Genomic DNA, 57,671 nt, shown 5'->3' on the forward strand with positions numbered 1-57,671 from the left:
GGAGCAGGCGCGGCCCGGAGCCGGCACGACGCTCGACGTCGTCGCCGAAACGAATGCGATGAGCGTGCAGAAAAGTCTCGTCGCGCGCGGGCATGGCTTCACGGTGTTGCCGAGCATCGCGGTGATCGACGACATCGCGCGCAACGAACTGCGCGCGGCGCCGCTGTCCGACCCGGGGCTTCAGCGCACGATCGTGCTGGCGCTGCCGAATACGCGCCGGATCGCGGCGGCCGGGCGGGCGGTCACCGCGCTGCTCGTCGACGAGATGCGCGCCGCGGTCGTGCGCGGCGACTGGCCGTCCGCGCACTGGCTCGCGGACTGAGCGCATGAGCGTTCGGCATCACGACTGCCGCGTCACGACGGCGCGGCTTCGTTCGCGCGCAGCGTGATGCCGGTCCACGTGCCGTTCGCGGCCAGCTCGCCGATCAGCTCGACGATCGTCTGCCGCACGGCGAGCGTCGCGGAATTGACGGGTGACGTATTCGACCAGCACAGGCTGGCGGGCCGGCGAATCTCGGGATCGACGATCCGGCGCGTTTTCGGCCGGTTCGACGGCTCGCGCAGCGCCAGCGAGGACGCAGGCAGGATCGTGCAGGCATGGCCCGACTGCGCGAGCGAGATCAGCGTCGGCAGCGAATCGACATCCGCGACGATGTTCAGCGGCACCTCCTCGCGCGCAAACGTGCGCTCGAGCAGCAGGCGCAACCCGTTCTGCACGCCCGGCGCGACGAGCGGCACGCCGGCGAGCGACGCGAGGCCGCAGGTCCGGCCGCGCGACGACACCGCGCCGCCCGGCTCGCCGAGCAGATGCAGCACTTCGTCGAACAGCGGCATCGCGGTCACGCCCGTCGTGTTCGATTCGCGGAACAGGATCGCGAGGTCGAGCCGCCCGTTCGCCAGCAGTTCGCTGATGAAGCCGCTCATGCTTTCGATGTACTGCAGGCGGATGCCCGGATAGCGCGCGCGCACGCGTTCGAACAGCGGCACTGCAAGGATCGACGTCATCGTCGTCGGAAAGCCCACCGCGACCGTGCCCGACTCGCTGCCCGCGCCTTCGCGCACTTCCTGGCGCAGTTGCTCCATCTGACGGAGCACGAGCCGCGCATGCCGGTAGAGCGCCTGCCCGGCGGCCGTCGGCTTCACGCCCTGCGGGCTGCGCAGCAGCAGCGTGACGCCGATGTCGTCTTCGAGCTTCGCGATCTGCTGGCTCAGCGACGGCTGCGCGACGAACAGTTTTTCGGCCGCTTTCCCGAGGCTCCCGTATTCAACGATGCTGACGAAATAACGGAGCTGACGGATGTCCATGGCGGGCAGGTCGACGTGAAAGTCATAGGATACCCCTATGACCGGCACATTCAAACGGTATTTCCGCTGCGTCCGCGCTTCACCTAAAGTCACTTCAATCGAAATCGAATCAGCCGGCCCGACCGGCGATGGAGGTGACAATGAATGCAACCGGGTCGCATGCCAGCGACGATGCCAAACAGGTCCAGACCGACCTGATCGGTGCCGAACGTGCGGTGGCGTTCGCCGCCGCGCTCGATCATCCGATCGTTCCCGCCATCGGCGACGCGCTGCTGCCCGCGTGGCACTGGCTGTATTTCTGGTCAATTGCGCAGCAGTCCGAACTTGGCCCGGACGGCCATCCTCGCAAGGGCGGCTTCCTGCCCGATCTCGGGTTGCCGCGGCGCATGTGGGCTGGCGGACGGCTCACGTTCGAGCGCCCGCTGATCATCGGCGAGCACGCGACACGCACGTCGAGCGTGCTGTCGATCGAACGCAAGGAAGGACGCAGCGGCACGCTCGGCTTCGTCACCGTCGAGCACGTGATCGAATCCGCCGGTGAAGTCGCGATCCGCGAGGAACACGACATCGTCTATCGCGGCGCGCCCGCGCCCGGCGCCGTCGAGCCCGCGCCGCAGGCCGCGCCCGGCGACGCGCAATGGCAACGCGACATCGCGCCGGACGAAGTGCTGCTGTTCCGCTATTCCGCGCTGACCTTCAACGGCCATCGCATCCACTACGACCGCACCTATGTGCGCGACGTCGAAGGCTATCCGGACCTCGTCGTGCACGGCCCGCTGATCTCGACGCTGCTGCTCGACCTCGTGACGCGCTCGCTGCCGGGCGCGACGGTCGCCGAATACGCGTATCGCGCCGTGCGGCCGACCTTCCTCGGCAGCGCGTTCAGCGTGTGCGGCCGCGTCGCCGACGACGGCAAGACCATCGATCTCTGGGCGAAGGACCACGACGGCTGGCTGACCATGACTGCTCGCGCCACCCTCGCCTGACCCATTCCGACGATTTCCCCGACACGACAGATGAACCCTACCGACGCGTACCAAGACATTCGAGAAGCCGTTCGCGACCTGTGCGGCCAGTTTTCCGCGGAATATTTCCGCAAGATCGACGAGGAGCGCGGCTATCCCGAAGCGTTCGTCGATGCGCTGACCCAGGCCGGCTGGCTCGCCGCGCTGATTCCGCAGGAATACGGCGGCTCGGGCCTCGGCCTCACCGAAGCGTCGGTGATCATGGAGGAAATCAACCGCGCGGGCGGCAACTCCGGCGCGTGTCACGGCCAGATGTACAACATGGGCACGCTGCTGCGCCACGGTTCGGCCGAACAGAAGCAGCGCTATCTGCCGAAGATCGCGAGCGGCGAACTGCGCCTGCAGTCGATGGGCGTGACCGAACCGACCACCGGCACCGATACGACGAAGATCAAGACTACCGCCGTCCGCAAGGGCGACCGCTACGTGATCAACGGTCAGAAGGTGTGGATCTCGCGCGTGCAGCACTCCGACCTGATGATCCTGCTCGCGCGCACGACGCCGCTGTCGGACGTGAAGAAGAAGTCCGAAGGGATGTCGATCTTCATCGTCGATCTGCATCACGCGATCGGCAACGGGATGACGGTTCGCCCGATCCCGAACATGGTCAACCACGAGACCAACGAGCTGTTCTTCGACAACCTCGAAATCCCCGCGGAAAACCTGATCGGCGAAGAGGGCCAGGGCTTCAAGTACATCCTCGACGGGCTGAACGCCGAGCGCACGCTGATCGCCGCCGAATGCATCGGCGACGGCTACTGGTTCGTCGACAAGGTGTCGCAGTACGTGAAGGATCGCGTCGTGTTCGGCCGCCCGATCGGCCAGAACCAGGGCGTGCAGTTTCCGATCGCGCGCTCGTTCATCAACGTCGAGGCCGCGAGCCTGATGCGCTTCGAGGCCGCGCGCCGGTTCGACGCGCACGAGCCGTGCGGCGCGCAGGCAAACATGGCGAAACTGCTCGCCGCCGATGCATCGTGGGAAGCCGCGAATGCGTGCCTGCAGTTCCATGGCGGCTTCGGTTTCGCGTGCGAATACGACGTCGAGCGCAAGTTCCGCGAAACGCGCCTGTATCAGGTCGCGCCGATCTCGACGAACCTGATCCTGTCGTATGTCGCCGAGCACATCCTCGGCCTGCCGCGTTCGTTCTGACGGGAGTGACGAGCATGCGCCCACTGGAAGGAATCAAGGTCGTCACGTTCGAGCATGCGATCGCCGCGCCGTTCTGCACGCGTCAGCTCGCGGATCTCGGCGCGCGCGTGATCAAGGTCGAGCGGCCGGGTGTCGGCGATTTCGCGCGCGGCTACGACGAACGCGTGTCGGGGCTCGCGTCGCACTTCGTGTGGACCAACCGCTCGAAGGAAAGCATCACGCTCGACGTCAAGCAGGCCGCCGCGCTCGAGGTCGTGCACCGGCTGCTCGCCGATGCCGACGTGTTCGTGCAGAACCTCGTGCCCGGCGCGACGCAGCGCCTCGGCCTCGACTACGGCACGCTGCGCGAGCGCTACCCGCGGCTGATCGTCTGCGACATCTCCGGCTACGGTCTCGCCGGGCCGTTTCGCGACAAGAAGGCGTACGACCTGCTGATCCAGAGTGAATCCGGATTCCTCAGCATTACCGGTTCGGAGGGACAACCGGCCAAGGCCGGCTGCTCGATCGCCGATATCGCGGCCGGCATGTACGGGTACACCAACATCCTCGCCGCGCTGATCGAGCGCGGACGCACCGGGCGCGGGCGGCACATCGACGTGTCGATGCTCGAAAGCATGGTCGAATGGATGAGCTATCCGCTTTATTACGCGATCGACGGCCAGACGCCGCCGCGGCAGGCCGGCGCATCGCACGCGACGATCTTTCCGTATGGCCCCTTCAAGGCCGGCGACGGCAACACCGTGATGCTCGGGCTGCAGAACGAGCGCGAATGGAAAAGCTTCTGCGAGACCGTGATCCGCATGCCCGAGCTGGCGGCGGACGAGCGCTTCGGTTCGAACAGCCGCCGTGTCGCGAATCGCGACGCGCTCGTGTCCCTCATCTTGCGCGCGTTCTCGACGCTGACCGCTGCCGACGTGATCGACCGGCTCGAGCAGGCCGGCATCGCGAATGCGCGGATGAACGACATGCATGGCGTCTGGACGCATGAACAGCTCGCCGCGCGGCATCGCTGGACGCAGGTCGACACGCCTGCCGGCGAGATCCCTGCCCTGCTGCCGCCGGGTATCGCGCCGGGTGACGAGCCGCGCATGGATCCGGTACCGGCACTCGGCCAGCACACCGATGCCCTGCTGCGCGAGCTCGGCTACGCCGACGAACAGATTCGAACCTTGCACGCATCCGGCGCCGTCTGACCGGGCCCTTCCGCGCTGAACTCGGCGCACTCATCATCCAACTATCGAAGCGGCTCCGCGTCCGGTCAACGGACGCGAGGGCGCCACACAACTGGAGACATCATGGCGAACACCGTCAATGCCGCCGGCCGGCTCGACCGGCTGCCGATTTCAAGGTTTCACTGGAAGATACTCGGACTGATCGCCGGTGGCGCGTTCCTCGATGCGTTCGACATCTATCTCGCGAACGGCTCGGTCGCGGCAATGGTCAAGGACGGATTCACCGATCTGCGACATGGCGCGATGTTCGTGTCGTCGACGTTCGTCGGGATGATGATCGGGGCGTTCGTCGCCGGTCATGTCGGCGATCGGCTCGGGCGGCGGTATTCGTATCAGCTGAATCTCGCGGTGTTCGGGCTTGCGTCGATCGCTGCGTGCTTCGCGCCCGATATCGAGTGGCTGATCGTGCTGCGGTTCGTCATGGGCGTCGGCCTGGGCGCGGAGCTCGTGGTCGCGGCCGGGACGCTGGCCGAGTTCGTGCCGCCCGAAACGCGCGGCAAGTGGGTGTCGTTGCTGGCGATCATCACCAATAGCGGACTCTTTGCTGCGCTGGCTGCCGGATACTGGATCATTCCTTACCTCGGCTGGCGCTACATGTTTGCGCTGGCGGGTGTCGGGGCGCTGGTGGTCTGGTTCATGCGCAAGCGGATGCCGGAGTCGCCGCGCTGGCTCGAATCGGTCGGGCGGCTCGACGAGGCCGAAGCGACGCTCGCCGCGATCGAGCGGGAGGTCGGCAAGCAGCTCGGCACGCTGCCGCCGGTGCGGCGCATCGTCGATCTGCATGTCGGGAAAGTGCCGCTCGGGGTGCTGTTTTCGAAAGGGATGCGGGCGCGGACGGCGGTTGCCGCGTTGACCGCGATCGGCGTCAACGTGGGGCTCTACGGCTTTATCGCCTGGTTGCCGACGTTTTTCGTCACGCAGGGGCTGTCGGTCGTCAAGTCGCTCGGGTTCGTGTTCCTGATGTCGATCGGATCGCCGGTCGGCGGGTTGATCGGGTATCTGATCGCGGATCGGGTCGGGCGTGCGAGGGGGATCGTCATTTCATCGATTCTCAGTATCGCGCTCGGGTGGCTGTATGTGTCGTTGCGGGATACGACCGCGATCATTCTGGTCGGGTTCTGCCTCGTCAGTGCGATCTATACGATCACGACGCTCGGGTTGTTCGGCTATATTCCGGAGCTGTTTCCGACCGAGGTGCGGTTGCGTGGCACCGGTGTGGCGGGGATGGCCGGGAGAATGTCGTCGATCGGAACGCCTGCGCTGGCCTTGGCGCTTTATCAAGCATTCGGAGTGTCCGGCGTGATCGCGATGGTCAGTGCAACACTCGGCGTGCTGTGTGTCGCGATCGGGCTGCTGCGGGTTGAAACGGGACGGCAGGCGCTGGAGGAAGTTGCGCCGGGGACGAGCGACGCGGATGGTGCGGTGGTCAGCCCGGGGGTTACGCAAACCTGATCGACGCCGACGCATCGACATACCGGCCGCGACGAACCCTCCATGTTCGATATTCGCGGCCGGAGAACGTGCGGCGGGCGTTGGTGACGTTGCACCGGTTCCGAGTGTCAGTCGCCCGTGAATCGACGCGGCTGATAAGTTCTGCCATTCCACGTAAAGCGAGCCGACTCGCCTGAAGCAGCCTTGCCCCTGGGCCGCACTATGAGGTCATAGTGACCGTTCGTCTGGTGCGGACTGAACGACACCGCGTAGTGAACCTCCGTCGTGTTGTCCGCATCGCACGCCTCCTGCTGCGCATCGCTCGGGTCCTTGCCCTTCCCCGCCGTCTTCTCGGCGCAATCCCTGGCCCCGTCCTTGTCATAGGTCGACCAGTCGGTCAGCGCGGTAAAGACAGGCGTCACGCGAGCATCCGCATAGCGATACAGGCTCAGTATCTCGGTCGTGTCGCTATGCGAGGTCGACGTGTAGTTATTGTCGAAGCGCACGCCGAACGCGGTTTCCTGATCGCTGATCCGGTAACGAACAAGATCCATTGTCAGCGAGGCATTCCATAGCATCGGCGACGTATCGACGCGCTCGCTTCGGTCGCTGGCGAGCAGGTGAAAACCGTGTTCGTCGCGGGTCAGGATGCCGGTCCATAACGCCGCTTCGACGTCTTCATTCGCGCGTTGCACCAATGCGGCCGCAACCCATAACGGGCCCGCACTCGACGGCCCGTGCGTCCATTGCGCCAGCGCGGAACCCTTGATGCCGTCAGCGGGAGCCGGGGTTTTGCCCATCAGGGCAAGGAGTGCGGCTTGCTGGTCTTTGTCGCTCGTATCGCCCGCGGCAAACGCGTGATTTGCAACGAGCGCCAGGGCGAGCGCCAGCGCCGTTTGTACGCACCAGCGGCGTTTCCCGCTTTTGCTGTCGCGGAGGTGTCGTCGCGCCGACGATGGGCCTGCTTCGCGCTTTTCGTGCCTGTTGATCGCCATAACCCGTGTGTTTCCGTTAAACGCATCTTTCACCCGGCTGCGAACAGCTTGGCCGGCTCACACGCTACTAACCTCTGTTCGAGAACAAATCGGCCACGACGGATCGCAACCACCGATTGCCTGCTTCGTGATGGTACTTCGCGTGCCAATGCTGCCGCACCGCGAATCGATCGACCGGGAACGGGCAGGAATGAACCGCGATGTCGTTGACCTTCGCCAGTGTCTCCCCGATGTTTCGCGGCAACGTGGCGATAAGATCGGTCGACTTGATGATCGACCCGAGCCCGAGCATGCCCGGAAGCTCGAGGACGACATTGCGCTCGATGCTTTCGCGCAACAACGCCTGCTCCAGCAATTGTGCGCCCGTGCCGGCGGCAATGATCACGTGCCCCTCGCTGCAGTACTGCTTCATGCTCAGTCTCGTGCGCACGCGCGGGTGGTCCGGATTCGCGAGACACACCCAATCCTGCATATAGAGCTGTTGCTGATACATCCCGCTACCGAGCCACGGTACATGCCCGATCGCCAGATCGGCCTCGCCGGATTCGAGCGCGCGCTCCGTATTTCCGTCGATTCTCGCGGCCTCCAGCCGAATGCCCGGTGCATGCGCACGCACGTGGGCCAGCATGCTCGGCAGCAGCGTGATGTGACTCGCATCGGTCATGCAAATGCGAAAGCGGCGCTTCGCCGTGGTCGGATCGAACGAAATCTCCCATGCCGAAAACCGGCGAAGCGACTCCAGGATCTCCCTGCACGGTCCGATCAGCGCGTCCGCCTGAGGCGTCGGCGTCATCCCGGCCGGCGTGCGGACGAACAGCGGATCCTGCAGATGTTCGCGCAACCGCCCCAGCCAGATGCTGATCGTGGGCTGGCTCTGCCCGAGCTGCTCGGCGGCGCGCGTGACGCTGCGCACGTCATACAGCAGATCGAAGAGCTGCAGCAGCTTCAGATCGGGTAACTCGGACGTGTTCATGGCGGTATTGTCGAACGCAATGCCCTCATTGTATTCATTGCATTGCCTGCAGGGGAGCATTCTCGTATCTTCATTTTGGGCTCGACGGCCCGCCGTCGCGTGAAAACGGCCACGTTCGGGTCGCCAGAGATGCAGCCGACGATGCTGCTCCGGTCAATTCAAAATCAGGAGACGTTCATGGACAAAGGGATGCCGCGGCAAGGCGGCGGAATTGACGGGCTCATGGATGAAAGAGCCCGCAAACAGGCACGGAAAGCGAGGGCAAGCGGCTGGATCGGTTCCGCGCTCGAATACTACGACTTCTTCATCTACGCACAAGCCGCTGCGCTGGTCTTTCCGCAGATCTTTTTCCCCAAAGGCGATCCGAAGATCGCCATCGTGGCCTCGCTGGCGACGTACGGCGTGGGTTATGTGGCGCGCCCCATCGGCGCGTTCGTTCTCGGGCACTGGGGCGACACGCACGGCCGCAAGACCGTACTCCTGATCTGCATGTTCCTGATGGGCTTCTCCACGATGGCCGTCGGCGTGCTGCCCACGTATCAATCGGTCGGCATGCTCGCGCCCGCGCTGCTCGTCATCCTGCGACTGGTTCAGGGTTTTGCCGTCGCGGGCGAAATCTCGGGCGCCAGCTCGATGATCATGGAACAGGCGCCGTTCGGCCGGCGCGGCTACTTCGCGAGTTTCACGTTGCAAGGCGTGCAAGCCGGTCAGATTCTGGCTGCCGCCGTCTTCCTGCCGCTTGCGTACTACATGCCGGAAGACGCATTCGCTGCATGGGGCTGGCGCATTCCGTTCCTGTTGAGCGCGGTCGTCCTGATCGCGGGATTCATCATTCGCCGCGAAGTCGACGAAACCGCCGCGTTCGCCAGGGAAGACGCGAGCGGTCAGGTCGCACGCGCGCCCATCCTCGAAGCGTTCAGGTACAGCTGGCCCGACATGCTGCGCGTCCTGTTCATGGCGTTCATGAACGTGATCCCGGTCGTCACAACCATCTTCGGCGCCGCGTATGCAGTGCAGCCGTCGTACGGCATCAACTTCCACGCGAGCGTGTATTTGTGGATTCCGGTGGTCGGCAATATCGTGGCGGTGCTTGTCATTCCGTATGTCGGCAATCTCTCGGACCGCATCGGGCGGCGGCCGCTGATGATCGTCGGCGCGCTCTCGTCCGGCCTCCTTTCATATGCGTATCTGTATGCGATCAGCGTGCACAACCTGCCCGTCGCCTTCGTGATGTCGATACTGATGTGGGGCGTGGTGTACCAGGGCTATAACGCGGTCTTCCCCGGCTACTATCCGGAACTGTTCCCGACGCGCTTTCGCGTCTCCGCGATGGCGATCGCTCAGAACATCGGCACGACCATCACCGCGCTGCTTCCCGCGCTCTTCGCGGCTGTCGCGCCCCCGGGATCGCACAATGTGCCGCTGATGATCGGCTCGATCACGCTGGCCGCCACGATTGTCTCGGCGCTGGCCGCCTGGAGCGCGCGGGAGACTTATCGCGTGCGTCTCAACGACCTCGGCAAGCAGGATGCCGTGCCGATCCCGAAAGAGCAGTACGACCGGCTCCGCGAAGAAGCACTGAGCGAAACGAGACTCGCGAAAGCGTCCATGCAAACGCATTGATTTCCATGAACGGGCACATCCACCGATGTGCCCGTCCGGTCTATCCTGCAATGGCAACACCTGGAGGCATGCATGATCTCGGGCAACACTGCCATCATCGCGCACATCGGTTTTCCGACACATTCGTTCAAGTCGCCGATGATCTATAACCCTTACTTCGATCGTGCCGGGATCGATGCGATCGTCGTCCCGACGGGATGCAAGGCGGACGCGTTCCCCGCGTTTCTGCGTTCCGTTTTCACGCTCGAAAATATTCGCGGCGCGTTGATCACGATGCCGCACAAGGTCACGACCGCCGGGCTCCTGGACGAAGTCACGCCCGCCGTGAAGATTGCCGGTTCGTGCAATGCGGTACGCCGCGCGAAAGACGGCCGTCTCGTCGGCGACATGTTCGATGGCGAAGGCTTCGTGCGCGGTGTGCGACGCAAGGGCTGCAAACTTGAAGGCGCTCGCGTGCTCGTGGTCGGCGCGGGCGGCGTAGGCTCGGCCATCGCGGCATCGCTCGCCGCGGCGGGCATTGCATCGCTTTCGCTTTACGATGTGCGGCACGAATCCGCGCAGGGTCTTCGAGACCGGCTGGCAGCTCACTATCCCGAGCTCGAATTGATCACCGGCAGCAACGATCCGGCGGGCTATGACCTCGTCGTCAACGCGACGCCGATGGGCATGAACGATGACGACCCGCTTCCCGTCGATGTCACGCGGATTTCGCCCGACACGTTCGTCGGCGAAGTCGTGATGAAAGCAGAAATGACGGCGTTTCTGACGGCCGTGCAGGCGCGCGGCTGCCGCTTTCAGGTCGGCACGGACATGTTGTTCGAACAGATTCCCGCCTACCTCGAATTCTTCGGTTTTCCGAGTACGACGGCCGACGTTCTGCGCACCCTCGCAACACTCGAATACTGAGCCCCCTTTCCTGCGACGGGCCGAAAATGACCATTCCGCAGTTTGGCTGGTGCGGGCCGCCGCATCAGGCGCCCCTCATGCAGCAGGCCGGACTCGACTATATCGAAACCCGGCTCGTGCCGCTTCACATCGAGGACGATGATTCTTTTGCGCGGGCGATCTCGCTGATCGAGGCGCTGCCGCCTCCTGCGCTCGCATTCAGCTATCTGTTTCCGCACGATTTCAGGCTCGTCCGATCGGACAAGGACGAAGCGCGCAATCGCGCCTATTTCGACCGCGTCGTGCAGTTGCTTGCGCTGGCGAAGGCGCGCATCGTCGTGCTGGGCAGCGGCCGGACCCGCAACGTTCCTGACGGATGGTCGACGCGCGATGCGGAAGAGGATTTCGCGTCAACGCTCGACTGGTGCGCCGATGCGCTATCCGGCGCGACCCTCGTCATCGAGCCGCTCAACCGCAACGAGTCGACGCTCGTCAATAGGGTCGCCGATGCCGCTCGCCTCGTGCGGATGGTGAACCGGCCGGAAGTGCGTGCGCTCGCGGACTTCTATCACATGGATGAAGAAGCCGAGCCGCCGAGCGAGCTGCGCGAGCACGGCGCATGGCTTTCGCACGTTCACCTCGCCGATACCGGCCGACTCAACCCGGGAACGGGCGCGTACGACAACCCGGCGTTCTTCGGCCACCTCAAGGCCGCAGGCTACCGAAGCCTGCTCAGCAGCGAATGCGGCTTCGACGGCGATCCGGCCGCGTCGATGCGCCAGAGCGCGGCGTTCCTGCGCCGCGCCTGGGCCGACGCTTGAAACGTCAGGCGGCGGCCGATACCGCCGCCCGCAGCCCGAGCGAATAGCTGTCGAGACCAAAGCCGCAAATCTGCCCCTTCACGATCTCGGCGAACACGGAATGATGGCGGAAGGTCTCGCGCGCGTGGATGTTGGACATATGAATCTCGACGACGGGCACCGTCAGGATGGCAAGCGCGTCCCTGATCCCGTAGCTGTAGTGCGTCCATGCACCGGCATTGATGAGCACGCCGTCGACCTTGTCGACGAACGCCTGATGGATTCGCAGGCACATGTCGCCTTCGCTGTTCGTCTGATAGCTCTCGACTGCGACGCCAAGCTCCGTGGCCAGCGCCTGGAGTCGCGCGTCGATGTCGGCGAGCGTGGCCGTGCCGTATTGAACCGGATCGCGCTTGCCGAACATGTTGTGGTTGATGCCGTGCAGCATGAGAAAAGTTTTCATCATTGACCTGTATCGAGTTTCAGAGTGACGTCGTTTCGACGACTGCGCCGGTTGCCGCGGCTTTCACGATCGCCTCGGTGATGCGCAGATTTTGCAGGCCATCACGCGCGGTGACGATCGGTTTGGCTTCGCCACGCACGACTTGCCCGAAGTGTTCCATCTGATACTTGAGCGGATCGTCGCGCGTCGTGTCGGCCACGCTGACATCGAACGGCTTCCACCAGGATCGATCTTCATCCTTTCCGTAGGTCTTGAGACGCATCGTCGGAATCGACAAGGATCCGGAGACGCCGGCGATCACGTAGCAATCCTCGTCGGAACAGGACGCGTAGGCCTTGTTCTCTTGCGACGTCTGTTCCCAGCTACGCGCGCTGGCGGCCGTATCCGACAGCAGGAACGTGCCGAGTGCACCGCACGCGAAACGCAGATTGATGGCGACGGTATCCTCGACGGCGAAGCCGCGCGTCGCATGCGACGAAAACGCCTGCACCGCCACGATGTCGCCGCACAGCATCCGCAGATTGTGAATCTCGTGAATCATGTTCAGCAGGATCGGGCCCGCACCCGGTTCCTTGCGCCATGGCGCATCCGCGAAATAGTGATCGGGTTTGAAGAACAGCGCGCTGCCCATCACGGCGACCAGCGAACCGAGCCGTCCCTCGTCGATGATCTCCTTCGCGCGCGCCATGATCGGGCTATGTGCGCGGTGATGACCGATCAGGACACTCGCGCCATAGCGGTCGACATCGGCGACGAGCGCTTCCGCCTGTTGCACCGTGGGGGCAATGGGCTTTTCGAGCAGCATCGGCACGCCGGCCTGCATGCTCAAGCGTGCGTGTTCCGCGTGAAGCGTATTGGGTGTCGCAAGAACCACACCGTCGGGGCGATCCTTCTCGAAGAGTTCATCGAGCGAGCGGCGATGCGGCACGCCCGCTTTCGCTGCAACGTCCGCCGCCGCGTCGGACGGGTCGATCACGGCCGAGAGCACGCATGTCGCGCTTTCGCGAACCACGCGTATATGTTCGAGCCCGATGTAACCGGCACCGGCTACCGCGATACGCGTTTTCTCCATTTCACTCTCCGTAGCTTGCACGCGGCGTTTCCTCGTCTCGTCAATCGAGCGGGACGGTCAGCTGGTCAATGACGGCCTGCGTGCACGGACGAACCCCACGCCACCATGCGAACGCTTCCGCAGCCTGCTCGACCAACATGCCGACGCCGTCGGCGATGTGCTGCACGCCTGCACGACGCGCGAGCTGCAGGAACGGCGTGAGGCCCTTTCCGTACGCCAGCTCATAGGCGGTGCCGGCCGCGCTGAAGACGCTCGGCGGAACGGGCGGCAATTGGCCGGTCAGGCTCGCGGACGTTGCGTTGACGACGAGGTCGAACTCCCCCATCGATTCAAGCTCCGCATAACCGCAGGCGGCGAGCATTGCGCCTGCCGCGACCTGTTCGACGAGCGCCTCCGCCTTGTCCACGCAACGGTTAGCTATCACGAGTCGCGCAGGCCGCGCCGCGATGAACGGCAGCAACGCGCCGCGCACCGCGCCGCCCGCGCCCAGCACCAGCACGCGCTTGCCCGCCATCGGCCGATGCAGGTTGATCTCGATGTCGCGCACGAGGCCGACACCGTCGAAGTTCTCCGCCACGATGCGCCCGTTCTCGAACTTCATTGCGTTGACGGCGCCCGCGAGCACGGCCCTTTCGCTACGTTCGTCGGCCATGGCGAACGCTTGCAGCTTGAAGGGCGCGGTGACGTTCATGCCCTTGCCGCCCGCCGCGATGAAGGCCCGCACCGTATTGCTGAAGGCACTGACCGGCTCCAGCGGACCCTCGATGGCGGCATACGTGATGCCCTGCCCGGTCTCCTGTGCGAAAAGACCGTGGATCAGCGGCGATTTCGTATGGCCGATCGGATTGCCGATTACCGCGTATCGATCGCTCATTGCGCCCCCGGCTTCGAAAAGAGCACGCCATCGGTTTGCATCGCGTCGATCTCGGCGGCGCTGAAGCCCAGCGATTGCGCGACTTCCTCGTTGTGCTGCCCCAGATCGGGGCCGACCTCGCGGATGGACGTGTCGCAGTCGGAAAAGCGGAACGGCAGGTTCGGCAGCCGCAGTGTTCCGAAGCGCGGGTGCGTCTGCTCGATCACCATGCCGCGCGCGACGATCTGCGGATCGGCGACGACCTCGTCGATGCGCTGCACCTTCGCGCCCGGCACATCGACGCCATCGAGCAGCGCCAGCACGTCCGCGACGGAACGCGCAGCCACCCACGGCTTCACGACCGAGAGAATCTCCTCGCGATGCGCATTGCGCCCGTTCAGGTCATGAAACCGCGCATCGGCGCCGAACCCGGCCGGACCGCCGTGCTGTTCGACGACCGTTGCGAATCGCTTCCACGAATCGTCGACCTGCGCGGCGATGACGAGATCGCCGTCAGCCGCGCGAAACACGCCGTACAACGTCGATGTCGGCATGTCGTGACCCGTTTGCTCGGGCACCACACCCTGCATCGTGTAGCACTGGACCGCGTATTCATGCATCGAGAAGAGCGTGTCGTACAGCGCCATGTCGATATGCTGACCGCGCCCGCTCTTCACGCGGCCGAGCAGTGCGGCGTTGACGGCCGCGACGGCGTGAATGCCGGTATACATGTCGCCGAGCGAAATGCGCATGAGCGGCGGGGGCTCGCCCGCATTGCCGATCATTTGCATGATGCCGCTCCTGGCCTCCGCGATGAGACCGAAGCCCGCGCGATGCGCGTCGGGCCCGGTGTGCCCGTACGCTGAAATCGAGCAGTAGACGAGGCCCGGATTGCGTTCCGACAACGCGGCATAACCGAGGCCTAGCTTGTCGAGCGCGCCGGGCCGATAGTTCTCGATGAACACATCCGCCGAATCGCACAGGCGCTGCATGAACGCCTTGCCGCGCGGATCCTTCATGTTGACGCTGACACCTCGCTTGCCCATGTTGAGCTGCAGGAAATACGCGCTTTGCTGGTCGTCGAGAATCGTGGCGTGCTGGCGGCCGGCATCGCCGCTGCCGGGACGTTCGACCTTGATCACTTCCGCGCCGAGTGCCGCGAGGCACCGTCCGACATACGGGCCGGCAAGAAAGTGGCTGTAATCGACGACGCGGATACCTTCGAGGGGACGGGGCTGCATCAGTTCGCTCCCGGACGGCGCGGGATCATCAGACGATGCTCGCCACGTTGAACGACTTCACCGTTCTGATTGATCAGCTCCGAAGGCAACACGACGATGCCCCAACCCGGACGGCTCTTGCTCGCACGCATGGCGCCCACCCGGAACTTCACATGCAGCACGTCGTCGACCTTGATGGGCAACAGGAAGTCCCATGTCCATCCGAGCGACATGCCGGGCAGGAAGCGATAGTCGCTTCGCGTCTTGAGGCCATCGGCGATGGACAGGCCGAACAGGCCGTGCGCGACGATGCAGCCGAAGTGGCTCGCGTTCGCGTATTCCTCGTCGACATGGACAGGCGTGTGGTCACCGGTGAGGTCGGCATACGCGAGGATGCGCTCTTTCGTGACGGTGTAGGTCGGGCTTACGCATTCGTCCCCTTCTTGTGCATCGTCCCAGTATTTTTCGGTAGTGGTGATCGTGCTCATGCTCACGCCTCCGCGCGCGGGTTGATCGCCAGCGCCTGTGCGACGCAGGTGGCAGGCCTGGCCTGAATGAGTTCGACGACGAGCCCGTCGGGCAGACGCAACCAGTTGCGTCCCTGCGGCATCTCGGTGACACCGAACGCTTGCGCGGCGGCGATCGCCGCCTCGAGGTCTTCGCACATCACGCCGAGATGCGCGAGCCGGCCTTCGGTGCCTTCATGCCGCGGCGCGCTGATGAACTGCAGACCGCCCAGCGTCCAGTACTGACGCGGCTCTTCGCGCGTGCCGTCGACTTCCCGCATCGTCATGCCGAGCACGTGTTCGAAGAAGCGGATATGCCAGTGGATGTCCTTCACCCAGATGGCAACGTGTTCGAGATAGGCTTTCGGTGCGCTCATGCCGGGACTCCTTCCTTCTGGCGGTCCGTCATCGCCCGTTCGATGCCCTTGATGCATGCGACGAGCGTCGCGTTCACCGGCGTCGGCACGCCGAGCCGTTCGCCCACCCGCACGACCGCGCCGTTGATGAAGTCGATTTCGGTGACCGACGACTTCTCGAGGCTTTGCAGCATCGAGGTTTTGAATGCGGGCGAAAGGCCCTCGGCGGCCATGTTCCAGGCGTCTTCGGCGTTGTCGATGGAAAGCGCGATGCCGGCGGCTTTCGCGACGGCCATCGCTTCGTCAATGGCCGCAAGCGAGGTGGCCTTCAGAACGGGCTCGTCGTAAAGCTGGCCGTAGGTGAGGCGTGTAATGCCCGTGATCGCGCCCGTCGCGACGTTGATGAGCAGCTTGTCCCACATCGTGCCGACAATGTTGTCGCTGACGGTGGTCGTCAGACCGGCGCGGTTGAACGCATCCGCAACGGCTTGCGCGCGGCGCGTGATGCGGCCGTCGAGTTCGCCGATGATCGTGAGCTTGCCGGTCACGCCGGATTGAATCTGACCTGGCGCACGCAGGACGCCGCCGACGTAGGTCTTGCCGGCAAGCACGCGCTCGCGTCCGACGATCTCGCTCAGCACGTCTTCGTGGCCGAGGCCGTTCTGCAGCGACAGCACGACCGTTTCAGGACCGACGAGATCGACCGCGCCACGCATCGCCGAATCCGTGTGAAACGACTTGACCAGCACGACGACGAGATCGACCGGCCCGACTTCGGCGGGATTCATCGTCGCGCGCACCGCGACGCGGCGCGTGCCGCGCTCGTCGTCGACCTGAAGGCCGTCGCGAGACATGGCCTCGACGTGCGCGGCAAACCGGTCCACGAGCCATGTCTCGTGGCCGCCTTCCGTCAGCGCGGAACCGATGGCGCAACCCAGCGCGCCAGCGCCCAGAAATGCGATCTTCATATATGTCTCCTTGAATGGAGACGAAGATACGGTTCCCGCTGTATGCCGGCAATGCAATGGCTTTAATATCGCCATTGCATTTCACAATATTGATGCGGGTCCGGGCGCAATACTACCGGGGCGGACGTTGAGCCTTTGCGGCCGGCTGCACCAGCTAACTCCGTCGCTAGGCGCTTCGACCGGTTGAAAGAGTGGGGTTGCCGGCCGCGATACTCAGCAGGATCCCGAACTGCAGCCGTTGTGGCGGCGCCGTATGCGTCGGCCGAGACCGAGATCGCAGGCAGTATTTAATTGCGACCCTAAAAAATTGCCAACTTTATTTACGTCAATTAAATAGAGATGCCATTCGCACCGGCATCCTGGGGCGGGGACCGGGTGATGCTGCTCGCCATACCTGCGCCCGCCTGATATCTGCATTATTATGCTCGCCGCGCAGGCGTACCTGCTGCTACTGCACTAATCATACGATTGAAGTTCTGGAGCGAGCATGCAAGACATCATCGACGGTTTTTTGCGTTTTCAGCGCGACATCTACCCGAAACGTGAGGCGCTTTTCAGGCAACTCGCCACGTCACAGAACCCCAAGGCGCTGTTCGTCACGTGCTCCGACAGCCGCGTCGTACCCGAGCTGCTCACCCAGCGCGAGCCCGGCGAACTGTTCGTGATCCGCAATGCCGGCAATATCGTGCCGTCCTACGGCCCGGAACCCGGCGGCGTGTCGGCCACCGTGGAATACGCGGTCGCCGTGCTCGGCGTTCGGGATATCGTGATCTGCGGGCACTCCGATTGCGGCGCGATGGGTGCGATTTCGCGCTGCACCTGCCTCGATCATCTGCCGGCCGTCGCGAACTGGCTGCGTCATGCCGATTCCGCGCGAGTCATCAACGCCGCGCATGAATACGACACGCCGCGCGCGAAACTCGACGGGCTCGTGCGCGAAAACGTGATCGCGCAGCTTGCCAACCTGCGCACCCACCCTTCCGTCGCGCTTGCACTGGAGCAAGGACGCCTGAATCTGCACGGCTGGGTCTACGACATCGAGACAGGAGGCATCGACGCGCTGGACGGCACCACCCGACGTTTCGTCCCGCTGGTCGAGTCGCCCACGGTGGTCGCCGTGAACTCGCGCGACCGCGCTCAGATCTAGCCCGCCGTCTGTTCGCGCCCGATGCCCGGCATCGGGCGCGAACAACGATCCGTCGAACAGTACGGGAACGCGGGCACCGGTTCGTCTCGTCCCATCCCACCCGCGTGTCTCACGGCGTCAACGCAGACGCCGTTCCACGTGACGGACATCGAGCACCGTCATGCGTCCTCCATCGGCGATATCGCACCCTTCGCCGACGCCATCGGCTGCGGCTTCGCGCATACGGGGCTCGGCGTTGCTCCGGCCCCGCCGACGCCACGCATGCGGATTGCACGCGCGGTCTGCCTAATGCGCAGTGCGCCGCAACATCGTCGTGTCGTAGCCGAGCGTGCGGACCCGCTCGACCAGCGCTGCGGCCTGTTCAGCGGAGGGCTTTGCGTCGCGCGTCAGGATCCAAAGGAACCTGCCCGACGGTTCACCGACGATCGACCATGAGTAGTCGCCGGCGTGATCGAGCACCCAGTAATCGCCGAAGAAGAACGGCCCGAAGAACGACACTTTCAGCTTTGCGTTGCCGCTACCGGCCACGATCCTGGCGCGCCCGTCGGAGGTTCGCGCGCGGCCGGCCGGCCCGCCTTCGCGGCAGGTATTGCGCACGCCGATGAGACCGTCCTCCCGCTTCGCATACTCGGCCGTCACGCCGTCGCATCCGCGCTCGAAGCGGTTTTCATACCGCGCGAACTCGTACCATCTGCCGACGTAGCGATCGGGATCGACGGATTTCGCGGGCTGCGGAACCCGAGCATTGCCGCTCGGCCCGCCGGCGAGGCCCGCGCATCCCGCAAGCACAAGTGCGGCGCCCGCCACGATCAGGCCCGCCGCCCACGGCGGCCTGCCAACGATACTTCGCTTCATTGAATGGATCTCCAGGCACGAAACCCGGTCATTGTGCACGCAACCGGCCGTGGTCTGCGGCATCCGCCGCACGTTGCGGCTGCCTGCATCCCCGCGGACGAGTCGCTCGTATCTGACTGAGGATCTTACAACGGGCGTCGCCCCGCACAACGTGCGGCGGGCGCGCCGTCAATCGCTCAATCAGATGCATCCGACAGTGCTATATTTCGCTCGACATTCACAACATGGCGATCCGCGCCATCCACTTCGCATGAGCGACACGCCGAGCGGTGCCAGCGGCTTCGATCAGTCAGCCCCTTCGCGCGATGCCGATGCGGATGCCGCGCGCCGCGACCATCTGAATCGGGTGATGCTTCGGGCAGCAGGCGGCGATCAGGCGGCTTTCGCGGAGTTGTACCGGCTGACCGCGTCGCGCGTGTTCGGGACAATCGTGCGCATGCTTCACGATCACGGGGAAGCCGAGGATCTCCTGCAGGAGGTCTACACGACCGCGTGGCGACGCATCGATGCGTTCGACCCGGCGCGCGGCGGCGCGATGACGTGGCTGATCACGCTGGCGCGCAACAGGACGATCGACCGTTTGCGGCAGCATCGTGATGCGCAGCTCGACGACGAACAGGTGCTGGAGCTTCCCGACGAGGCTCCGACGCCCGCCGCGCTGGCGGAAGCCACGCAGGAGCGCCAGCGCCTCGAGCGCTGCCTGGCGCAGCTCGATCCGCAGCAGGGCCGCGCGGTGCGCGAGGCCTTCTTCAGCGGTGCGACCTACAGTGAGCTGGCAGCGCGGCTGCGCGTGCCGCTCGGAACCATGAAGAGCTGGATCCGGCGCAGCCTGATGCAGCTGAAGGTGTGCCTGGAGCGATGAATACGTCGACCGATCATGATCCCGAATTGCGCTGCGCGGAATACGCCCTCGGCGTGCTCGACGCAGACGCACGCCGCGAGCTCGAGCAGTCCGCCGCTCGCGACCCTGCGTTGCAAGCCACGCTCGAGCGCTGGCAGCGCCGCCTCGCTCCGCTCGCGGACGACGTCACGCCCGTCGACCCGCCCGCGCGAATCTGGACGAGGATCCAGCACGATCTGGGCTTCGTCCCGCAGCCGCGCCCACGCCGCGCCGCGCCAGCCGGCGGATGGTGGAACAGCCTGCGACTGTGGCGCTGGGTCGGCATTGGCGCGAGCGCGGCTGCGCTGGGGCTGCTCGCGGTCAACGTGATCCGGGTGGACGAAGCGCCGCCGCGTCCCGCTGCCGTCGACAGTAACTACATGGCGGCCACGCTCGCACAAGCGGACGGCGTTGCACGGTGGACCGCCACGGTCGACTTGCGGCGTGCACGGATGGTCGTGGTGCCCGCGAACACGCCGACGGTCGCCGCGGACCGCTCGACGGAGCTCTGGCTGATCCCGCCGAATGCGAAGCCGATCTCGCTCGGCGTATTCGCGTCGAACGCACCGGCGTCGATGACGCTACCGCAAGCGATCGTCGCACAACTCGGTGCACGTGCGGTGCTCGCCGTGTCGCTCGAGCCTCGCGGCGGCTCGCCGAGCGGCCAACCCACCGGGCCTGTGCTCGCCACCGGCGCAATGCACATCGCTTGACGCGTACAACGCGCACGCCACGCGTCAAGCGCGGCGGCGTGCCGTCCGTTGCTTCGTCGGCCGACGGGATCACGCCGCGTCTCGTCGCATTCGGTTGCATCCGTTCGGTCGCCAGCTCCGTATAAGGGGATATCGCGTCCCCGGAGCCCGTATGCCCGCCGTCGCCGTTGCCCTCCTCGCCTTCGTCGGACTGATCGTGTCCTTCACGGCAGTGTGGATTACCCAATTGCATTCCCGGAACGCCGGGATGATCGATCCGGTCTGGGCCGCGACGCTCGGCGGCGTTGCCATGTTCGTCGCGATACTGGCTACCGGCCCGGAACTGAATCGTGCGCTCGTGGCCGCCGGCGGCGGCATCTGGGGGCTGCGCCTCGCGCGGCACCTGTGGCGGCGCAACCGCGGGCAGCCGGAGGACCCGCGCTACCGACAATTCCGCCTGCAGTGGGGCGACGCCGCGCCGCGCAACATGTTCTGGCTGTTCCAGTTGCAAGCGCTGATCTCGATGTTGCTGTCGGTCGCGTTCTTCATCCCCGCATACAGCACGGAAACCCCGTCCCGGTTCGCGATTGCAGCGGCAGTTGCGATCTGGATCGTCGCCCTGGCCGGAGAGACCGCCGCCGACCGGCAACTCAAGCAATTCCTCGCGAATCCCGAACATCGCGGCCAGGTCTGCCGCGCCGGCTGGTGGCGCTATTCGCGGCACCCCAACTATTTTTTCGAATGCGTGCACTGGCTCGCCTACGCGGCACTCGCAATCGGCGTGCCGTGGGGCTGGCTGACGCTGATGCCGCCCGTCCTGATGGCCTGGCTGCTGGTCAAGGTATCCGGCCTGCCGCTGCTCGAAGCGCGTCTGGCGCAAACCCGTCCGGGCTACCGCGAGTACATGCGTACGACCAGCGCCATCGTTCCGTGGCCACCGCGGGCGGCGGCCAGCACCTCCCCCACTCGACCCGATCACCCTCAAGACCGGAGCACGCGCTCATGACCGCTACCACCTCGCAACCATCGCCGGCCTCGATGCCCGCCCCCAACGATGCCTGGCTGATTCGCTGCTGCGAGCGCGGCTGGCTGCCCGACGCGCTGATCCGGGCCGGGATGCGCACGCTGATGCGGCAACGCCTGCGCGCCGAGCACGCATACGACGGCGAACGGCGCACGGCAGCCCTCGACGCGCTGGTGCACGAATTGCGCGCGAGCCCGATCGCAATCGAGACGCACGCGGCCAATACGCAGCATTACGAGGTGCCCGGCAGCTTCTTCGAGGCCCATCTCGGCCCGCGGCTCAAATATTCGTGCGGCTATTACCCGTTCGGCAACGAGACGCTCGCGCAGGCAGAGGACGCGATGCTCGCGTTGTATGGCCAGCGGGCCGAACTCGCGGACGGCCAGCGCATTCTCGATCTCGGTTGCGGCTGGGGATCGCTGTCGCTGTGGCTCGCCGAGCGCTATCCGAATGCGCAGATCGTCGGCCTGTCGAATTCGCACGGTCAGCGCGAATTCATCGAGCAATGCGCAGCGCGACGCGGGCTGACCAATCTGCGAATCGTCACCGGCAACGTGGTGGAATTCGGTTTCGGTCCCGGGGACGCCGGTTTCGATCGCGTGCTGTCGATCGAGATGTTCGAGCACATGAAGAACTACGGAAAACTGCTCGCGAAAATCGCGCGCTGGATGCGCGACGACGGCAAGCTCTTCGTGCACATCTTCGCGCACAAGCTCCTCGCCTATCACTTCGCGGTGCGCGACGACACCGACTGGATGTCACGCCATTTCTTCACTGGCGGCACGATGCCGTCGGCCGATCTCCTGCTGCGGTTCCAGGACGACATGCGCATCGCACGCCAATGGTGGCTCGACGGCACCCACTACGCGCGCACGGCCAACCAGTGGCTCGCTTCGCTCGACGCCGCACGCAGCCGGATCATGCCGATTTTCGACACCGTCTACGGCGCCGACGCGCACATCTGGTTCCAGCGCTGGCGAATGTTCTACATGGCCGTGGCCGAACTGTTCGGCTATGCCGACGGGCAGGAATGGGGCATCGCCCACTACCTGTTCGACAAGCGCCGGGGCCGCGCGTGAGGTCCGCCATGTCGTACCGGCTTCTGCGCAGCATCGCCATCACGGTCGTGACGGCGCTCGCGCTCGGCGCCGCCGGCTGCTCGGGAAATCCGCAAAACCCGAATCCGCGCGCCGGCGTTCCGCTGTCGACCGTGCCCGTCGACCTGCCGCGCTACATGGGCCGCTGGTATGTGATCGCCAACATTCCGTATTTCGCGGAACGCGATTACGTCGGCAGCCGGGCCGAGTGGAGCCTGCGCGAAGACGGCCGGATCGACGACGTCTTCGTCGGCCGCAAGGGCGGCTTCGACCGGCCCGAGAAGCACTATCGATTCGTCGATGCCGTGAAGCCGGGCAGCGGTGGCGGCGAATGGCGCGTGCGGCTGTTCTGGCCGGTGTACGTCACGCAGTTGACACTCTACGTCGACCCGGACTACCGGTACACGCTCCTCGGCTACCCGGGCAAGACGCTCGGCTGGATCTTCTCGCGCGAGCCGACGATGGACGACGCCACCTATCGCTCGCTGCTCGCGCGGCTGGATGCGATGGGTTACGACACGTCGCGCTTCAGGCGCGTGCCGCAAATGCCCGAGCAGATCGGCAAGCCTGGCTTCGCGTCGCCCGGCGATCACGAATGACGGCCACACGTGCATCCGCGGCGTGCCGAGCCTCGTATATCCGCACATGTCATTACCGATCCTGCTCTTGTGACTGACGGAGACCATTCACGATGCACCCGGAACTCTCAGTGTCGCCGCCTGGCCGGCGGATCGCAGTCGTCGGCGCCGGCATTGCGGGCCTCGCAAGCGCGTACCTGCTGGCCCGCCGTCACCGCGTGACGCTGTTCGAGGCCGCCGACTATCTCGGCGGTCACACGCACACAGTCGACGTCGACGTCGACGGCGCACGCCACCCCGTCGACACGGGATTCCTCGTGTTCAACGACCGGACCTATCCGAACCTGATCGCGCTGTTCGACGAACTCGGCGTGGCCGCCCATTCGACCGACATGTCGTTTTCGGTTTCGGTCGACGGCGGCCGGCTCGAATGGGCCGGCAGCAACCTGAACACGGTGTTCGCGCAACGACGCAACCTGTTCTCGCCGACCTTTCTCGGGATGTTGCGCGACATCCTGCGCTTCAACGCGTCCGCGCACGATCACCTCGAATCGGCGAGCCGGGAGCGTCTTTCGGTCGGGGAACTGCTCATGGCCGGCGGCTACGGCGCATCGTTCCAGCATCACTACCTGCTGCCGATGGCGGCCGCGATCTGGTCGAGCGCGGCCAACGACGTCCTGCGGTTTCCGGCGGCGACGTTCCTGCGCTTCTGCCTGAATCACGCGTTGTTGCAGGTCAACAACCGGCCGACCTGGCGCACCGTCGCGGGCGGCGCGCGGCAGTACGTCGAGCGCATCGCCGCGACGCTCGACGACGTGCGCGTGAATACGCCGGTCCGTGCGATACGGCGCGACGACGCGGGCGTGACGGTGGCTACCGACACGGCCGGTCACGAGCGTTTCGACGCAGTCGTGCTCGCGTGCCATGCGCCGACCAGCCTGCGGCTGCTCGCGGATGCCAGCAACGCCGAGCGCGAGGTGCTCGGCGCCGTGCGCTACCAGCACAACGTCGCGGTGCTCCATACCGATACGGCGTTGCTGCCGCGTCGGCGGCGCGTGTGGTCGGCGTGGAACTACCTGAGCGGCCAGCCGAGGCGCAACGGCGGCGAATCGCCAGTGTGCGTGAGCTACCTGCTCAACCAGTTGCAGCCGCTGCCGTTCCGCTCGCCGGTCGTCGTCACATTGAATCCGGTCGACGATCCCGCGCCCGATACCCAGCTCGGCCGCTACGATTACGAGCACCCGCTGCTCGACCTCGCGGCCGTGGATGCGCAGCATCGTCTGCCGATGCTGCAAGGGCGGCGCAATACGTGGTTTGCGGGAGCGTGGACGGGCTACGGGTTCCATGAGGATGGACTGAAATCGGCGTTGCGCGTGGTCCGCGACTTCGGCATCGCGCCGGCCTGGGCTCGCCCATGAACGCGCCCTTTGCTCGCGACGGCATGGCCGTCCGGCTTCTCGTCGGCACCGTGATGCATGAACGGCTGCGGCCCGTACGCCATGCATTCACGTATCCGCTCTTCCAGGTCTGCTGCGACGTCGAACGGCTGGATGAAATCGATGGCAACTGGTTCGGTATCGATCGCTGGCGCCCGCTCGGGCTCGCGTTGCGTGACTACGGCCCCCGCGATGGCCGGGCGCTCGGGCCATGGATGCGCGATCTCCTCGCGCAAGCCGGCATTCCCGCCGACGGCCGGATCTGGCTGCAGACGATTCCCCGCATCTTCGGCTATGCGTTCAACCCGGTGAGCTTCTGGTACTGCTACGACAGCGCGGACCGGCTTCGCGCGCTGTATGCGGATGTGCGCAACACGTTCGGTGCGCACCACGGCTACCTGCTGAGTGCGATGCACCACGCGCCGATCGAAGCCGACACCGTGCTCGTCTGCCGCAAGACGTTTCATGTCTCGCCGTTTTGCGATGTCGTCGGCAATTATGCGTTTCGCGTGCGTCAGCGCGACGATCACCTGAGCGTTGCGATCGACTATCGCGACGACGACGGTCTGCTGCTGCGCACCGCGATCGGCATGCGGTCCGCGCCACTGACAGCGGCACGCGCGTGGCGCGTGCTGGCCCGGCAGCCGCTGAATGCGATCAACGTCGTCCTTCGCATCCATTGGCATGCGCTGCGGCTGTGGCTCGCGCGCGTGCCGTTTTACGGCAAGGCGCCCCCGGGCCGTTCTTCTGCGCCCGATCCGTCCTTGTCCCGTTTGCCGGGCGCGTCGTCAAGCGAGCGCGCGGCGATGTCCGATCACGAGGCTCGTCCATGACCCGGCTGCGACTGTTGTCTCCCGCATCGCAACCTGCCATGCCGCTCTCGGCCCGATGGTTCATCGCGCTGCTACGGCGCATCCACGACGGTCATCTGACGCTCGTGACACCCGAAGGCACACAACATGTCTTTGGCGATCCGCACTGCCAGCCGGCCGCGACGCTGCAGATCCGCGACTGGCGGGCCTGCCGTGCGATCCTGCGCGCGGGCGACATCGGCTTTGCCGACGCGTATCGCGCAGGCTGGATCGATACGCCCGATCTCGTCGCGCTGCTGCGCGTCGCGATCCGCAACCAGCCGGTGATGGCCAGGACAGTCACCGGCGGCCGCGTGGCACGCATCTGGTACGCGCTGCGTCACCGGCTGAGGATGAATACGCGGGCGGGCAGCCGCCGCAACATCCACGCGCACTACGATCTGGGCAACGACTTTTACGGATTGTGGCTCGACGACACGTGGACGTATTCGAGCGCATGCTTCGACGGCGACGCGCAGCGTTCGCTCGCCGACGCGCAAACGGCGAAGTATCAGCGCATCGTCGATTCGCTCGGCCTGCGCGCCGGCATGCGCGTGCTCGAGATCGGCTGCGGCTGGGGCGGGTTCGCCGTGCATGCCGCACGGCAAGGCATCCGCGTGCATGGCGTCACCATCTCGCAGGCGCAATACGCGCTGGCCCGCGAGCGCATTGCGCGCGACCGGCTGTCCGATCGGGTCACTCTCGAATTGCGCGACTATCGCGACGTCGACGGCCAATACGACGCGATCGTGTCGATCGAGATGTTCGAGGCCGTGGGAGAAACGTTCTGGCCGGTGTACTTCGACACGCTCAGGCAGCGCCTGAAGCCCGGTGCTCGCGCGCTGATTCAATCGATCACGATCGTCGAGTCGCAATTCGACGCGTACCGCACGTCAAGCGACTTCATTCGCGAGTTCATCTTTCCCGGCGGGATGCTGCCGAGCCCGGAGCGCTTCGTCGATGCGGCACGGCGGGCCGGCCTGGCCGCCGAACCGGTGCTCGCGTTCGGCGACGACTACGCGCGCACGCTGCGCACCTGGCGGGCCACGTTCGAGGCACGCATCGACTCGGTGCGCGCACAACGGTTCGACGAGACCTTCGTGCGCACCTGGCGCCTCTATCTCGCCTATTGCGAAGCGGGATTTGCCGAGCGGCGGACCGACGTGATGCATTTCATCGTGTCGTCGGGCGGCTGACATGAGGCGCCGGCTTGCAATGCTCGTCGCGGCAGCGGCGCTGACCGCGCCGCAGTTCGCCGGCGCGAACTGCGTCGACGATATCCCATCCGCGCGACTGATCGGATCCGGCCAGTTCTGCATACTGGGCATCTGTTTATACGAAGCTCGGCTGTGGGCGCCCCGGCCCCCCGGCGCGTTCGACACGCCGTTTGCGTTGTCGCTGACCTACCGTCACGACGTGAAAGGCGAGCGGCTCGTCTCGACGGGCATGGACGAGATCGAGCGCCTCGCATCCGCGCCGTTGCCGGCTGCGACGCTCGATGCATGGCGCCGCGATATCGAACGGGCGTTCACCGACGTATCGCGCGGCGACGTGCTTTGCGGCGTGTATTTTCCCGAGCGAGGCGCACGCTTCTACACCAACGGCCGCCTCACGGCCGACGTGACCGACCCGGCGTTCGCGCGCGCGTTCTTCGCGATCTGGCTCGACCCGCGCACGCGGGCAAAATCGTTGCGCCGTCAGTTACTGGGCGACGACGCGCGCTGATTCGACGGTGAGCGATGGCGACCGGTCCACCGTCCCGCTGCCGACAGCATCGATCGACGGAACAGTTCGCAGGCGATCCTTCTCGACGCGTGATTCGCCATGGTCAACAAGAAGCACTTGCCTGAAAAGATATGCGAGGCCTGCGGCTTGCCTTTCAGCTGGAGAAAGAAATGGAAGGCGGTTTGGGACGAAGTCCGATATTGCTCGGCGCGTTGCCGCCGGAATCGGCGGTCACCCTCCAGCATGAAGACGAACGCTTCACGTCGCTGAATACGCATTGACGAACCGATCGCGAGCAGCGCGCGGGCCCGGGTAGCGCTTCTATCGGCCCGAGACGACATGCCCGCCGGTGTTTCGGTTCACCGGGATCGATCGGCGCCGGCGCGCTCGTCAGCGCAGCCCATCCCCCGCCCCCGCGGCCGCCTGGACCGGAGCATGCACGGTCGCCCGCAAGCGATTCACTCCGCTCCGTCTCGGTTGCATGACGCTTGCCCAAACGGCTAGGCATCGGATTCCACCGCATCGACACGAAAACTCGAGACAAGATGGATAAATGCATCGGAATCTCACGCTTTCCGGCGCACTTTATGGCCGCTCGCACATCTACCGCCCGCCAATCCAGCGACTTCGAAAGTCGTTTCGTATGCGTTATCAACACGCTACCTCCTTCTTTTAACGAGCATTTTCGCGCTGTTATCGCCATTTTTCGACACATCAACGACGGGTGACACATAATTTTCCGGTACAAATCATAAAATGAATCGCTTTTACGCTTCACTTTTCCGGAAATTTGCATACAATCCAGCTGTGACGCATCAATCGACCAAGGGAGGCCCCGTGCCAACACGCAATCCCGACATCAAGCCGCGCCGGTTTCCGGCCTGTCCGGCTTCATTGATGGCGCGCGTGGCCGTCGCCACGGCACGCACCCCGTCACACCACACCGGTGCGGCGCCCGGCTGGCCGGTTGCGTCGCGCTTGCGGGTCGCCGCACAGCAACGCGGCCAACGCTGTCGGCGCCGCTCGCCGCTGGCGGCCGACCGGTGTGCAAGCGCCGGTCCGAACGGCGCGCTGCTCGAACGGCGACCGAACACCATCGCGGCTCGCACGTATCCGACGCTGCTCGTCACGGGCGGTCTGACTGCATCCGACGAAACGGTCGAGCGAGTCGGCCTGCACGTCAGCGAGCGCGTCGAATCGGTGTCGCAGGCGCTGCGGCAGCCCGGCCTTGCTGTCGACGCCCTGATCGCCGAGGTCACGTCGTTGCATAGGGATCTGGCGACCCAGTTCGTGTCACTGGCACGCGCGCGCCGAGTTCGCGCGGCCGCGATCGTCTATGAGTACGGCAGCGCACAAGCCCTCTCGGTGGTCCGCCTTGCAGGCTTCCACCTGTTTCGCTCGGTCGGCGGCCGCATCGACCAGGCGTTCGTTCTGGCGAAGTTGCAACAATCCGTCGCCGTCACGCTCGCAGCGAAGCCGGCGGCGAAGGACCCGATATTGCGGTTCCGCCGGGACGCCGACGGCTGGGTCCGGGCAGCGCCGATCGGCCCGTCGTGCGCGATCCGAGCCGGATCTCCGGTGACGCTACCGGGTCGCCATGCACGCCCGCGCGCGTGCAGGTGAACGTCACCCGATGGGCGCGGCGCCGAAATGGCGGCGGCGGCGTTCGCACGATTTTTACCCGAGGAACACAAGCAAACCATCGTATCGCCTCAGTCGCGATCCATCTCGTCACCACCCAACCTCGAGAAACGAACCGAAATGGGAAATCTGATCGACGCTCCCGAGCACACCTTGACTGCGATCGACGAGGGCACGCCTCTGTCGCACATCATTCGTCGTCGGCTCGAGAACGCGGGCGCGCGCTTCCATGCAAACGACAACATCGCCGCGCACCTGCGTGACGGCGAGTTGGATGCGTTGCAAAACGAAGTCGCGCAGGGAATGGAAACCGTGCTGCGCTCGCTCGTGATCGACGTCGACAACGACCACAACACCCGCGAAACCGCGCAGCGCGTCGCGAAGATGTTCATCCGCGAAGTATTCGCGGGCCGCTACGACGCGGCACCGTCCGTCACCGAATTCCCGAACGTCGAGCGGCTGGACGAGCTCCTGATCGTCGGGCCGCTGCGCGTGCGCAGTGCCTGCTCGCATCATCTTTGCCCGATCATGGGCCGCATCTGGATCGGCGTACTGCCTAACGCCACGTCGAATCTGATCGGCCTGTCGAAGTATGGAAGGCTGGTGAACTGGGTCATGATGCGCCCGCAGATCCAGGAGGAAGCGGTCAAGCAGATTGCCGACCTCCTCGAATCGCGCATCTCGCCCGACGGGCTTGCCGTCGTACTCGAGGCCGAGCACTTCTGCATGCATTGGCGCGGCACCAAGGACGACCAGGCAAAAATGACCAACAGCGTGATGCGCGGAAAATTTCTCGCGGACGCGTCGCTTCGCCGAGAGTTTCTCGCCTTGTTGTCCGGAAAGAATGCGTAAAGCGCGCGGCAGGCATTCGCGACGAACGCGCCGGCACAGTGCCCGGCCATGATCCGCGCCCGCTCGTCACCCGGGGCGCGCAACAGCAGGAGGCTCAAAGCCATGTGGAGTTCCCGATGAACTGTTCGCACGATTCACTCCGCCCGTCCTCCGGCCAGGGTCGATCGACGACGCTGCATTCAGGCAGGCGGCAACGCCGGGGCGCGTCCCGCGGGCGGTCGCGCCCTGGCGGCAGAACCGAATTCACCGCCGAGGCGGTCGTTCAGCCCCCCGAAGCATCCGACGCGCATGCGGAACTCGACCAATTGCTGTCTCGCGTCGCCGCGGGCGACGAGCACGCGTTCGCACAGCTGTATCGATTGACGGCTGCACGGTTGTACGGCGCGATCGTCCGGATGGTCCGCGACCGCCACGAAGCGGAAGACCTGCTTCAGGACGTGTTCACGACGGCGTGGCGTCGCGCCGATTCATTCGACGCAAGACGCGGCACGGCGATGACATGGCTGATGACGCTCGCGCGCAATCGGACCATCGACCGGATCAGGCAGCACCGGGAGCTTCCGCTCGACGACGAGCTGGCACTGTCGATCCCCGACGAAAGCCCGACGCCCGATCTCGGCGCGCAGGCGAGTCAGGATCGCCTGCGCCTGGAGCGCGGGCTCGCGCATCTCGGCGAGCGGCAGGCGTATGTGCTGCGAGAAGCGTTTCACGGCGGCGCATCGTATGCAGAGTTGGCCGAACGCATGCAGGTGCCGCTCGGCACGATGAAGAGCTGGATTCGCCGCAGCCTGATGCGACTCAGGGTCTATCTCGAGCAATGAGCGGGCGAGTCACTTCGCGGTTCGATCGCGCTGCGCGGGTCGGAGCAAGCGACGGCTGCGATCCGCGCCGCCGTCGGATCGGCATTGGCCGCGGCGGGCGGCCGAGTGTTGCGCGCGAGTTCGACGGGCCTTTGAGCGCCCTGTTGAGAATTACGTAAATCATGACATCACCAAGGCTCGACTTGCTTCCTGCAAGCAGCGATGATCAATTTGCGCTTCCGGCCGCTCTTGAGCCTGCATCGAGCGGTGTGCTTCAGTTCGGCCAAGTCGTTGAGGCAGAAGTTGGCCAAGGCGTGCCGCTTGAGCCAGGCCCAGAGGTATTCGACTGGATTCAGGTCTGGCGCGTAATCAGGCAGCCGTGTGCGTAGCTTCGCCCAATTTGCCCATCGACCGCCCCTCCATTCACCGTGATGACTGTATAACGCGCGCAGAGAACCCGCTGTCGTGGATTTAGTAAATCTCAATAGAATCCGTCGACGCACCGAGACTGCGCGCCCGGCTGACGTGCGACGGCACCGACGCTGCCGCTTTCGCAGCATTCCAGCTGCACCTCGCTTCGCGAACGCTATTTTTGGATCAAATTCCACACATTGAATCACTTTCCTGCTTCATACTTCATCCAAACTGCGTACACTTCCGGGACAACCATCCATCGACTTCAGGAGAGCAACGATGCCCCCTCGCAAGGATCGCGACACGCCTCACCGCTATCGCAGCGGCGAGGCCGCGCGCCTGGCGCGCATGCCGGCAGCAACGCTGAGGATCTGGGAGAGGCGCTATGGCGTGGTTGCTCCGCCCAAAACGCCGTCCGGACAACGGATGTACTCGGACGACGACGTACAGCGCATCCGCCTGCTGAAGGCACTCGTCAATCAGGGCCACGCGATCGGCACGATCGCAGGCCTGAGTCGCGAGGACCTCGAAGCGTTGTCGCTGACAAGTACACGCGGCCCGGCACTGCCCGAGAAGGGGGTGAGCCTCGCGGTCGTCGGCGCGCTTCCGATTTCGGAATCGGCCGTCGAGCGAATGGGCATCCGGATCGCCGTGAGGCTCGACTCGATCGACGACGCGAGCGAGCACGCGGGTACGTCTGCGGACGCCCTGATCGCGACGACCACGTCGCTTCATGAGGATGTCGTGTCGCAGCTCTCTGCCGTGGCGCAAAAGCTCAATGCGCAGGCCGTGGCCGTCGTGTACGCATTCGGCACCGCGGAGGCAATCGAGCTGGCGCGGCTGTCGGGGTTCGAGCTGTTCCGGTCGACGGAAGGCCAGACCAACCCCGCATCCATCGTTTCGAAACTGGCGCAAGCCGTCGTCAAGGCACGCCAGTCGAACGACGCCGATCGCGGGCTTTGGCTGCGCACGCGGCGACGCTTCGACGAAGCGACGCTCGCGTCGCTCGGCGGCCTGTCCACCACCGTCAAGTGCGAGTGCCCACGTCACCTCTCGGAACTGATCATGCAGCTCGGCGCGTTCGAGCGATACAGTGACGAATGCGTGTCGCGCTCGCCCGCCGATGCGCTGCTGCACCGCCACCTCGGAGACGCAGCGAACCGGGCGGCCGAATTGCTCGAGACGGCGCTTGCCGTCATCCTTCGCGAAGAGGGACTGGGCGGAACGACGCCAGATATGAAGGCGCTATAGCGCGGCAAGCGCCGCCGATCGGGCCGACCGGCTCGCGACGAAACCCGGCACTTCCGCGCTTCACGCTTGCCAGGCACTGCGTCGCGCGCGATGTGCGAGCGGCGAGCGGCGAGCGGCGAGCGGCGAGCGGCGAGCGGCGAGCGGCGAGCGGCGAGCGGCGAGCGGAAGCCTATCGCGACTCATTCACCGCCGCTTGCCTGCCTGACAGGCGACGCTCCTCAAGCGACCGTGCGCGCGTGCAACGCAGCGTCTTCTTCGATCACCGCGCCGAAACGGCCGAGGGCGTCGCCGTGCCCGATGCCGTCGCCTGCCCGCTCGCGGTTCCAGCGTGCGACGCCTGCGCGGCGCGATCGACGAACGCGGAGAGATCGTCGAGCACCGATGCCCTGCCCCGCAACGGCGCGCCCAGCACACCGACGATCGTCGCATGGCTGACGTTGTCGTAACGCATGACCGCGACCCTGTCGCCCGCGTTCTGCAACGCGCGGGCGAAGCGGTACGTGTTGCCCGGCTCGACTACCGTGTCGTTCTCTGCAATGGCCAGCCACATCGGCGGCTCGGCCCCCTGGATGAATCGAATCGGCTGGCTCGCGGCGCGCGCATCCTGCGGGAATATCCGTTCAAGCGTTGCATCACGCAGCGGCAGGAAATCATAAGCCCCGGCCAGCCCGATCACGCCGGCAATATCGCTCTTGTGCATGTGCCGGGCCGCCAGATAGCGGCCGTCGGTCGCAAGCAAGGCGGCAATCTGCGCGCCCGCAGAGTGCCCCATCAGAAACAGGCGACGCGGATCGCCGCCGAACAAAGCCGCGTGCTCGCGCGCCCACGCCACCGCTTGCGCGGCATCGTCGACGAAACCGGGAAAGGTGGTCGCCGGATACGTCCGGTAGTCAGGCAACACCGCAACAAAACCCCTCGATGCCAGTGCCTCGCCCACGAACAGGTAGTCCTTGCGCTCTCCCGACTGCCAGCTTCCGCCGTAAAAGAACACGACGACCGGCACGCCCGCATTCGCATCGGCCGGCCAGTCGTCCACGACGCGGGCGGGCACGTAAACGTCGAGCACGTGGCGCTCACCGGGCCCGTACGGAATATCCGCAAACAGACGGAATGTGTATCGCGGCGTCAGCGCGTTCAGGAGCCGCGCCGGCCTGCACGCGGCGAGCAGGCCCATCGCGAGCAGCACCGTCAGCACGGCCAGTCCCACTTTGATGTTCATGCAAATCTCCGTAACTGAAGATTCCGCGCAAATACGGCGCCTGATATGAGGCTCTACGGAACGCGCGCGACAGCGGATGCATGCGCCGCACGGCAGCGGACCGCCGCCGTTCCCCGGGGCCGCGACCCGATGTCCGTCCGGCAGGCTGCCGGTGCGCGCGGCCGCCCGGCGCGCGGACCGGCAATCCCGTCCGGATTGCCCCTTTGCAAGCTGCATCCGCCGGCAACGCAGCGTCGTATAAAGAACTGGATACGAGAACGAAACCTGAATGCCGACAACCGCTCCCCGCAAAGTCGTCGTCCGCGAACGGACGCGCTCTTTCGACGATACAGCGTCGTATGCCATGAACGTATTGCGTGCCGCTCTCCCCGTGCTGCGCCGCGTGCCACGCGGCGCGACCGGTTTCGCGCATTGTCGCGCGCGCGGCAGCGCTTCGCCCGATGCATGCCCGTGTGCCGTCGATACATGCGGCAAGGTGAGCATGCCGATACCGATGTCGCGCGAACTATCATGACCCGTGTGCCGAATCGAGGACCGTCCAGCATGCCCGCACCGGGCGCCGCCCGCATGTACGTGTATCTCGCGGCGACCCAGATCGGATGGCTGGTCTGCGTGATGACGGCTGCATCGCACCACGCCGCGTGGGGTGTCGCCTATGCGCTGATCGCGACGGCGGGCCATCTGCTGTACGCGCATCGACCGTCATGCGAGGCGCGGCTCGTGGTAACGGTCACGGTGTCCGGATGGTTGTGGGACAGCGCCGTGGCCCATTCCGGCCTGCTCGAGTATCCGAACGGTGTGCTGCTCGCGGATACGGCGCCGTACTGGCTCGCCGGGCTGTGGGCGCTGTTCGCGATCCAGCTCAATACGCTGCTGCGCTGGCTCAGGTATCGACCGCTCGTCTCGATGCTCGTCGGCGCACTCGCCGGTCCGGCGTCGTTTCGCGCGGGAGCGGCGCTGGGCGCCGTTCATTTCAGGGAGCCGGCTGCAGCGCTCGTCGTCACCGCAACCGGCTGGGCGTTCATCTTGCCCGCTGCGCTCGCGATCGCACGGCGCTGGGACGGAATGACCCCCGCTTCTGCGCCCGCGAGCGGCCGCGACGGCATGTACGACACCCGCACCGGCTAAAGGCAGCGAGCGTTCGAACCGAACCCGCGGCACGTTCGCATCGTCTGCGATGCCTGCTTCCATCACTTACGCAACTTCTCACGCAAAGCCAATGACACGCTCCGAATTGCCGCATCAATCCCGCCCCGTCGTCGTATGGTTTCGCGACGACCAACGGCTCGACGACAATCCCGCCCTGACTCACGCGGTCGGCACCGGCCATCCCGTCGTCTGCGTGTACGTGCACGACCCCGCGCCGAAATCCGGGCGTGCCATGGGCGGAGCGCAACGGTGGTGGCTGCACGAGTCCCTGAGCAAGCTCGATGACTCACTTTCCGCGCTGGGCGGCTCGCTGATCGTGCTGCGCGGCAACGAGCAGGAAGCCATCACGAACTTCGCCATCGCGATCCAGGCGGCGATGGTCGTCTGGAATCGTCGTTACTCGAAAGTGCACACCGAAATCGACGCATCGATCAAGAAAGACTTGAGCAGCCGCGGAATCGACGTGTCGACATTCAATGGCCATCTGTTGCGCGAACCCTGGACGGTGACGACCCGCGAAGGCTTGCCGTTTCAGGTCTTCAGTGCGTACTGGCGAGCCGCGTGTCGCGATGATTTTTGTCCGCCGGCTCCGCTGGCGGCCCCGTCGCTCATCGCGTTTTTCCCGGTTCCCGAACGCGTCACGCCGGATGTCAGCACGCTTCGGGCGCTCGCACTCCAGCCGACGGCACCCGACCGGGCGGACGGGCTGCGTCTGACCTGGCGCTGCGGCGAGGAAGCCGCTCGACAACGTCTCGATGCCTTCCTGGACGACGCGCTTCACGACTATGCCGGCATGCGCGATTTCCCGGCCGCTCATGCGACGAGCCGGCTCTCGCCCTATCTGCGCTTCGGCAACATATCGGTTCGGCAAGTGTGGCATGCGGCATTGTCGGCGGCGAACGCGATGCGCAGCACGCGCGCGGCGCGTATCGACGCTTCGAAAGGCGGGCCGTTGAACAAATTCCTCAGCGAAATCGGATGGCGAGAATTCTCGTATCACCTGCTCTATCACTTCCCGCCGCTGCATCAGGTCAATTTCCGGCGTCAGTTCGATTCGATGCCGTGGCGCGACGACCCGGAGGCACTGCGCAAATGGCAGACGGGGCACACTGGTTATCCGCTCGTCGATGCCGGCATGCGCGAGCTTTGGCACACCGGCTGGATGCACAACCGGGTGCGCATGGTCGTGGCGTCATTCCTGTCGAAGCACCTGTTGATCGACTGGCGCGCGGGCGAAACGTGGTTCTGGGATACGCTCGTTGACGCGGATGAAGCCAGCAACCCCGCAGGCTGGCAATGGGTCTCGGGTAGCGGAGCCGACGCGGCGCCGTATTTCCGCATCTTCAACCCGGTTCTGCAGGGGCAAAAATTCGATCCGCAAGGCGAATACACACGACACTGGGTGCCCGAGCTCTCGAAGATGTCAGCCGAAGCCATCCATGCCCCATGGATGGCTTCGGCTGAACAGCTGCACGACGCGTCCGTCGGTCTCGGCAGGAGTTATCCGTTTCCGATCGTGGACCATCAAGTCGCACGCGCGCGCGCCCTTGAATCCGTCAAACGCATCGACCAGGAAAACGACGCGTAGCCGTATGTCAGGCTCGACCTGTCGATGCGCGGACCGCGACAGCCCGAGCCGCTGCTACGCGTTCGAACGTACAGTTGAAGGGGGGCGACGTCTGTCGCTGGCTACGGATATCAGCCTATGTCGATGTTCCAGCGGCTTGTCGGTTCAATCGATTTTTTCTGAAAGCCGGATTGATATGCAATCCTGCCAATCACGCTCCCTCGGGATAATCGACTCAACCGGCTCCGGCCCATCTTGCCCGACGCGAACCAGGCCGCATTGTCTTCCACGTTCTGAACCGAGCCAGCGTTCGGCATGACACCACTATCGTCACCCCAGGCTGGCCCACACCCTTGCGCCGACGCTTCGCGCATCGTTCCGCTGCAACCTGCGCATGACGCTGTGCCGACATAACTCGCCATGCGTTCATCGAGTGGACTCGCGCCACTCGATGCTTTCAGGTCTCCCGGTGCGCTCAGAAATTGTGGCGCAAACCGACACGTGCCGCAGTTTGCATGCGACTTGACGAAGGCGTGAAGCTGTAGCCGATAACGGCATCGACGCCCTCGGACGCGCGAACCCAATCCACGCCGGCGTAAACATCGGTTGCCTTCGACAACAAATAGTGTGCGCCAGCGGACACCTGATGCCAGTGATGGTCTTCAAACGTCGTGTACTGGTAACCCGCTACGAGAGAAAGCGGTGCCGTGACCTGATAAATTCCGCCGCCTTCGTAGACCAACATCGATGACGAGTTACCGTAACCTTTAAGAACGGTGTCACTGAAGTCGCCCTTGACCGTGAGCTTACCGAAGGCATATTGGGCGCCGATCCCGAAGATCGACTGTGAATCGACCTTGAACGGCGTGCTTGAGTACAGGCTCGTGACTGCACCCGTCGCCGGATCGACCGTCGCAACCGCCTGCCCGAGCATTGTTTTGACGCCGATTTTGGCGTAAGGATCAAGACCGGAAATACCTCGTGGCGAGTTCAGGTGCGTGTAGTTGCCGCCTGCTGAAAAATCGCCGGCCGTATAGGTCGCGCCCACGCTCCATGCACTGCCATCCCGGAAGTTGCCCGCGGTGTTGCTGAAGGAATACATGCCTCCGACCACGAGTCCGTGAAAGTCGTTGCTCACAAACTTGACTGCATTGTTCATATTATCGCCACCCTGACGATCGAAGTCGCCCTGATGAACGCCGTAGCCATTGGCGAACGCGCTGACGTTGTAATTCGACGTGAAATCGAAAGCGAAATCCCGCTGGTTTCCAAGCGTCAACGTACCGATACCATTACTCAGTCCGACATATGCGGCCCGCCCGAACAGAGCGCCTCCCTGGTGAAGCTTGCCCGTGCCAAGCCCGAAACCATTTTCGAGCCTGAACACGGCCTTGTTGCCCCCTCCGAGATCTTCGGTACCCTTGAACCCCAGGCGATTGGCGTACGAAACGCCATCGTCGAACAAATAGGCGTGTGAGCCCCCGGTGTTACTGACGTACGTCAGCCCGGCATCCAGGATGCCATAGATCGTTACCGAACTTTGTGCGAAAACCGGTACGCTTGCGATGGCGCATATGGCACCGGCGATTGCATGCTTCTTCATCATCCTCATCCCTTTCGATTACCTGTTCAGGGGTAGCCGCTCCACACCTGACAGATCCGCTTGTAATTGGAAACTTGACAGCAGTCCTTATCAAACTGTTCGAATCTACATTTTCTCCCCCACATCCGAATCGGACACCTGTTTCGCCTTTTCTCTCAGACCCTGCTCTGCCCGCCGTCGATATTCAGCGGGTTACGCGTCGTGCGGACTTTTCAGATGCGCAAGGGATCCGTACAGTTCGATGAGTCTGGAATACTCCGCGGCATCGTAGAAACCGCATTTTCCGCGACCGAACTCCTTGGCCACTTCGACGATGAACCTGACAGTCAGCGCGATGTCCGTCTCGTGACTTGCGCCAGTTGCGCACCCCGGAACCATACTTTCAGCGGTAATCGCGACGCCGACGACCGGCGCACTCGTGGCGATCGAAGGCTGCAGAATACTGTTGAGGTGATACACCCCATTGCCGTACGGCGTGATGTCCTGCGTAGTGATCGGAAACGTCACCGCCGGTCGTCCGCTCGTGATTTCCATGATCCGCAGCAAGTCTTCCGATACGCGCAGGATGTATCCATCCTTCACCGTTGGCGAAATCGCATAGCCTTTGTGATTGATGATGCGATTACCCTTCGTCGTATCGACCGACAGCACCGCGTCCATTTCCGACCACACTTCATGGGCATTGAACACTTCCGGGGGAACAGGTGAATCCATGAAATCCACGGGTTCGCGGGGCAACGTCGGCGCATCGGGGCAAATGTGCGTGGTGATGAACACGTCACCATCGAGAACATCTTCATGCCGACGCATCTGGGCGAGCTTGAGTGCCGACGCAACCGCTGCGATCGCTCCGTCCGCGTCGGAGACCAGCCCGATGCGGGACGGACGCGCACCGATTCCGCCCAGGCGGCCCACGATGCCCAGACTTGGCGCGGTGCCGCCTTTGCGTTTTCCGCACTTTCCCGGGACGGTGATCTTGACGAAGTCGGTTGCCCCCTTGTCACCGGCAAATTTCGAGACTTCCACGGCAACACCATGGCTGCAGTACGGTTCGAACAGGTCAATAACCGTTTGACCCGACGCGTAGCCGCTATCCAATGCTTCAAAAACTTCCAGAGTTTGGTTGAGACTCATCGAACTTCTTCCATTCAGGTTTGGTTTAATGCTTTTGCTTCAATGACTCAGCCTGCGCGGCTCGCGATCAGGGAATCGCCAAAGCTGTAGAGTGCATCGCCCGCGATCATGCCTGCCGCGAAGACCTCCATCCGTTTCTGCGTCTCCGAACTTGCTTTCCGCTCAATGACGATCCGTACCGCAAGTCCGGCCAGTACCGCCCAGCCGGCCGCCGGGTAGGCGATCAGCAGACCCGTGGCGAATAGCACGCCCAACTGCCGTTTCGGGCCGCCCAGCAGTTGAAGCGCCGCGCCAGCGAGCGACCAGAGAATCAACGCATGCATGACAGTGGGAGCAATCCCGGCCTTGATCGTAGCGACATATACCTTGGCAACGGGCGGCACCTGTCCGTGCGCAAAGAAAATGAAGTGAGCGAGGTAGGCGACAGGAATTGCAATCACGAATGCGATCATGGCCGCCAGTAGCTGCTGACGCCGTCCCGCGAGTTCGAATGCGGGATCTTTGCCTTCACCGCGAAGCACGAATCCTGCTTTCAGATCGAAGCCCATGTCTGCGAAAGCGGGGCCCGTTGCCGCCGAGAAGCCGCAGAGTACGACGAGCGCGACCGGTGGAAATCCGATCAGCATGCCCACGAGCAGCGTAATCAGTGCGACGGCAAAAGCAGGAAACCAGCCGGAATGCATTGCTGCGATACCCACGATCAACTCGTGAACGAAGGCCGCAAAGGCGGCATAGGCGATGAATGCGACCAGCATTCCGGGCGACATACCCGCATAGAGGCCGCTTCCCAGGGAGATGAGTCCTGCAAGACCAACGTAAGCGATGCCGCCAAATTCGATGGCACTGCGAAAGCTTGGGACGGAAACGGCGGAAGCGTGGGCACCCGCGTCACGCGCGACGGCCTGGGGTTTCCTGTCGCGGATAACCAGCCAGAACACCTGAAGCAACGCAACGAGGCCCGCTCCGATCATGATGCCATGCGGGATATATGCCTTGCCGATCTCCAATCCAAAAAGTGTCTGCGAGTATCCGCCGACCAGAAAGCCGACTCCCAGCATGGCGAGCGCCCAGATGTTGCCGATGAAGGCCGTGCCGAAAACCGACATCGGGATTCCCAGCCACGAGCCGAGCAGCCCCACCCCCAGCCCGGCACCCAACCAGCGTGCCTGCTTGCTCTCCGGGTCGCCTGCCTTGATGGCTTCGGCCGCAGCCACGCCGAGCGGCCATGCACCGGTCTCCGGGAAGATCTTGGTACCGAACATTCGGTAAAGCATGTAGCCGTCCAGCAGCATGGCGAGCGCAACGCCAAAGAACATCGGGACAATGAGATCTGTCCGCCCCATCACGAACGGAATGGCAATTGGCAGCAACAGACTGTTGGCAGCGCCAAAGGTAGCCGAAGAAATGGCGCTCTGCGCAAGGTTCTGGACGTGGATCGACTTGTAGCTCGAGAACATCTGCAACGGGATGCGGGCGCAGATCATCGCAACCAGCGCACCGATGATCGACGTGACCGGAGTGACGCCGACCTTCACCAGCAACTCCATGCCGATGACAGCACCAAATACACTCAATACTGCAATCAAAACCAGCGTTGCGGGCGACAAGGCCGATGGATGCCGCATCTGCTTTTCGCCATCATCCGGTACGGTATCGATTGTGGTTGTTTCCATGATGAACTTCCGAAAGTTGAAAGATGAATGCCTCGGCAATGTCACTTCGCAAGCCGACTATTTCCAGGCATATGATTTGGTATGCTTACCGTAAGAAATGCAAAATAATTTATCTAAAACTTTGTCTCTACACTCCATCGATCATCGGCAGGAGAGAGAATTGCTTCTCGTTTTTTCCGATGACCGACACGACAATCATCCCTTCGAGATCGGCCAGCTTCCGTCGATCACCGGCCCCTTGATGTAACCGAGATTGAATATCTCATTCGGCGGCAGGACGGCGACTCTTCGCGGATCGATGAAATGCAGCGCGTCCCGATCGCCCAGCACCATACCCGCGGCACCGTCGACGAGCAGCGCGGTCCCTTCGGGCAATGCAACGACGTGCTCCCGGGGATTGATCGCGAGAAACTCGACGATTCGCTCTTCCCGGCTTTCGCCGTTGTGCCCCGCGACCTTCCCGCTGATGAAATGCGGATTGATCTGAAAATGGATCAATCCGAGCGCACGCAAGGTCGGCGGCTGAACAATCGGCATATCGTTGGTCGTGCGGATCGTTGGACAAGCGACATTGCATCCGGCACTCCAGCCGATGTACGGCATGCCGTCGTTCACACGCTCCCGGATGGCGTCGACGATGCGTTCGTCATACAGACGCTTGAGCAGCGCGAACGTGTTACCCCCGCCGATCGCGATTGCCTCAGCCCCGGAAACTGCCTGAAGCGGGTCCTTCCGGTGAATCGACTCGAGTTCGAAGCCCCATTGTTCGAAAACGGGCCGTACCATTTGTTCATATTCATCGTAGGTCGACGTAATGCCACCTGCGTAAGGCACAAACAGAACGCGCTTGGCTCGCCCATTCAGCAGCAGGTCAATCTGCTCGCGTGCGTGCGCGAGATATCCGTGCGCGCCCATGCGCGAACTGCTCATTAACAGAAGATGTTTCAATATAGTTTTCCTCTATTCGAACGTCGTTCCTGGAAATGCACGAACGACGATCCTGCTCACAACATTTCGGCGACGCATTTGGCCACCAGCGTATTCGATAGAATCACCGGGCATCCTGCCTCTCGCGCTGCACGCGCACGATGACGCTGTTCGTATCCCATGCAGTCAAGCACGAGAATCTGCGCGCCGCGTTCACGTAACGTGCGCGCGGCGACTGACAATTCTCCGATGTCGTCGGAATAAGGCGATGCTGCTGCGTACAAGGCCGGTGTCGACAAAATCCGCCACTTCGCCACTTCTGTTTCGATCTGCTCCCGAAGCGGCATAACGACCCCGACTTTTTCGGATCGCGCCAGCGCGCCGATGATTGCCGGAACCATCTTGTCGGGTTCGAACAGGCGCGCCCGCTTGCACGAGAGCCCATCGAATTCGCCCGTGCACAGCAACAGGATTGACTCGCATCCTTGCGCTTCGAGCCGCACGATCTTTTCCTGCAGCGCGTTGCCGACCGCCTCCTTGTCGAGGACCACGGTCGCTCCGGAAGCAACGCGCGTAACCAGTTTCCGGCCGTTCCCGCGCGGTGCGAAGCGCACCTCCATTTCATTTCTCGTCAGCCCGTCCAGGAGTCCTGCATGGACGCACTTCACGCCGTGTGGCATGGCCGCCTCGACGACCGACGCGATGTTTTTCCGCGGCGCCTGGCCGATCGTCAGCGTAGCAAGCATCCGGTTACCCATTTGTGCCTCGATCAAGCGAACCTCGCTGCCGGATTCGTTCGAGCCCGCCGTGCGGATCGACGACGCGAAGACAGACGTCCATGTCGTGGAATCGGCACATGTCGTCGGTGCCCTCATGGGGGGCGAACCGGCCCCGTCTAAGCAACCGGATCCGATCCTGACGACCAGAACGGATCTCCGACAGTGCGGCCCAGCTGGGATGCCTGCTCCCGCGTCATCGCGGCGAGGCGTTCGATCTCGGATGGCGTGCTCATCGTGAGCGGAAACGTCAGGCTGAATGCCAGCGATTCGCCGCTGGAAGGATCGCCGACCGCGCATCCCACCGCGCCGATCCCGGACAACGATTCGTCGAGGGCGACCGAAAAGCCCGTGCGACGCGTTTCCGCGACCCGCCGCAAGAGTTCGACGACCGTATCCGGCGCCGCCGGCGCAGCCGGCGGCAATCCGGCGGCGAACCGGCGCTCGATGAATTCGTCGGTCTCGCGCGCCAGCAGCGCGCGGCCGGTCGAACCGGCCCACGCGGGCCCCCGTTGCCCGGGAAACGTGACGAAACGCAAAGGATGAATGCCCGGATGAACGCGAAGCACGACGACTTCCTGCTCATCTAGAACCGAGATGTACCCGGTATGCCCGGTCTGCTCGCACAATCCGCTCAGCGCCTTGTCCATCATGCTGAGTAATGGCGTCGACGCCCGCACCATATGCGCGAGTTCGAGCAGCATGAGAGCCGGACCGTAAGCGAGCGTCGTGGGATCGCGTTCGAGAAGCCTTTGCTCCGCCATTTGCTTCAGGACGCGCGACGCCGAGCTTTTCGGCATGTCGAGGTGCTGAACGACGTCACTGACCGTCACGGCACGTCGCAGACGAGTCAGGAGCTGGAAAATCGCGCTGGTGTTTTCGAGAGAGCTCATCATTGGTTCCATATTTTGGAACTACATTCCACAATAAGAAACATGATGAAGGGGACCGCCCTAGACAACTAGTAGGAATTTCCCGGACGGCACGCCCGTGATCCGCTCCTGTTTTAAGGTGTGCCCCTGTTGAATCGGGCGAGGCGGTCATCGCACCCGGCGCCGGCATAGTTTGCAGACGACGCCAGTTGCGAGCCGCGTATCCGCATCCAGGCGTCGTCCATACCATGACCGCCACACCGAAACCGCTGCAAACAGCGGCGGGCTTCCGTGCGCGAAGCGAAGGCGACGATCGGCTTTCGGGATCGACCGCGCCCGGCTTTATCGCGCAAACCGAACCTGCCTGCGTTTGAGGCCGCTCGCCGCCAGCACGATCAGCGATACGCCCCCGATCATCACCGTGGCCAACGCGTTCATCTCCGGATTCATCCCCAGTCGTACCCGGGAAAACACCACCAGCGGCAACGTGGTGGAACCCGGCCCGGAGAGAAACGCCGACAGGACGAGGTCGTCGAGCGAAATCGTGAACGACAACAGCCACCCGGACACGATCGCCTGAAAGATTGCCGGCAGCGTCACATGAAAGAACGCGGCGATCGGGCCGGCGCCCAGATCGAGCGCAGCCTCCTCGATTGCGACATTCAGCTCCTTCACGCGCGACTGAACGATGACCGCGACGTACGATACGCACAGTACCGTGTGCCCGATCGCCATCGTCATCCAGCCACGTCCCGACGGCCAGCCCAGACATTGCTCGAGTGCAACGAACAGCAGCAGCAGTGCGATGCCGAGCACCACTTCAGGGATGACGAGCGGGGCATTGATCAGCAGCGAAAACGCAGGCCTGCCGCGAAAGCGGTTGAAGCGCGCAAGGATGAAACCGGCCCATGTGCCGATCATGGCCGACAAGCACGCGGTGACGAACGCAATCTTCAGCGAAAGCCACGCGGCACGCAAAAGCTCGTCGTCGCGCATCAGCGCGGCATACCACCTCAACGACGCATGGGACCACACGCTTGCAAGCTTCGAATCGTTGAACGAGTATGCGATCACGCTCGCGATCGGAAAGTACAGGAATGCGAATCCGAGAACGAGCACGAATACGCTTGCCTTGCCAGTCAAGTTCCTCACGCCTCACCTCCGCGCTCGCGATTCTGGAAATGCTGAAATACCGCGATCGGCACAAGCAGCAACGCCATCATCGCAATGGTGATGGCCGCCGCCGCGGGCCAGTCCATATTGTTGAAAAATTCATCCCACATCAGTCGCCCGATCATCAACGTGTCGGACCCGCCGAGCAATTCGGGGATCACGTATTCGCCGACCGACGGAATGAACACCAGCAGGCTGCCGGCGATAATGCCGCTTCTCGCGAGCGGGATGGTCACGCGAAAGAACGCCTCCACCGGCCCCGCGCCGAGATCGTAGGCCGCCTCGATCAGGCGCATGTCCATCTTCATCAGGTGCGCGCACAACGGCATGACCATGAACGGCAGATACGAGTACACCATCCCGATGTAGACGCCGATATCGGTGTGATAGAGCCGCAGCGGCGACGCGATCAGACCGGCCGCCATCAGCGCGCGGTTGAGTATGCCGTCATCCTTGAGGATGCCGACCCACGCATAGACCCGCAGCAGAAACGACGTCCAGAACGGCAACATCACGCCGAGCAGGAGAAAATTCCTGCGCGCCGGCGACGCCCGCGAGATGCAATACGCGAACGGGAACCCGATCACGAGACACAGCACGGTCGAGATCGCCGCGATCTTCAGCGAACTCAGGTAGGTCGACACGTAGAGACTGTCGGTCACCACGTTTGCGTAATGCTGCAGGCTCAGTACGATCCGGATCAGCGAATCCGACACGACGATCGTGTCCGTGTAGGGTGGGCTTCGCAGTGCGACGTCTGAAAAACTGATCTTGAGGACCAGCAGAAATGGAATGGCGAGCACCAGCGCGAGCCAGACCGACGGGACAGCGATCGCGAGACTGCGCCGGCTCGGCACAAGCGATCCGAACCATGCCGACTTGTGTCGCAGCACAGCCGGCAACCGGCGCGGCGTCAATTGAATGCGGGAAGTGTTCATGCCGTCAGCACCATCACGTCGTCGGCGTTCCAGCAGACGGAGACTTCTTCTCCTGGAACGGGCGGGGGTTCGCTCGTCCCATCGGCGACCGACATATGCGACAGCAGCGTCCTGCCGCCCGGAAGCGCGACATGAAAGCTCGAATAGTCGCCCATGTAGACCGTATCGACGAGCGTACCGACAGCGCAATTGCGTGCGCCGGCAGTCCGGCGACGCGAGACCCTGATCCGGGTCGGCCGGATCGAAACGGCAACTGCCATGCCGGTCGATCCCGTGATGCCGTGCCCGACGTATATCTCCGATTCGAGTTGCTCGCAGCGGATCACCGCATGATCCGGGCTGCTTTCCTGCACGGTCCCCTCGAGGATATTGGTCGTGCCGATGAAACTCGCCGTGAACCGGCAGTTCGGATATTCGTAGACGTCGCGAGGCGTTCCCGTCTGGATGATGTTCCCTGCGCTCATGATCGCGAGGCGGTCGGCCATGGCCATGGCCTCTTCCTGATCATGAGTCACCATGATGCAGGTTACCCCGACCTTCTCGATGATCTTCACGAGTTCCAGTTGCGTCTGCTGGCGAATCTGCCGATCCAGCGCCGACATCGGCTCGTCGAGGAGCAGAAGCTTCGGTTGCTTCGCGAGCGAGCGCGCAAGCGCGACGCGCTGTTGCTGACCGCCGGAAAGCTGATCGGGCCGCCGGTTGGCGAACGAGGCCATCTGTACCAGTTCGAGCATCTGCATGACGCGCTCCTTACGCGCTTGCCGCGTCAGTTTTTCCCATTTCAGACCGAATGCGACGTTCTGCGCGACACTCAGATGCGGAAACAGCGCATACGACTGAAACATCATGTTGACCGGTCGCCGGTACGGCGGACATTCGGTAATGTCGGTGCCGTCGACGAGGATACGGCCCGAAGTCGGTGCCTCGAAGCCGGCCAGCATGCGCAACAACGTCGACTTTCCGCATCCAGAGCTGCCCAGCAGCGCGAACAGCTCCCCTTTTCCGACGCTAAGATCAACTTCCCGCACGGCAACCGCGTCGCCGAATTGCTTGACCAGCTTCTCGATGTGGACGAATCCGGCACCGCTTCGTGCCGGGTTGCCGATGGTGGTTTGCCGCTGAACAAGCGGTGCGGCATCGGTGAGATTCATGGATTGCTCGCTCATCTGAAAATGAAATCGGATTCCGCCGGCATGCGTGTCATGCGCGACGTCCAAGGTCAGAACGTATAGACCAGTGTCGTGCCGATCACGTCATTGCTTTTTCGCCATGAACCGTCCGCACGCTGAAACACGTTCTTGTTTGCCCAGTCATGCCGGTATTCGACCTTGATCGTGTAATTCACGGCCGGATAGAACATCAGGTCGAATGCGACATCCTGCCGATTGGCCCCACGGCATTCGAGTCCGTTGTCGCCGGACGCGGCCAGACAAGACGGATCGATGCCGAAACCGTTCAGACCGTCGGTTCCGGCAGAGGCGGAGCCCGCCAGCGCGCTGCCGCCGACATAGGTATTCCCGCCGCCGCCGCCGTTGCGGCTGTTGTTCAGATAATCCCAACGCAGCGCGACGCCCATCAGCCCGATCGTCGGCAGGTGCCATTTGCGCGTGTACAGCATCGAAAGCCCCCACCATGTTGCATCCTGCCCGTTCCATGCCGCGTGCTTCTGCTTGCCGATGTCGACCTCCGCATTGAACGTGGTATCCGCAACCGCATAGGTCGCGTCGATGTCCATGAACATGTAGGTCGAGAATGGCGATGAGCTCGTACAGTTGTAGCCGAAGCCCCCCGACGCGCAATCCCCGCTCGCATTGCCCGAATAGATCGCCTGCCGGCCCACCGCACCCGCCCAGCCCACGTCCCATGCCCCTCTGCTGCGATCGATCCGCCAGTTGATCATCGGCGTGAGGCTCGTATGCAGGCGTCCGCTCGAATCGGACGCGGTCGGCGCGTGCGTCAGGTTCTGCGCATTGCCTACGATCACTTTCCAGCTATAGTCGCCCTTGGACCCGTTGTATCCGGCGCCGGCGAAATAGCCGGGAATGCTGAAGTCGTACAGGAGGTTATGCGTCAGCGTCGGCAACAGGTTGGATTGTTGTGATTCGTATCCCGCGACGCTGGGCATGAGGCCGAACAGAAACTGGTTCGTGTCGTCGCGCGGGATCGTCACGAAAGCCGTATTGAAGATATTGTTTCCCTTGGCACCGTCGAGCGTCGTATTGCCGGCACCGCGATTCGGCTGAATCTGAATTTCGGCCGAAGGCGCGGTGGGCCCGACGCCGAACGTCTTCTTGATGTCGAGGTACACGTCACCCATGTTGCCGCCGTAATACGTGTACCCGCTGTTGTGATCGAGAAACGAGACGCCGCCGCTGCGCGCATTCCGGTTGTACAGATACATCGGGTCAAGATAACCGCTGATCGACAGGCCGGCGATCGGCCCGTCGCTCGCCGCCGTGCTCAGCGTCTCGACCTGCAGATTCTGCCTGGCGACTTGCTGCTTGAGGTCAGCGAACTCTTCCTCCGACACACCCGGATTCGCATCCCGCGATTTCACCGCCGCACCCTTTGCGGCACGCTCCAGGCTATCGACCTTTCCTTGCAACACCTGCAACTGGGCCTTCAAGTCGTCGACGACCGTATCCGCGTGGGAAACCGCCGGCACGCAGGCTATCAGCAACGCTCCAATCCGCTTGTTCATTCCGCGTCTCCTCATCACTTTATTTATTTCGTTATGCAGATTAATTGACCTGTTATTCGCCGATTGCGACACCGTTACCCTGGTGTCGCGCCTGTTTATCGTCCGGCTTTCAGTTCCAGGTAATCGCGATTGATCTGGCGCATCAGGGCGATCGGCAGCGGCTTCTCGAGCGTCACCCGCTTCATGTCCTCGGGCGGCGGGAAGATGGCCGGATCGTTCATGATCTTCGGATCGATCAGCGGACGGGCAGCGCTGACCGAGGTCGGATACTTGAGCTCATTGGTTTGCGTGGCGGAGACATCCGCGCGCAGCATGAAATCGATGAACTTCATCGCATTGTCCTTGTGCGGCGACCCTGCCGGAATGGCGAACATGTCGACCCAAAGCGGCGCGCCCTCCTTCGGGATGACGAAGGTCAGATCGAACTTCCGTCCGGCCGCTTTCGCCTGGAGCTTCGCGGTTTGCGCGTCGCCGGAGTACGCCACGGCGGCGCAAACGTCTCCACCCGCGATGTCCGCGATATAGCTGGACGAACTGAACTGGGTAACGTACGGACGAATGGCCTTGAGTTTATCCAGCGCTGTCTTGAAGTCCTTCGGATCCTGCGTGTCGGGATTGAGCTTCGCCCCGAACAACGCGTCCTGAAAGGTCTCGCCGCCGTTGTCCTGCAGCGAGATTCCGCACGACTTCAGCTTGCCGGCCCACTTCGGGTCGAAGATCATGTCCCAACTATTCAGCGGAGCGTCCGCGCCGGCGCGTTTCTTGACCTCGGTCAGGTTATAGGCAAGCCCCGTGATGCCCCACACGTACGGAACGCCGTATTCACCCTTCGGATCGTTGATCTTGATCAGGTTGACAATCTGCGGATCGAGATTTTTCAGATTCGGCAACTTCGACGAATCCAGCCGCGCGAACAGGCCCGCCTCCTTTTCCTTCGCGAAATAGTTGTTGCTCGGCACGACGATATCGTAGTCCGATCTACCTGCAAGCAACTTGGTCATCAGCGTGTCGTCGGTGTCGTAGACGTCGTACGTCACCTTGATGCCTGTTTCCTTCTCGAACTTCTCGATGGTGCCCGGGGCGATGTTCTCCGAAAAATTGTAGACATGAAGCACCTTGGCCTCGTCGGCATGCGTCGCCGTGCAGCAGATCGCCGCCGTGATCGCACACGAGACCGCCGCGCAAATCGCTTTCAGACTGGATTGAGTAAGCATGGCTGTCATGCACCTATTGACGATGTGAAAGGTTCGCGTGCGACACGAGACGGCCGGCCACCTTGAACCGGATTCGCGTTGCATTGCCGGGGAGATAGGAAAGCGGTACGTCTTCCTGCTCGAGGATCTCGACCGTGGCAGGGTCGGCACCCGCGTGAACGGCCGACCGGATCGCCTCGTCGCGCAAGGACGCCAGCGTCTCGTCGCGGCAATCGTCACGCATCGTCACGATGCGGTCCACCTCGCCGCTGACGTCGCCGATCGCCACACCGATTGCGTTGGCCGCGCCGAAGTTGGCCGGCCGGATGACTTCGTCGGCCCCGTCGATGCGGTCGGGAAACAACGCGCTACCGCCGCCGACCAGAATGACAGGCAGCGGCGCCCCGCTGGTCCTGATCCGCTCGACACCGCCGGCCAACTGTCGAAGCACCGTATCGAAAACCGTGCGGCAGAAGCCGGCGGGCACATCGGGCACGCGATTGCCGATGCAAAGCCCCGTACCGAGAACCGATGCGACATCGGTCAGCGTCAGCGTCGATCCGCCGAACACCATCGCTTCGCTGGTCAGGTGATAGCCGACGCTCTGCGGGCCGATCGCCGGCCTGCCGTCCGGGCCGCGCGCGATGACGGTGCCGCCGCCGATCCCCAGGGAGATGATGTCGGGCATCCGAAAGTTCGTGCGCACGCCGCCGATATCGACCGCGAGCGCCGACTGGCGCGGGAACCCCTTCATCAACATTCCGATGTCGGCCGTGGTGCCGCCGATATCGATGACGATTGCGTCCTTGCGACCCGACAGAAACGCCGCCCCCTTCAGCGAATTGGTCGGGCCGCACCCGATCGTGAGCACCGGGAACGCGCGGGCGACATCGGTCGGCATCAGCGTGCCATCATTCTGTCCGATCATCGCGCGCGCATGGCCGAGCCGCGTCGCCTTGAGGGCGTTGCCGAAGCCGGCAATGACGTCTTCGATCACATCGCCCAGCGCTGCATTCAGGATCGATGCGTTCTCGCGAGGCAGAAACCCCACCGAGCCGATCCGGTGCGAGAGCGTGACAGGGATTGCGCCGAGCTCGTCGCGCACCCACTCCTCGACCAGGCATTCCTGCTCTGGATTGATGTTGGAAAACACGCCGCACACCGCAATCGCGTCGACGCTGCCGCGCCATTGACGAACGGTTCCGCGAATCTCGCTTTCGACGAGCCGGCTGAGAAGGCGGCCATCATATTCATAGCCGCCGCCCACGATGCGCCATTTCAGACCGACAGCCGCCGCGAGATCGCGAGGCCAGTTTGCGAGCGGCGGCACGGACGCGGATGCCGGACCGGCCAGCCTGAGCAGGCCGACTCGCTGCAGTCGTTTGCGTTCGACGATCGCATTGGTGCAATGCGTGGTGCCGAGCATCGCCAGGCCGATCTCGTCACGCGAGATGCCGGTTTCCGACAACAACTGCTCAATGGCGGTACGAACCCCACCGAACACGTCGACGGTCGTCGGCACCTTCGCCGTCGCGATGCAGGTCAGGTTCTCGTTCAGGATGGCGGCGTCCGTATTCGTTCCGCCTACGTCGATTCCGATTCGATAGACGGTCATGCGAGTCTCCTTGCGATCGATTCGACCGGTTCATAGTCGACCTCATAGCCGAAATAGCGAGGACCGGTCGTCCGGATTCCCTGCTCGGTGCGCCACTGGTCGTGGCACGGGCAAGCGAGCAGCGCGACACGCATGCCGTACGCCAGCGTTTCGGTCGGGATCGCGTGCCCGGTCTCGTGATCGACAAGCGTGATCAGATCGGGCGTGGTCGCCAGAACACCGTTCGCATCATGCGCGACCAGAAATTCATTCTGGAAATTCACGGTCACACGGCGTCCGCCGTCCTTCTCGATGCCTTCGATCACCATCGACCCACGCGTGAATCCGCCCGTCGTGCGTCGCTTCAGGTCGACGATCTTTCCTTCGATCAGCAGGTAGCCTTTCAGCGCCCCGGCCAGATCGGTCAGGACGCTGCCGGTCTGACGGTCGCCCGCACGCGAAATCAGCCGGCCGATCTCCTCCGCAAGCGTTATCGTGCCCGGTATCGCGCACCGGCGCACTTCGTCGCCGGTCAGCGGAAAATCGCAAACGGTCGCATTCGCGCCCATCGCATCCACCAGCGGACGGCAAAGGCGCTCCCCCCATTCGCCGTCGCTCGGGTACACGGTCGCACGATTGCCGCGCTCGTCCGCAAACGTGGCGATGCGAGCCGCCAGACCGTGCAGATGAAACGACACCATCTGGTATTCCGGAAAGGCGCGCCCCATCGCATCCGCGTCGACGACCGGCAGCCGGCGCCTCGCGGCCAGAATGAGCGGCACCAGCGAATTGCCGCCGCCTATCTCGGCGGGCATCGTCGCGAACGCCCGCTTGCCGAGCGCGGTCTGCATATCGTCGAATACGACATCCAGTTCCCGCCCCGACGGCAGTTTTTCGATCGAGACCGCGGGCGCGCCCATCGCCGATGTCGGCAGGATCAGTGCATCGGGCGGCACCTCGTTCACGTCCAGCAATTCGATCGGGCCGCTTCGGCGAATTTCCTCCAGGGCGATATACAGGCCAATCGACGTATCGCCTCCGCCGCCCGTGCCAAGCACGGCCGCCCCCAATGCGATGTTTCTGACCGCGTCTTCATTGAGCTGCCGCATGCACGCCTCCTGCCGCAGCGCCCGGCCGGCTGCCGCCTGGCTTGTTTGTCCGTCGTTCCATTTCTTGTATGCCTCTTCGGTTCTCGGGTTGGATCGCCGCGCCGGGTGCGAATCGCATCCGGCAGCGTGGTATCGAGAATCAGGCGACAAATTCGGACGGTCACTAGACAAGATGCGCAACGGGGCGCGCATCGCTTATCCCGGCGGGATAACGGGGCTGCCGTGCGGAGCGAAATCGCGTCAGTCGGCGTTGCGAGAGAGCTTCAGGGCAAAATGCAACGCGAACTGGGCGCCGTCCCGAATGGGCACGCAACCGAGGATCTGCTCGATTTTGTCCAGCCGGTATTTGAGCGTCTTCGGGTGAATGCCGAGGCGATGCGCCGCCAATTTATGCGACTGGCCGGCATCGAAGAATGCTTCCAGCGTGAGTACGAGCTCGCTCTTCTGCACCCGGTCGTGACTCGCGAGCGCGCCAACCACGCTGTCGGCCCAGCGCCGTGCGACCGGCTGGGATCCGATCTGCCGGAACAGCACGTCGAGAGCGACATCGTCGTACGCGACCGGGCCGTCGGCCAGCGCTGGAGCCTCGAGCGCCAGTACGGCCAGGGCATCCTGCACGCTTCGATACAGGTGCGCAGCGGACTCAACCGGCGCGCCACACGCGATCCGCCAGGCCCCGTGGCCGGTATCCGTCAGACGATCCCATATCTGGCGCAGCCGGATGCCGATCGCCTCCCGCGTGCCGCTGGCGGACGCGCCATGCGGGATCGACGGCAACCACAGCAGGCGCCCATCCCACTCGAAAACGAGCGGCTTCGGCTCGATTGCATAGATCGCCCGCCAGATCGCCCTGCCTTTCGCCTCAAGCGTCGCCGATGCGTCGCACGAAGGCCGTGCGGGCTCGAACAAAATCGCCACGCACAACGGCGCGAGATCGAGCGATTTCGCCAACGCAAGCGCATTCGCCCGGTCGACGTCGCCGACGGCGAGATACGCGAGCCAGTCCCTGAACGGCTCCGCGTAGGCCTCGTCGGCAACCCGCTGTTTCGTCAGTTCCAGTGTGAGAAGCGCCGCCGCCTGTTCCATCGTCGCGACTTCCAGCGCGCTGGGCGCGAGTCCGTCCGGCACGTTCACGATCAGATAGCCGTCGATCGGCGTATCGGGCCGGCGACCCAGCGCGATCATCCACGCGGCGCTCCTGACGACGGTCTTGGTCGGCGCGATGGACGCCGGCAGGTTGGCGGCGATATCGGTCGCCCCCCATTCGTCCGACGCCGCATAAAGTACCCCGCGATCGTCGAGTACGGCGACGGAGCGCCGGAGAACGCTCGCGAGCAACGACACGAGCGTGGTCAACCCGCCGCCATTCAGCATTTCGGTCAGAAGCTGTTGCTGAATCACGCCCGCTTCTCGCGCGACGTAACCGTCCTCGCGCTGAACGGCGCAGATGAGCGGCGTAAGGATCTCCGCATAATCGACGCTCAACGGGAGTTCGAACAACGGTAGCGAGAGCTCGTCCGCCATGCGCAGTACAGCCGGCTGCAACGGTTCGATCAGCCCGGCCTGAAACACAAGCGCCGCGCAACCGCCGCGGCTCAATTGTCTGATCAGTGCGATCTGCCGGTTCGTATCGCTTCCGGTAAAGCTCAACGTCGTCAGAAAAAGATGATGACGCATATCCCAGTCTTCTTCATGTTCGGTGACCGTCTCGAGCACGTTCACATGATTCACCACATTAGACTGGCCGCCTTTGCCTGCGATCAGGCGTGCCTTTTTCATCCCACCCACGCTGGACGCCTCGTCGACTGTCATTCCCATACCGTTCCTCGTCTGTGCCGGCGTTGACCGCGACTTGGTCCGAACGCTCGGCTCGCCGCAGTGAAATGCCGGGATGATACTCAGTCAATACGCGTTTTGGCGTCGTTCGAATTTCGCGGATCAGGTCGACGCGGGGTGAGCAGTCGCGGCCGAAATTGAAATCCGGCGCCTGCCGGCCCGAGGATTGCCACATGCGAGCCGGCGCCGCGGAAGTGCGCTCAAGCCGCAGACCAGGGTTTCCACCAAGTCAATCGGGATTACCCGCCCGCACCACAGCGACGGGCCATTGTCTCGGATCACATTCTTGTTCTCGGTTACTTTCGAGCGTTGTCGGCCGGCGGCTTGTCTTTGAGGTAAGGGGCGGCGAATTCGGTATCGAACGTGCCCCTCCACGATCGCACGCGCATCGACGTTGCATAGTAATACTCATAATTCGCACGCGGGATTGCGTCCGCCGGAACCACGGCGCTAGAGAAAACACCGTCTCGGATAATCGAGTCGCCGGTGCAAATGTATGAGACCACCACGAGTCGTTCGTCGAGAATCTTCTGAATGAACTCGATTGCCCCGCCGGGCTCGACGCCATTGCCCCGTGCCGAGAAAAAATGCCGATGGGTCGTCGCGTAGAAAACCGTCACCTCGTCGTTGTACAACGAGGAAACCTCCAGGGGGCCGCCCTTCGATGCCGCAAGCGGCGGCACCCGGACATTGAAGTAGTTTTTTCCAGCATCGGCAACAATGGAAATATGGCTGCTCCAGTGCGGGAAGACCGAGAGAAGGTCTTTCGCCATTTGGCTTGAGAAAGGCTCGAGCAGTTCGATCACGATGATTCCCCCATCGCTTGCGTATGGAGCGGCAACTTCCGCCCCGGGGCAGCACTCTTCGTCTCAGGTGCGAACGCTCAACGCTGCGCCGCGAGCAATCGATTCGGTTCCGCCAAGGCTATCACTAACCGATCGTCGACTTCCGCACGAATGCCGAACTCGCCTCCACCACGCTATCCGCGAGCAGGCGTTCCGGGTCGGAATACGCTGCCAGGTTTTCATCCAGCGCCTGCGTGCGAACGATTTTGAGGACGTGGCTGGCATCAGCAACGAGCGCGAGTCCGGCTCGTGGATTCGCACGCGGCAAGCGTTGCGCGTCCTCGACGGCAACCTGGATATCCCGTGTGCCCGGCACGACCGGCGCATCGCTCCCAGCCGGAGACGACAGCCTGCCTCTCAGCGGGCCAGCCGGCCCCGATGCCTCGATCTCTGCGTGCATCATTCGCAACGGGCCTCCTGAGCGAAAGACGGGGCGTTACGCGCCCCGGGCATCACGGTCGGCGTTTACCGGCGCCGCCGGCAGGTTTGCCGGCCGGCTTGCGGGCACCCGCAGCCGGCTTGCCGGCGGGTTTGGCGCGCGGCTTCTGCACGCTGAACGGACTACCGCTGACTACGCTCGCGCCTTTCCCCGCAGTGGCCGCGCGCTGGCCCGCAGGCTTGCGGTTGCCTTCGCCCCCGGCGGCCGCGGCTTTTTGCCGGACGCCGGCATGGCGCTCGGCGCGCCTTGCTGCACTTTGGGTTTCTTCGGCTTTTTGGGTTTCTTGATGATCTGGCCCGTCGCGCTGGTTTCCGGCACGCGGTGCTCGGCTTCAAAACCCGGCTCTTCTTCACGGCTCAGCGTCTGCCGGATCAGCGCTTCGATCGCGGCCAGCTGCGGTGCCTCATCGGCACACACGAGGGACACCGCCACACCGCTCGCGCCCGCGCGGCCGGTACGGCCGATACGGTGCACGTAGTCCTGCGCGACGATCGGCAGATCGACGTTGATCACCAGCGGCAGGTCGTCGATATCCAGTCCGCGCGCCGCCACGTCGGTCGCGACCAGCATCTGTACTTCGCCCGTCTTGAAGCGCTCCAGCGCACGCAGGCGCGCGGGTTGCGGCTTGTCGCCGTGGATGGTGTCGACCGCGTAGCCCGCCTCATCCAGCATGGCCGCCAGATAGTCGACGCCGTTGCGGGTCTTGACGAACACCAGCGCGTGTTCCCAGTTGTTCTCGGCCACCAGGTGCATGAACAGCTCGGGCTTGTTCCTTTTGTCCACCGGCACCACCCACTGCTTGATCTTGCTGGCCGTGGCATTGGGCGGGCTGACGCTGATATTGACCGGGCTGCGCAGAATGCTCGCCGCCATCGCGCGGATATCGTCGGTGAACGTCGCGGAGAACAGTAGCGTCTGGCGCCGGGCGGGCAACGCGGCAAAGACGGCGTTGAGTTCGCGCGCGAAGCCCAGATCGAGCATGCGGTCGGCTTCGTCCAGCACCAGCGTCTGGACTTGATCGAACTGCACGGCGTTCTGGCGATTGAGGTCGAGCAAACGGCCCGGTGTGGCAACGAGCACGTCCACGCCTTTGCGCAGTTTCATCATCTGCGGGTTGATGCTCACGCCGCCGTAGGCGGCCAGGAATCGCAGGTCGAGGCCCTGGCCGTATTCGACGAAGCTCTGCAGCACTTGTTCGGCCAGTTCACGCGTGGGCACCAGCACGAGAACGCGCGCGCGGTTGCTGGATACGGCCGGGCCGTGTTGCACCAGCCGTTGCAGCAGCGGCAGCGCGAAACCGGCGGTTTTGCCGGTGCCGGTCTGGGCTGCTGCCATGACGTCGTTGCCACCCAGGACAGCAGGTATCGCCTTGGCCTGCACCGGCGTAGGTGTCTGGTAATTGAGGTTCTGCAGATTACGCAGCAACGGCTCGATCAGGCCAAGCGAGGCAAAAGACATGGACGTGTTCCAGGCTAAAACCGCAATTCTAGCGGGTAGCGGGAAGGTTGGGCCGTGGAAGGCGGTGGCGCTCGGGAGGGTTGGCGGAGATCGGTGGTGAAAAAGGCGGCGGTGGTGGGAAGCAGTATTCGGACTCGGTCGCTGGTGTTTGCTAGTGGCTATTCTCGGCCCGCTACGACCCGGTCTCGAAGCGATTCGGCATTTGGCGGCCTCTGCACCAATCCTGCTGCTCGCAGCGGGCACATGCGCGCTCACTTCGATCTGCGGTCGAATGCGGTAGCCGACACAGGATCACTCGCGCACTGTTGCAGGCAATATCCTGCTATCGCAAACAACTCCCGTCTGACTGGACTACATCAACACCTCTCCTGGACGGGTGGTGTTTCTTCTTGTGCCCAAGCTCGCCCATCAGCATGATGAACGAGTCGATTACCGCCCAGCGACTTGGCTCGATAAAGCGCGAGGTCCGCTGCCGACAGCAGTTCAGTCAGCGAAGCTGTCTCGTGCCCGCATTCAGCAAGACCAATACTGACGGTCGCACAAATGCGATCGCCGCCGGCGTTATGCGACAGCGTTGCAAACCGTTCTGCAACGCGATCGCCGACCCGTTTTGCGCTGTGGCTATCGTGCCCCGGCAGCAGCGCGGCAAATTCTTCCCCGCCGATGCGCGCGAGAATCGCCTCCGCATCCGCGGCGGCTCGAACAGTGTCCGCGAATGACTTCAACACCTCGTCGCCGGTCTTGTGCCCGTAGCGATCGTTGATTCTCTTGAAGTGGTCGAGATCAAACGCAAGGAGCGTCACGGGGCGCCGATGCAGCGCACAGTGGCCGATAACCCTCTCGCCCTCTTCAAAAAACAGCTTCCGATTGCCCAGCCGAGTCAAATAATCGGTACGGGACTCTTGCAGCAGTTCCCCATGAACTTCTTCCCTGGTGAGCCGGAGTAACGTCATCGGCAAAATCACCGAATAGAGCACCCCTTCGTACATGGTGATTTCGCTGGCAGCCGACAGGACGTGCCCTCCGAAGATCGGGGGCAGCCATGGCAGGACGAACGCCCTGGCGGCGTAAAACGCCGAGTGGATGCTCGTCACGATCACTGCGACGCGCCGGGATTGAACCGCTGGCATGCCATCACTTCGCATCAGCTCGAAGGCCGTCATGGCCGAAACAAGCGCGATCGGGAACGCGCTGGCATAAAGCCATACCGCAGCCTGCCAGCGCGCGCCGGCTGCGAACCACGTCATCCCCATCAAGAGAAGCAACCCGATGGAGCCGGCGACATACCGTCGGCCGTTGAACATTGCCACCGCGTGCAAGACGAGCAGATAACCGCTCAGAATCACGAGATTGCTGACGGCGGCGC

At 63.7% G+C, this 57,671-nt stretch carries 54 protein-coding genes and 2 pseudogenes (1 of these 56 running past the window's edge); 25 read left to right on the forward strand and 31 right to left on the reverse strand.

Annotated elements, in window-relative coordinates; translation table 11 throughout:
• Positions 1-322 (forward strand): LysR substrate-binding domain-containing protein (locus J7024_RS22985; RefSeq protein ID WP_234745530.1); only part of this gene is annotated, 322 nt, incomplete at its 5' end.
• A gap of 32 nt (positions 323-354) precedes the next feature.
• Here J7024_RS22985 and J7024_RS22990 read toward each other — a convergent pair.
• Positions 355-1,305, reverse strand: a complete 951-nt coding sequence (locus J7024_RS22990; RefSeq protein ID WP_124897182.1) for a LysR substrate-binding domain-containing protein — start codon at positions 1,303-1,305, stop codon at positions 355-357.
• 140 nt (positions 1,306-1,445) lie between these two features.
• Here J7024_RS22990 and J7024_RS22995 point away from each other — a divergent pair, with 140 nt between their 5' ends.
• The 4 genes from J7024_RS22995 (at position 1,446) to J7024_RS23010 (ending at position 6,163) form a co-directional block, all read left to right on the forward strand.
• Positions 1,446-2,291 carry an FAS1-like dehydratase domain-containing protein gene (locus J7024_RS22995; protein WP_124897181.1) on the forward strand — a complete coding sequence of 282 codons (846 nt, stop codon included), beginning with the start codon at positions 1,446-1,448 and terminating at the stop codon, positions 2,289-2,291.
• A gap of 30 nt (positions 2,292-2,321) precedes the next feature.
• Positions 2,322-3,479, forward strand: a complete 1,158-nt coding sequence (locus J7024_RS23000; RefSeq protein WP_124897180.1) for an acyl-CoA dehydrogenase family protein — start codon at positions 2,322-2,324, stop codon at positions 3,477-3,479.
• A 14-nt stretch (positions 3,480-3,493) separates the two neighbouring features.
• Positions 3,494-4,672, forward strand: coding sequence for a CaiB/BaiF CoA transferase family protein (locus J7024_RS23005; protein WP_175787034.1), 1,179 nt, complete (start codon positions 3,494-3,496; stop codon positions 4,670-4,672).
• A gap of 102 nt (positions 4,673-4,774) precedes the next feature.
• Complete coding sequence (locus J7024_RS23010; protein WP_124897178.1) at positions 4,775-6,163, forward strand: MFS transporter; 1,389 nt, start codon at positions 4,775-4,777, stop codon at positions 6,161-6,163.
• 107 nt (positions 6,164-6,270) lie between these two features.
• Here the strand turns inward: J7024_RS23010 and J7024_RS23015 are convergent, their stop codons facing one another.
• Entirely contained in the window at positions 6,271-7,137 is an 867-nt protein-coding gene (locus J7024_RS23015; RefSeq protein WP_124897177.1) for a hypothetical protein, read from the reverse strand.
• Positions 7,138-7,204: 67 nt separating this feature from the next.
• Positions 7,205-8,110 carry a LysR family transcriptional regulator gene (locus J7024_RS23020; RefSeq protein WP_124897325.1) on the reverse strand — a complete coding sequence of 302 codons (906 nt, stop codon included), beginning with the start codon at positions 8,108-8,110 and terminating at the stop codon, positions 7,205-7,207.
• A 222-nt stretch (positions 8,111-8,332) separates the two neighbouring features.
• Here J7024_RS23020 and J7024_RS23025 point away from each other — a divergent pair, with 222 nt between their 5' ends.
• From J7024_RS23025 to J7024_RS23035, 3 genes are all read left to right on the forward strand, one after another.
• The gene (locus J7024_RS23025; RefSeq protein ID WP_124897176.1) at positions 8,333-9,733 is read left to right on the forward strand and encodes an MFS transporter; all 1,401 of its coding nucleotides are present in this window, start codon (positions 8,333-8,335) and stop codon (positions 9,731-9,733) included.
• A 72-nt stretch (positions 9,734-9,805) separates the two neighbouring features.
• Positions 9,806-10,639: a shikimate dehydrogenase family protein gene (locus tag J7024_RS23030; protein ID WP_124897175.1), complete on the forward strand. Its 834-nt coding sequence runs from the start codon at positions 9,806-9,808 to the stop codon at positions 10,637-10,639.
• Between the two features lie 77 nt (positions 10,640-10,716).
• Complete coding sequence (locus J7024_RS23035) at positions 10,717-11,439, forward strand: sugar phosphate isomerase/epimerase family protein (protein ID WP_175858355.1); 723 nt, start codon at positions 10,717-10,719, stop codon at positions 11,437-11,439.
• 4 nt (positions 11,440-11,443) lie between these two features.
• On the opposite strand, the gene aroQ is transcribed toward J7024_RS23035, so the two are convergent.
• Genes aroQ through J7024_RS23070 form a run of 7 tightly spaced genes read right to left on the reverse strand, consistent with a single transcriptional unit; the run spans position 11,444 to position 16,856 of the window.
• The gene (gene aroQ / locus J7024_RS23040) at positions 11,444-11,881 is read right to left on the reverse strand and encodes a type II 3-dehydroquinate dehydratase (RefSeq protein ID WP_124897173.1); all 438 of its coding nucleotides are present in this window, start codon (positions 11,879-11,881) and stop codon (positions 11,444-11,446) included.
• A 19-nt stretch (positions 11,882-11,900) separates the two neighbouring features.
• Positions 11,901-12,953: a Gfo/Idh/MocA family protein gene (locus J7024_RS23045; protein ID WP_124897172.1), complete on the reverse strand. Its 1,053-nt coding sequence runs from the start codon at positions 12,951-12,953 to the stop codon at positions 11,901-11,903.
• Between the two features lie 40 nt (positions 12,954-12,993).
• Entirely contained in the window at positions 12,994-13,827 is an 834-nt protein-coding gene (aroE, locus tag J7024_RS23050; protein ID WP_124897171.1) for a shikimate dehydrogenase, read from the reverse strand.
• Entirely contained in the window at positions 13,824-15,047 is a 1,224-nt protein-coding gene (locus tag J7024_RS23055; RefSeq protein WP_124897170.1) for a CaiB/BaiF CoA transferase family protein, read from the reverse strand. The genes aroE and J7024_RS23055 overlap by 4 nt, the downstream gene beginning before the upstream one ends.
• Entirely contained in the window at positions 15,047-15,505 is a 459-nt protein-coding gene (locus J7024_RS23060; protein ID WP_175750946.1) for a MaoC family dehydratase, read from the reverse strand. The genes J7024_RS23055 and J7024_RS23060 overlap by 1 nt, the downstream gene beginning before the upstream one ends.
• Before the next feature lie 11 nt (positions 15,506-15,516).
• Entirely contained in the window at positions 15,517-15,909 is a 393-nt protein-coding gene (locus J7024_RS23065; protein WP_124897168.1) for a VOC family protein, read from the reverse strand.
• A complete protein-coding gene (locus tag J7024_RS23070; RefSeq protein WP_124897167.1) occupies positions 15,906-16,856 on the reverse strand; it encodes a ketopantoate reductase family protein in 951 nt (316 codons plus the stop codon). The genes J7024_RS23065 and J7024_RS23070 overlap by 4 nt, the downstream gene beginning before the upstream one ends.
• Positions 16,857-17,343: 487 nt before the next feature.
• On the opposite strand from J7024_RS23070, the gene J7024_RS23075 reads away from it, so the two are divergent.
• Positions 17,344-18,003 (forward strand): carbonic anhydrase, encoded by a 660-nt coding sequence (locus tag J7024_RS23075; RefSeq protein WP_124897166.1) that lies wholly within the window; start codon positions 17,344-17,346, stop codon positions 18,001-18,003.
• Between the two features lie 285 nt (positions 18,004-18,288).
• On the opposite strand, the gene J7024_RS23080 is transcribed toward J7024_RS23075, so the two are convergent.
• Positions 18,289-18,858, reverse strand: coding sequence for a lipocalin family protein (locus J7024_RS23080; RefSeq protein ID WP_124897324.1), 570 nt, complete (start codon positions 18,856-18,858; stop codon positions 18,289-18,291).
• A gap of 250 nt (positions 18,859-19,108) precedes the next feature.
• Between J7024_RS23080 and J7024_RS23085 the strand changes: the two genes are divergently transcribed.
• The 13 genes from J7024_RS23085 to J7024_RS23145 all read left to right on the forward strand — a co-directional run bounded on the left by J7024_RS23085 (position 19,109) and on the right by J7024_RS23145 (position 30,455).
• The gene (locus tag J7024_RS23085) at positions 19,109-19,720 is read left to right on the forward strand and encodes a sigma-70 family RNA polymerase sigma factor (protein ID WP_124897165.1); all 612 of its coding nucleotides are present in this window, start codon (positions 19,109-19,111) and stop codon (positions 19,718-19,720) included.
• A complete protein-coding gene (locus J7024_RS23090) occupies positions 19,717-20,451 on the forward strand; it encodes an anti-sigma factor (protein WP_175750893.1) in 735 nt (244 codons plus the stop codon). Before J7024_RS23085 ends, J7024_RS23090 begins: the two co-directional genes overlap by 4 nt.
• 151 nt (positions 20,452-20,602) lie before the next feature.
• Positions 20,603-21,436 (forward strand): DUF1295 domain-containing protein, encoded by an 834-nt coding sequence (locus tag J7024_RS23095; protein WP_175761174.1) that lies wholly within the window; start codon positions 20,603-20,605, stop codon positions 21,434-21,436.
• On the forward strand, positions 21,433-22,533 hold the full coding sequence (locus J7024_RS23100) for an SAM-dependent methyltransferase (protein WP_175770218.1): 1,101 nt from the start codon (positions 21,433-21,435) through the stop codon (positions 22,531-22,533). Before J7024_RS23095 ends, J7024_RS23100 begins: the two co-directional genes overlap by 4 nt.
• Positions 22,534-22,541: 8 nt before the next feature.
• Entirely contained in the window at positions 22,542-23,150 is a 609-nt protein-coding gene (locus J7024_RS23105; protein WP_175750891.1) for a lipocalin family protein, read from the forward strand.
• 92 nt (positions 23,151-23,242) lie between these two features.
• Complete coding sequence (locus J7024_RS23110; RefSeq protein WP_124897160.1) at positions 23,243-24,547, forward strand: NAD(P)/FAD-dependent oxidoreductase; 1,305 nt, start codon at positions 23,243-23,245, stop codon at positions 24,545-24,547.
• Positions 24,544-25,398, forward strand: coding sequence for a DUF1365 domain-containing protein (locus tag J7024_RS23115; protein ID WP_175750890.1), 855 nt, complete (start codon positions 24,544-24,546; stop codon positions 25,396-25,398). Before J7024_RS23110 ends, J7024_RS23115 begins: the two co-directional genes overlap by 4 nt.
• On the forward strand, positions 25,395-26,612 hold the full coding sequence (locus J7024_RS23120) for an SAM-dependent methyltransferase (RefSeq protein ID WP_124897158.1): 1,218 nt from the start codon (positions 25,395-25,397) through the stop codon (positions 26,610-26,612). Before J7024_RS23115 ends, J7024_RS23120 begins: the two co-directional genes overlap by 4 nt.
• Before the next feature lies 1 nt (position 26,613).
• On the forward strand, positions 26,614-27,141 hold the full coding sequence (locus J7024_RS23125; protein ID WP_124897157.1) for a chalcone isomerase family protein: 528 nt from the start codon (positions 26,614-26,616) through the stop codon (positions 27,139-27,141).
• A 99-nt stretch (positions 27,142-27,240) separates the two neighbouring features.
• Entirely contained in the window at positions 27,241-27,411 is a 171-nt protein-coding gene (locus J7024_RS23130; protein WP_124897156.1) for a DUF2256 domain-containing protein, read from the forward strand.
• 537 nt (positions 27,412-27,948) lie between these two features.
• Positions 27,949-28,764 carry a hypothetical protein gene (locus J7024_RS23135; RefSeq protein ID WP_234745531.1) on the forward strand — a complete coding sequence of 272 codons (816 nt, stop codon included), beginning with the start codon at positions 27,949-27,951 and terminating at the stop codon, positions 28,762-28,764.
• Between the two features lie 138 nt (positions 28,765-28,902).
• Complete coding sequence (folE, locus tag J7024_RS23140) at positions 28,903-29,634, forward strand: GTP cyclohydrolase I (RefSeq protein ID WP_124897322.1); 732 nt, start codon at positions 28,903-28,905, stop codon at positions 29,632-29,634.
• A gap of 116 nt (positions 29,635-29,750) precedes the next feature.
• Positions 29,751-30,455: a sigma-70 family RNA polymerase sigma factor gene (locus tag J7024_RS23145; RefSeq protein WP_124897155.1), complete on the forward strand. Its 705-nt coding sequence runs from the start codon at positions 29,751-29,753 to the stop codon at positions 30,453-30,455.
• A gap of 167 nt (positions 30,456-30,622) precedes the next feature.
• Here J7024_RS23145 and J7024_RS23150 read toward each other — a convergent pair.
• Positions 30,623-30,811: pseudogene (locus J7024_RS23150) on the reverse strand (transposase); the annotation flags it as partial.
• A 316-nt stretch (positions 30,812-31,127) separates the two neighbouring features.
• On the opposite strand from J7024_RS23150, the gene J7024_RS23155 reads away from it, so the two are divergent.
• Positions 31,128-32,099: a MerR family transcriptional regulator gene (locus J7024_RS23155; protein WP_175750888.1), complete on the forward strand. Its 972-nt coding sequence runs from the start codon at positions 31,128-31,130 to the stop codon at positions 32,097-32,099.
• 259 nt (positions 32,100-32,358) lie between these two features.
• On the opposite strand, the gene J7024_RS23160 is transcribed toward J7024_RS23155, so the two are convergent.
• Positions 32,359-33,663, reverse strand: coding sequence for an alpha/beta hydrolase (locus J7024_RS23160; protein WP_442861909.1), 1,305 nt, complete (start codon positions 33,661-33,663; stop codon positions 32,359-32,361).
• Between the two features lie 198 nt (positions 33,664-33,861).
• Here J7024_RS23160 and J7024_RS23165 point away from each other — a divergent pair, with 198 nt between their 5' ends.
• Both J7024_RS23165 and J7024_RS23170 read left to right on the forward strand, forming a co-directional pair.
• Positions 33,862-34,446, forward strand: a complete 585-nt coding sequence (locus J7024_RS23165) for a DUF2878 domain-containing protein (protein ID WP_234745532.1) — start codon at positions 33,862-33,864, stop codon at positions 34,444-34,446.
• A 91-nt stretch (positions 34,447-34,537) separates the two neighbouring features.
• A complete protein-coding gene (locus J7024_RS23170) occupies positions 34,538-36,055 on the forward strand; it encodes a cryptochrome/photolyase family protein (protein ID WP_234745533.1) in 1,518 nt (505 codons plus the stop codon).
• Between the two features lie 454 nt (positions 36,056-36,509).
• On the opposite strand, the gene J7024_RS23175 is transcribed toward J7024_RS23170, so the two are convergent.
• From J7024_RS23175 to J7024_RS23260, 18 genes and pseudogenes are all read right to left on the reverse strand, one after another.
• A complete protein-coding gene (locus J7024_RS23175) occupies positions 36,510-37,640 on the reverse strand; it encodes a porin (RefSeq protein WP_234745534.1) in 1,131 nt (376 codons plus the stop codon).
• A gap of 189 nt (positions 37,641-37,829) precedes the next feature.
• On the reverse strand, positions 37,830-38,771 hold the full coding sequence (locus J7024_RS23180; RefSeq protein ID WP_175750884.1) for a DUF1177 domain-containing protein: 942 nt from the start codon (positions 38,769-38,771) through the stop codon (positions 37,830-37,832).
• A gap of 47 nt (positions 38,772-38,818) precedes the next feature.
• Positions 38,819-40,444, reverse strand: coding sequence for an OPT/YSL family transporter (locus J7024_RS23185; protein ID WP_175750883.1), 1,626 nt, complete (start codon positions 40,442-40,444; stop codon positions 38,819-38,821).
• A gap of 195 nt (positions 40,445-40,639) precedes the next feature.
• On the reverse strand, positions 40,640-41,395 hold the full coding sequence (gene pepE, locus J7024_RS23190; protein WP_124897150.1) for a dipeptidase PepE: 756 nt from the start codon (positions 41,393-41,395) through the stop codon (positions 40,640-40,642).
• A 53-nt stretch (positions 41,396-41,448) separates the two neighbouring features.
• Positions 41,449-42,246, reverse strand: coding sequence for an AroM family protein (locus J7024_RS23195; RefSeq protein ID WP_234745535.1), 798 nt, complete (start codon positions 42,244-42,246; stop codon positions 41,449-41,451).
• A 20-nt stretch (positions 42,247-42,266) separates the two neighbouring features.
• Positions 42,267-43,040 (reverse strand): IclR family transcriptional regulator, encoded by a 774-nt coding sequence (locus J7024_RS23200; RefSeq protein ID WP_175750882.1) that lies wholly within the window; start codon positions 43,038-43,040, stop codon positions 42,267-42,269.
• 321 nt (positions 43,041-43,361) lie between these two features.
• Positions 43,362-44,171, reverse strand: a complete 810-nt coding sequence (locus J7024_RS23205; protein ID WP_124897146.1) for an ABC transporter permease subunit — start codon at positions 44,169-44,171, stop codon at positions 43,362-43,364.
• Entirely contained in the window at positions 44,168-45,130 is a 963-nt protein-coding gene (locus J7024_RS23210; protein ID WP_124897145.1) for an ABC transporter permease subunit, read from the reverse strand. The genes J7024_RS23205 and J7024_RS23210 overlap by 4 nt, the downstream gene beginning before the upstream one ends.
• Entirely contained in the window at positions 45,127-46,296 is a 1,170-nt protein-coding gene (locus J7024_RS23215) for an ABC transporter ATP-binding protein (RefSeq protein ID WP_390680729.1), read from the reverse strand. Before J7024_RS23215 ends, J7024_RS23210 begins: the two co-directional genes overlap by 4 nt.
• 53 nt (positions 46,297-46,349) lie before the next feature.
• A complete protein-coding gene (locus tag J7024_RS23220; protein ID WP_124897318.1) occupies positions 46,350-47,831 on the reverse strand; it encodes a DUF3138 family protein in 1,482 nt (493 codons plus the stop codon).
• Positions 47,832-47,926: 95 nt separating this feature from the next.
• Entirely contained in the window at positions 47,927-49,054 is a 1,128-nt protein-coding gene (locus J7024_RS23225; protein ID WP_234745536.1) for an extracellular solute-binding protein, read from the reverse strand.
• A gap of 4 nt (positions 49,055-49,058) precedes the next feature.
• Complete coding sequence (locus J7024_RS23230; RefSeq protein ID WP_124897142.1) at positions 49,059-50,639, reverse strand: hydantoinase/oxoprolinase N-terminal domain-containing protein; 1,581 nt, start codon at positions 50,637-50,639, stop codon at positions 49,059-49,061.
• Complete coding sequence (locus J7024_RS23235; RefSeq protein ID WP_208446990.1) at positions 50,636-51,919, reverse strand: DUF917 domain-containing protein; 1,284 nt, start codon at positions 51,917-51,919, stop codon at positions 50,636-50,638. The genes J7024_RS23230 and J7024_RS23235 overlap by 4 nt, the downstream gene beginning before the upstream one ends.
• Positions 51,920-51,967: 48 nt before the next feature.
• Positions 51,968-53,539 carry a PucR family transcriptional regulator gene (locus tag J7024_RS23240; protein ID WP_175750879.1) on the reverse strand — a complete coding sequence of 524 codons (1,572 nt, stop codon included), beginning with the start codon at positions 53,537-53,539 and terminating at the stop codon, positions 51,968-51,970.
• A 320-nt stretch (positions 53,540-53,859) separates the two neighbouring features.
• Positions 53,860-54,369 carry a hypothetical protein gene (locus J7024_RS23245; RefSeq protein ID WP_124897140.1) on the reverse strand — a complete coding sequence of 170 codons (510 nt, stop codon included), beginning with the start codon at positions 54,367-54,369 and terminating at the stop codon, positions 53,860-53,862.
• Between the two features lie 124 nt (positions 54,370-54,493).
• Positions 54,494-54,811 (reverse strand): hypothetical protein, encoded by a 318-nt coding sequence (locus J7024_RS23250; protein WP_124897139.1) that lies wholly within the window; start codon positions 54,809-54,811, stop codon positions 54,494-54,496.
• 49 nt (positions 54,812-54,860) lie between these two features.
• A pseudogene (locus J7024_RS23255) lies at positions 54,861-56,305 on the reverse strand (DEAD/DEAH box helicase).
• A gap of 356 nt (positions 56,306-56,661) precedes the next feature.
• On the reverse strand, positions 56,662-57,671 hold the 3' portion of the coding sequence (locus J7024_RS23260; RefSeq protein ID WP_175761185.1) for a GGDEF domain-containing protein. It continues 193 nt past the right edge of the window; only the last 1,010 of its 1,203 coding nucleotides appear in the window; its start codon lies beyond the right edge, outside the window; its stop codon occupies positions 56,662-56,664.

The sequence above is a fragment of the Burkholderia sp. WTPI3 genome (assembly GCF_021483755.1).
Lineage (GTDB): Bacteria > Pseudomonadota > Gammaproteobacteria > Burkholderiales > Burkholderiaceae > Burkholderia.

Coding starts and splice junctions, on each gene's coding strand:
- J7024_RS22990 (WP_124897182.1), bottom strand. CDS start 1,305: ATGGACATCCGTCAGCTCCGTTATTTCGTCAGCATCGTTGAATACGGG.
- J7024_RS22995 (WP_124897181.1), top strand. CDS start 1,446: ATGAATGCAACCGGGTCGCATGCCAGCGACGATGCCAAACAGGTCCAG.
- J7024_RS23000 (WP_124897180.1), top strand. CDS start 2,322: ATGAACCCTACCGACGCGTACCAAGACATTCGAGAAGCCGTTCGCGAC.
- J7024_RS23005 (WP_175787034.1), top strand. CDS start 3,494: ATGCGCCCACTGGAAGGAATCAAGGTCGTCACGTTCGAGCATGCGATC.
- J7024_RS23010 (WP_124897178.1), top strand. CDS start 4,775: ATGGCGAACACCGTCAATGCCGCCGGCCGGCTCGACCGGCTGCCGATT.
- J7024_RS23015 (WP_124897177.1), bottom strand. CDS start 7,137: ATGGCGATCAACAGGCACGAAAAGCGCGAAGCAGGCCCATCGTCGGCG.
- J7024_RS23020 (WP_124897325.1), bottom strand. CDS start 8,110: ATGAACACGTCCGAGTTACCCGATCTGAAGCTGCTGCAGCTCTTCGAT.
- J7024_RS23025 (WP_124897176.1), top strand. CDS start 8,333: ATGGATGAAAGAGCCCGCAAACAGGCACGGAAAGCGAGGGCAAGCGGC.
- J7024_RS23030 (WP_124897175.1), top strand. CDS start 9,806: ATGATCTCGGGCAACACTGCCATCATCGCGCACATCGGTTTTCCGACA.
- J7024_RS23035 (WP_175858355.1), top strand. CDS start 10,717: ATGCAGCAGGCCGGACTCGACTATATCGAAACCCGGCTCGTGCCGCTT.
- aroQ (WP_124897173.1), bottom strand. CDS start 11,881: ATGAAAACTTTTCTCATGCTGCACGGCATCAACCACAACATGTTCGGC.
- J7024_RS23045 (WP_124897172.1), bottom strand. CDS start 12,953: ATGGAGAAAACGCGTATCGCGGTAGCCGGTGCCGGTTACATCGGGCTC.
- aroE (WP_124897171.1), bottom strand. CDS start 13,827: ATGAGCGATCGATACGCGGTAATCGGCAATCCGATCGGCCATACGAAA.
- J7024_RS23055 (WP_124897170.1), bottom strand. CDS start 15,047: ATGCAGCCCCGTCCCCTCGAAGGTATCCGCGTCGTCGATTACAGCCAC.
- J7024_RS23065 (WP_124897168.1), bottom strand. CDS start 15,909: ATGAGCGCACCGAAAGCCTATCTCGAACACGTTGCCATCTGGGTGAAG.
- J7024_RS23070 (WP_124897167.1), bottom strand. CDS start 16,856: ATGAAGATCGCATTTCTGGGCGCTGGCGCGCTGGGTTGCGCCATCGGT.
- J7024_RS23075 (WP_124897166.1), top strand. CDS start 17,344: ATGCAAGACATCATCGACGGTTTTTTGCGTTTTCAGCGCGACATCTAC.
- J7024_RS23080 (WP_124897324.1), bottom strand. CDS start 18,858: ATGAAGCGAAGTATCGTTGGCAGGCCGCCGTGGGCGGCGGGCCTGATC.
- J7024_RS23085 (WP_124897165.1), top strand. CDS start 19,109: ATGAGCGACACGCCGAGCGGTGCCAGCGGCTTCGATCAGTCAGCCCCT.
- J7024_RS23090 (WP_175750893.1), top strand. CDS start 19,717: ATGAATACGTCGACCGATCATGATCCCGAATTGCGCTGCGCGGAATAC.
- J7024_RS23095 (WP_175761174.1), top strand. CDS start 20,603: ATGCCCGCCGTCGCCGTTGCCCTCCTCGCCTTCGTCGGACTGATCGTG.
- J7024_RS23100 (WP_175770218.1), top strand. CDS start 21,433: ATGACCGCTACCACCTCGCAACCATCGCCGGCCTCGATGCCCGCCCCC.
- J7024_RS23105 (WP_175750891.1), top strand. CDS start 22,542: ATGTCGTACCGGCTTCTGCGCAGCATCGCCATCACGGTCGTGACGGCG.
- J7024_RS23110 (WP_124897160.1), top strand. CDS start 23,243: ATGCACCCGGAACTCTCAGTGTCGCCGCCTGGCCGGCGGATCGCAGTC.
- J7024_RS23115 (WP_175750890.1), top strand. CDS start 24,544: ATGAACGCGCCCTTTGCTCGCGACGGCATGGCCGTCCGGCTTCTCGTC.
- J7024_RS23120 (WP_124897158.1), top strand. CDS start 25,395: ATGACCCGGCTGCGACTGTTGTCTCCCGCATCGCAACCTGCCATGCCG.
- J7024_RS23125 (WP_124897157.1), top strand. CDS start 26,614: ATGAGGCGCCGGCTTGCAATGCTCGTCGCGGCAGCGGCGCTGACCGCG.
- J7024_RS23130 (WP_124897156.1), top strand. CDS start 27,241: ATGGTCAACAAGAAGCACTTGCCTGAAAAGATATGCGAGGCCTGCGGC.
- folE (WP_124897322.1), top strand. CDS start 28,903: ATGGGAAATCTGATCGACGCTCCCGAGCACACCTTGACTGCGATCGAC.
- J7024_RS23145 (WP_124897155.1), top strand. CDS start 29,751: ATGAACTGTTCGCACGATTCACTCCGCCCGTCCTCCGGCCAGGGTCGA.
- J7024_RS23155 (WP_175750888.1), top strand. CDS start 31,128: ATGCCCCCTCGCAAGGATCGCGACACGCCTCACCGCTATCGCAGCGGC.
- J7024_RS23160 (WP_442861909.1), bottom strand. CDS start 33,663: ATGGCATACGACGCTGTATCGTCGAAAGAGCGCGTCCGTTCGCGGACG.
- J7024_RS23165 (WP_234745532.1), top strand. CDS start 33,862: ATGCCCGCACCGGGCGCCGCCCGCATGTACGTGTATCTCGCGGCGACC.
- J7024_RS23170 (WP_234745533.1), top strand. CDS start 34,538: ATGACACGCTCCGAATTGCCGCATCAATCCCGCCCCGTCGTCGTATGG.
- J7024_RS23175 (WP_234745534.1), bottom strand. CDS start 37,640: ATGATGAAGAAGCATGCAATCGCCGGTGCCATATGCGCCATCGCAAGC.
- J7024_RS23180 (WP_175750884.1), bottom strand. CDS start 38,771: ATGAGTCTCAACCAAACTCTGGAAGTTTTTGAAGCATTGGATAGCGGC.
- J7024_RS23185 (WP_175750883.1), bottom strand. CDS start 40,444: ATGGAAACAACCACAATCGATACCGTACCGGATGATGGCGAAAAGCAG.
- J7024_RS23195 (WP_234745535.1), bottom strand. CDS start 42,246: ATGAGGGCACCGACGACATGTGCCGATTCCACGACATGGACGTCTGTC.
- J7024_RS23200 (WP_175750882.1), bottom strand. CDS start 43,040: ATGAGCTCTCTCGAAAACACCAGCGCGATTTTCCAGCTCCTGACTCGT.
- J7024_RS23210 (WP_124897145.1), bottom strand. CDS start 45,130: ATGAACACTTCCCGCATTCAATTGACGCCGCGCCGGTTGCCGGCTGTG.
- J7024_RS23215 (WP_390680729.1), bottom strand. CDS start 46,296: ATGAGCGAGCAATCCATGAATCTCACCGATGCCGCACCGCTTGTTCAG.
- J7024_RS23220 (WP_124897318.1), bottom strand. CDS start 47,831: ATGAACAAGCGGATTGGAGCGTTGCTGATAGCCTGCGTGCCGGCGGTT.
- J7024_RS23225 (WP_234745536.1), bottom strand. CDS start 49,054: ATGACAGCCATGCTTACTCAATCCAGTCTGAAAGCGATTTGCGCGGCG.
- J7024_RS23230 (WP_124897142.1), bottom strand. CDS start 50,639: ATGACCGTCTATCGAATCGGAATCGACGTAGGCGGAACGAATACGGAC.
- J7024_RS23235 (WP_208446990.1), bottom strand. CDS start 51,919: ATGCGCGCCCCGTTGCGCATCTTGTCTAGTGACCGTCCGAATTTGTCG.
- J7024_RS23240 (WP_175750879.1), bottom strand. CDS start 53,539: ATGACAGTCGACGAGGCGTCCAGCGTGGGTGGGATGAAAAAGGCACGC.
- J7024_RS23250 (WP_124897139.1), bottom strand. CDS start 54,811: ATGATGCACGCAGAGATCGAGGCATCGGGGCCGGCTGGCCCGCTGAGA.